Genomic DNA, 56,724 nt, shown 5'->3' with positions numbered 1-56,724 from the left:
CCGCCCGGGGGCCGGAGCCCGCGCCGACCTGGCCGCGCTGACCGCCCGGTCCACCGCCGAGGCTCTTGGCGCCCGGACCGCTCGTACCGCCCGGACCGCCGGTGAGGCCCGCGCGCTGGCCGTTGCCCGCGCCGTTCCCGTTGCCCGTGAGCAGGCCGCCCGGAGCGCCGGACTGCTGCTGCCCGGGGCCCTGCTTGGACGGGGGCTGCTTGCCGCCGTGCGCGACGTCGACGGGCAGCATGACCAGCGCGGTCGTGCCGCCGGAGTCGGAGGGACGCAGCTGGATGCGGATGCCGTGACGCAACGACAGCCGGCCGACCACGAACAGACCCATGCGGCGGGAGACGGAGACGTCCACCGTCGGCGGCTGCGCGAGCCGCTCGTTGATCGCGGCGAGGTCCTCGGGGGAGAGGCCGATGCCGGTGTCGTGGATCTCGACCAGCACCCGCCCGTCGGGCAGCGCGTGACCGGTGACCCGGACCTTCGTCTGCGGCGAGGAGAACGACGTCGCGTTCTCCAGCAGCTCGGCGAGGAGGTGCACGAGGTCGTTGACGACCCGGCCGGCGACCTCGGTGGCGGGCACCCCGGACAGCTCGATGCGTTCGTACTGCTCCACCTCGGAGGCGGCGGCGCGGAGCACGTCGACCAGCGGGACGGGGCGGGTCCACCGGCGCCCCGGCTCCTCGCCCGCGAGGACGAGGAGGTTCTCGCCGTTCCGGCGCATACGGGTCGCGAGGTGGTCGAGCTTGAAGAGGGAGGACAGCTGGTCCGGGTCGGCCTCGCGGGACTCCAGCTCGGAGATGAGCGAGAGCTGGCGCTGGATGAGGCCCTGGGAGCGGCGCGAGAGGTTGGTGAACATCGCGTTGACGTTGCCCCGGAGAAGGGCCTGCTCGGCGGCGAGGCGGACGGCCTCGCGGTGCACGTCGTCGAAGGCCGCGGCCACCTGGCCGATCTCGTCCCGGGAGTGCACGCCGACCGACTCGACGGAGGTGTCGACGTCCTGCGGGTCGGTCTCGGAGAGCTGCTTGACGAGCTCGGGCAGCCGGTCCTGGGCGACCCGGGTGGCGGTGTCCTGGAGGCGGCGCAGCGAACGGATCATGGAGCGGGCCACCACGAAGGCGCCGACGAGCGAGACGCCGAGCACGATGAGGATGACCGCACCGTTGACGATCGCCTCGCGCTGGGACGCCTGGCGCAGCTCGCGCGCCTTGGCCTCCATGTCGCTGAGGAGGGTGGCCTCGATCGTCTCCATGGCCTTGATCTTGATGGTGCTCTGGTCGTACCAGTCCAGGTACGACCGGACCTGCTTGCCCTCGATCCCGTTCGTGGTGTCCAGGATGCGCTTGGCGTACATGTTCCCGGCGTTGATCTCCGGGTTCCCGTTGTCCAGGGGAGCCATGAGCTCCTCGGCGCTCTCCCCGGTCGTCCCGTAGATCGTCTTGAACGAGGTGAGGGCCCGGGACTCCTTGGCCAGCGCGTTGGAGCCGAACTGCCGGTCGTTCGGGTTGAGGTGCGGCTCCTTCACCGAACCGCCGGGCAGCGCCGCGGCGATGATCGCGCGCTGGACCGAGGCGTACTCCTTGGCGGAGGAGAAGGCCGCCAGGGCGCGGGTCCGCTTGATCATGTCCGGGTTGCTGGTCGCCTGCGCCATGTCCTGCGAGAGGCTCAGCAGCGAGGTGATCAGCTGGTTGTACTGGTCGATGGTGTTGAGGCTCGGTGCGCCCTCTTCGTACGCCGTCTTGCGGATCGTACGGATGGTGCCGAGCTGGGAGGCGATCTGCGAGATGCTCGCGTGGATGCTGTCGAGCGCCTCGTCGCCCTCGGAGTCACCGATCGAGTCGGTCTCGTCGAGGAAGGCGTCCTTGGCCCGGTCCGTCTTGTCCCGGGGCCCGGTGACCTTGTAGTCGGTGGGCTTGGACTTGTTCGACAGCGGACCGGCCGACTGGTCGCGCTCCGCCTGCAGGGCCTGCGCGAGCGAGGTCGCCTGCTTGGTCATCTTCGTCAGCAGCTGCATGTGCTCCAGCTGCTGCATGTCGGTCATGGACTCGTTGATCCTCAGGCCGCCCAGCGAGGTCGCGGCGACCACGGGGAGGGCGAGGAGCGACACCAGTCGCGTGCTGATGCGCCAGTTACGGAGCGCCATGCGCGAACCCGTGTCGGCGGGGCCGCGCGACTGCGCGGGCGTGTTCGGCTCCGCGCCGGGGCTCGTCGTGGAGCCCGGGCGCTGCGCACGGTCGCCGGTGTCGCCGTTACCGGCCGGCCCGGGGCCCTGGGCGTGCTGGGGCGAGGAACCGCGGTCGGTCCCGCCGCGCGGCTCCTGTTCCGCCGGAGCGCTGCCATCCCTCTTGAAACGTCCCTGCACTAGCGTCGCAACCTCTGGACCAGGCGTCCCGCCCGCGTGTGCGGATCAGGACGGTGTCGGCGTCGTGGGGCGCTGGACGCGCCCCATGGTGGTCGTATGAGTGACCGGCGTTCTTCCCCCTCCCGCCGCACTCGGCGCTGCGTCGCGCCCTGCGCGCCGGCTCTGAAATCCGCGGCGGTGCGTGGAATTCCAGCACAGTGCAGGATCTCCAACAAGGGCCGTGTACCGGGCTGTGACCTGGGTGACACGTTGTGACGAACGGGTGACAAGTAGTGGAGAGTGATCGTGGTTAAAGCGGACCATTGGGGATGAGTCCCCTAGGGGCGGGGGGTGTCCCAGTCGCGACGATCAGGAGCGGAATGGTGGATTCAGTTATGTAATGTCCGTTTTATGAACCGTGATCAACTGTCCGCAATGAGCAATTTGTCGATTAGTTCGTGAGCAAACTCACATGATGATCGTCGCCTCATCCCGGCTCGGGCGGGGAATCGGATGTTTAGCCTGACGCTTTACAGGGATGGCGAATCCGACAAGCCGGCGTCGCGACGCGCGACGCCCTCACCGACAGGGTCCTGACGGCAGATGAAGACGACGACGATGTTCCGCAACATTGCCAACCCCCGGCGCACCACGCTGGCGCACCTCAAGGACGCCGGAGCGCTCCAGGCGCCCCTCCAGCCGGAGCACGCCGCCGACCTGCCGACGGTGACGGCCAACCCGCGCCGCACCATCCTGATGGAAGCCCCGGTCGCGGCCGCCCGGTAGCTCCCGGCCGGCCGCCCCGCGATGCGCGAGGCTGTTCCCCTCATCGGCGTTAGCCTGGAGCGTCAGTCTTCAGCCAGCCAGTAAGTGAGGGGCGACAGCATCCCGTGCGCATCGCCAGGTTCTCCATCGACGGCAATGTCGCCTTCGGCGCCGTCGAGGGACAGGGCACCGTGGAATCCGGTGACCTCGTCCTCGACATCATCAAGGGCATTCCGTACGCCGACTTCGAACTCTCGGGCACCAAGGTCCCGCTGAGCAAGGTCCGGCTGCTGCCCCCCGTGCTCCCCAACAAGGTCGTGGCCGTCGGCCGCAACTACGCGGAGCACGCCGCCGAACTCGGCCACGAGGTCCCCGACGCGCCGATCACCTTCTTCAAGCCCACCACCTCGGTGATCGGCTCCGGCGACGCGATCGAGTACCCCTCCTTCTCCGAGGAACTGCACCACGAGGCCGAGCTGGCCGTGGTCATCGGCCGCATGTGCCGCGAGGTCCCCCGCGAGCGCGTCAAGGACGTCGTCCTCGGCTACACCTGCGCCAACGACGTCACCGCCCGCGACGTGCAGCGGCGCGAGAAGCAGTGGGCCCGCGCCAAGGGCTTCGACACCTCCTGCCCGCTGGGCCCCTGGGTGGAGACCGACGTGGACCCCCACGACCTCACCATCCAGGCGACGGTCAACGGCGAGCAGCGACAGCTCGGCCGCACGAGCGACATGGTCCGCTCGGTCGAGGACCTGATCGTCCACATCACGGAGGCCATGACGCTGCTCCCGGGCGACGTGATCCTCACGGGCACCCCCGCGGGGGTCGGGCCCCTGCACGTCGGCGACGAGGTCGCCGTCACCATCGAAGGCATCGGCACTCTCACCAACAAGGTGATCAAGCGTGGCTAACGCACCAGTCCGTGTACGTTTCTGTCCCTCCCCGACCGGCAACCCCCACGTGGGCCTGGTCCGGACGGCGCTCTTCAACTGGGCCTTCGCCCGGCACCACCAGGGCACCCTGGTCTTCCGGATCGAGGACACCGACGCGGCGCGCGACTCCGAGGAGTCCTACCGGCAGCTGCTCGACTCGATGCGCTGGCTGGGCCTGGACTGGGACGAGGGCCCCGAGATCGGCGGCCCGCACGCGCCCTACCGCCAGTCGCAGCGGATGGACCTGTACAAGGACGTCGCCGAGAAGCTGCTCGCCGCCGGGTACGCCTACGCCTGCTACTGCACCACCGAGGAGCTGGACACCCGCCGCGACGCCGCCCGCGCCGCGGGCAGGCCGTCCGGCTACGACGGCCACTGCCGCGACCTCACGGACGAGCAGAAGGCCGCGTACGAGGCCGAGGGCCGCAGCTCGATCGTCCGCTTCCGGATGCCCGACGAGGCCATCACCTTCACCGACCTGGTCCGCGGCGAGATCACCGTCCAGCCGGAGAACGTCCCGGACTACGGCATCGTCCGCGCCAACGGGGCCCCGCTCTACACCCTGGTCAACCCGGTCGACGACGCCCTGATGGAGATCACCCACGTTCTGCGCGGCGAGGACCTGCTCTCCTCCACCCCGCGCCAGATCGCCCTGTACCGGGCGCTCATCGAGCTGGGCATCGCCAAGGAGACCCCCGCCTTCGGCCACCTGCCGTACGTCATGGGCGAAGGCAACAAGAAGCTCTCCAAGCGCGACCCGCAGGCGTCCCTCAACCTCTACCGCGAGCGGGGTTTCCTCCCCGAGGGCCTGCTGAACTACCTCTCGCTGCTCGGCTGGTCGATCGCCGAGGACCGCGACATCTTCTCGATGGACGAACTGGTCGCCGCGTTCGACATCAAGGACGTCAACGCCAACCCGGCCCGCTTCGACCTCAAGAAGTGCGAGCACATCAACGCCGAGCACATCCGCATGCTGGAGGTGAAGGACTTCACCGAGGCGTGCGGCCCCTGGCTGAAGGCTCCCTTCGCCCCCTGGGCCCCGGAGGCGTTCGACGCGCAGAAGTGGACGGAGATCGCGCCGCACGCCCAGACCCGGGTCACGGTGCTCTCCGACATCACCGACAACGTCGACTTCCTCTTCCTCGACGAGCCGGTGTACGACGAGGCGTCCTGGAACAAGGCGATGAAGGAGGGCTCCCACGCGCTCCTGACCACGGCCCGCGCCCATCTCGCCGCCGCCGACTGGAACGCCGAGGCCCTGAAGAACGCCGTCCTCACCGCCGGCGAGGCCCACGGCCTCAAGCTCGGCAAGGCCCAGGCCCCGGTCCGCGTGGCCGTCACCGGCCGCACCGTCGGCCTCCCGCTCTTCGAGTCCCTGGAGATCCTGGGCCGCGAGGCGAGCCTGGCCCGCGTGGACGCCGCGCTGGCGAAGCTCACCGCGTAAGCGGCAGAACCACCCCGAGGAGGGCCGCGGCCGACCGGCTGCGGCCCTCCTCGGCCTTTACGCCCCCACGGCCACCGGTATGCGGCTACCGTGAGATCCATGCCGATCCGCGCCGTGCTCTGGGACATCGACGACACGATCTTCGACTACGCGGGCGCCGACCACACCGGTATGCGACAGCACCTGGGGAGCGCCGGACTGCCCGGGGCGTACGCCTCGGTCGACGAGGCCCTCACCGCCTGGAAGGCGATCACGGCCGTGCACTGGGCGCGGGTCGCCGCAGGGGAGACGGACTTCCTGGGCCAGCGGCGGGACCGGGTACGCGACTTCCTCTCGCGCCCCTTGGCGGACGCCGAGGCCGACGCATGGTTCGCCGGCCATCTGGTCCACTTCGAGGCCGCCTGGGCGCTCTTCCCGGACGTGCTGCCGGTGCTAGACCGGCTGACCCCTGACTACCGGCACGGGCTCCTCTCCAACTCCAGCACCCACAGCCAGCACCGCAAGCTCACCGCCCTCGGCGTCCGCGACCGCTTCGAGACGATGGTCTGCGCCGTGGAGCTGGGAATCTCCAAGCCGGAGGCCGGCGCCTTCCACGCGGCCTGCGAGGCGCTCGCGCTGGAGCCGCATGAGGTGGCGTACGTCGGTGACGAGCCGGACATCGACGCGAGCGGGGCCGTCGCCGCCGGGCTGACCGGCATCTGGCTCGACCGGCGGGGCAGGGGCGGGAGGCCGGATCTCGTGACGATCACCGGGCTCGACCAGCTCCCGGACCTGCTGGCGAGCCATACCCGTTTTGGAGCGCCGGAGACCTTCGGGTAATGTTCTTTCTGCGCCGCCCGAGCGGGCCGAAAGATCCGGCCGGGAAGCGCACACGGAAGTGAAGCCCCCAGGGGTTGCATTTCAGTGGGCTATGGTGTAATTGGCAACACTACGGTTTCTGGTACCGTCATTCTAGGTTCGAGTCCTGGTAGCCCAGCGCAAGACCGAGCAGTACGAGCAACACCAGCAGGACAAGCCCCCGTTGTGTAGCGGCCTAGCACGCTGCCCTCTCACGGCAGTAGCGCCGGTTCGAATCCGGTCGGGGGTACAGATCCTTCCCGCGAGAACACCTGGGTCGCACCCACGTTTTCGCGGTGACAATATCCGGCTACCGCCGGGTAGAGGATCGCTAGGGCCCCCGTTGTGTAGCGGCCTAGCACGCTGCCCTCTCACGGCAGTAGCGCCGGTTCGAATCCGGTCGGGGGTACTTGTCACACCATGGGCTATGGTGTAATTGGCAACACTACGGTTTCTGGTACCGTCATTCTAGGTTCGAGTCCTGGTAGCCCAGCGCAAGTCAGCAGTAACCACGCCCCCGTTGTGTAGCGGCCTAGCACGCTGCCCTCTCACGGCAGTAGCGCCGGTTCGAATCCGGTCGGGGGTACAACAGAGCGGTACGAGAAGGCCCTTCACTTCGGTGAAGGGCCTTCTCCGTTTTCCGGAGCGGTGGCTCTCGCACCAAGTCGCCCGCCCGGCAGTGCCGTTGGGCGGAGTGAGGGGGCGAGGGAAGAAAAAGGGCCGCCACGGCGCTGGGGCGGCCTACCGGAGGTCGGAGGAGGGGAACGGGCCTGTCAGCCCGTGCGGCGCAGGGCCTCGCTCAGCCGTGCCGCCGAGTCGATGACCGCCTGGGCGTGCATCCGGCCCGGGTGGCGGGTCAGCCGCTCGATCGGCCCGGAGACCGACACCGCGGCGACCACCCGGTTCGAGGGGCCGCGCACCGGGGCGGAGACCGAGGCGACGCCCGGCTCCCGCTCGCCGATCGACTGGGCCCAGCCCCGCCGCCGTACGCCGGAGAGCGCCGTCGCCGTGAACCTGGCGCCCTGGAGGCCCCGGTGCAGGCGCTCCGGCTCCTCCCAGGCCATCAGGATCTGGGCGGAGGAACCCGCCTTCATGGTGAGCGTGGAGCCGACCGGCACCGTGTCCCGGAGTCCGGACAGCCGCTCCGCCGCCGCCACGCAGATACGCATGTCGCCCTGTCGGCGGTAGAGCTGGGCGCTCTCGCCGGTGATGTCGCGCAGGTGGGTGAGCACCGGTCCGGCCGTGGCCAGCAGGCGGTCCTCGCCCGCCGCGGCCGCCAGTTCCGACAGCCGGGGGCCGAGAATGAACCGGCCCTGCATATCCCTCGCCACCATCCGGTGGTGTTCCAGTGCCACGGCCAGTCGATGGGCTGTGGGCCGTGCGAGCCCGGTCGCCGCGACCAGCCCGGCGAGGGTGGCCGGACCGGACTCCAGGGCGCTCAATACCAGAGCTGTCTTGTCGAGAACGCCGACGCCGCTAGAGTTGTCCATACGACGATACTCCCGTCTCACTCTGTGAAACGCAAGTTCAATTTTCAGCGGAAGTTGCGAACCTGTGGAGGCGGCCTCACAACGGCTCGTAGCCACCGCCCCGCACGGGGGTCCGGACGGAGGCGCACCGAATCTCTAGTTGGGCCGGCGAAGACGCCGGCCGGAGGGAAAGCGATGGGTAGGACACTCGCGGAGAAGGTCTGGGACGACCATGTGGTCCGGCGTGCGGAGGGCGAGCCCGACCTTCTCTTCATCGATCTGCACCTGCTGCACGAGGTGACCAGTCCCCAGGCGTTCGACGGACTGCGCCAGGCCGGACGGCCCGTGCGGCGCCTCGACCTCACCATCGCCACCGAGGACCACAACACCCCCACCCTCGACATCGACAAGCCGATCGCCGACCCGGTCTCGCGCGCCCAGCTGGAGACCCTGCGCAAGAACTGCGCGGACTTCGGCGTCCGGCTGCACCCCCTGGGCGACGTCGAGCAGGGCGTCGTCCACGTGGTCGGCCCGCAGCTGGGGCTGACCCAGCCCGGCACGACCGTCGTCTGCGGCGACTCCCACACCTCCACGCACGGCGCGTTCGGCGCGCTGGCGTTCGGCATCGGCACCAGCCAGGTGGAGCACGTCCTCGCCACCCAGACGCTGCCGCTGGCCCGCCCGAAGACCATGGCCATCACGGTCGAGGGCGAACTGCCCGAGGAGGTCACCGCGAAGGACCTGATCCTGGCGATCATCGCCCGGATCGGCACCGGCGGCGGGCAGGGCTACATCCTCGAATACCGCGGCTCCGCCATCGAGAAGCTCTCGATGGAGGCCCGGATGACCATCTGCAACATGTCGATCGAGGCCGGCGCCCGTGCGGGCATGATCGCCCCGGACGCCACCACCCTCGACTACCTCAAGGGCCGCGACCACGCCCCCGAGGGCGAGGACTGGGACGCCGCCGTCGCGTACTGGAAGACGCTGCGCACCGACGACGACGCGGTGTTCGACGCCGAGGTCGTCATCGACGCCACCGAACTCGCCCCCTTCGTCACCTGGGGCACCAACCCCGGCCAGGGCGCCCCCCTGTCGGCCAGCGTCCCCGACCCGGCTTCGTACGAGGACGCCTCGGAGCGCTTCGCCGCCGAAAAGGCCCTGGAGTACATGGGGTTGACCGCCGGGCAGCCGCTGCGCGAGATCAGCGTCGACACCGTCTTCGTAGGTTCGTGCACCAACGGCCGCATCGAGGACCTGCGCAACGCGGCCTCGATCCTGGACGGCCGCAAAGTCGCCGACGGCGTACGCATGCTGGTCGTCCCCGGCTCGGTCCGGGTCGCGCTCCAGGCCGTCTCCGAGGGCCTGGACAAGGTCTTCACCGAGGCCGGCGCCGAATGGCGGCACGCCGGCTGCTCGATGTGCCTCGGCATGAACCCCGACCAGCTGGCCCCGGGCGAGCGCTCCGCCTCCACCTCGAACCGCAACTTCGAGGGGCGGCAGGGCAAGGGCGGCCGTACCCACCTGGTCTCGCCCCAGGTCGCCGCCGCCACCGCGGTGCTGGGCCATCTGGCCTCGCCCGCCGACCTGTCCGACGCCCGTACCCCCGCCGGAGTCCGATAGCCATGGAAGCATTCACCACCCACACCGGCCGGGCCGTTCCGCTGCGCCGCAGCAACGTCGACACCGACCAGATCATCCCCGCCCACTGGCTGAAGAAGGTCACCCGCGACGGGTTCGAGGACGGCCTCTTCGAAGCCTGGCGCAAGGACGAGGACTTCGTCCTCAACCGCCCCGAGCGCCAGGGCGCCTCGGTCCTGGTCGCCGGCCCCGACTTCGGTACGGGCTCCTCCCGCGAACACGCGGTCTGGGCCCTGCAGAACTTCGGCTTCAGGGCCGTCGTCTCCTCCCGCTTCGCCGACATCTTCCGCGGCAACTCGCTGAAGAACGGGCTGCTCACCGTGGTCCTGGAGCAGCCGGTCGTCGACGCCCTCTGGGAGCTGGCGGAGGCCGACCCGACCGCCGAGGTGACCGTTGATCTGGAGGCGCGCCAGGTCCGCGCCGAGGGCATCACCGCCGACTTCGAACTCGACGAGAACGCCCGCTGGCGGCTGCTGAACGGCCTCGACGACATCAGCCTCACCCTTCAGAACGAAGCGGACATCGCGGCCTACGAAGCGGCGAGGCCGGCCTTCAAGCCGCGTACCATTGCCGCCTGAGCAGCACTTTTCCAGGACTGCGCCCCCTGCCTCCCGGCAGGGGGCGCAGTCGCTTGTTGAGACCCCGTCGGGCGACAACTCGCCCCAGATGGCACAATCGGTGCATGGAACGCGACAGCCAACTCAAGCTCTACGGCCAAGTCGCCGACCGATTGAAGGAAGCGCACGCGAAGGTGCGTGCACTGCAAGTCCCGGAGAGCGTACGGATGGCGCTGACCCGGAAGCTGCTGGTCGTCACGGCCGCGGCGAAGCACGATCTCCCGGACGCGGCAAGGCGTCTGGACCGGTTGATGAAGGACCTCGATGAGGGCCGATTCCCCGAAGGTGACTGACACGTGGAACTGCGCATCGGTCGACTTCGTTGCGGCACTAGGGTGATTAGCCCGTTTCGTGTTTGATTTGCGGTATATATCTGCCTAACGTGCGAAAAAGCTTGAACACTTTCGTTCTGGCAATGTCTCCGAAGGGGAAGACGTGAACAAGGCGCAGCTCGTAGAAGCGATTGCCGACAAGGTCGGCGGCCGTCAGCAGGCCGCGGACGCTGTCGACGCGGTACTCGACGCGATCGTCCGTGCCGTAGTCGCCGGAGACCGTGTCTCGGTCACCGGCTTCGGCTCGTTCGAGAAGGTCGACCGCCCCGCCCGGTACGCCCGCAACCCGCAGACGGGTGAGCGCGTCCGGGTCAAGAAGACCTCGGTGCCCCGCTTCCGCGCGGGCCAGGGCTTCAAGGACCTGGTGAGCGGCTCGAAGAAGCTCCCCAAGAACGACGTGGCCGTCAAGAAGGCCCCCAAGGGCAGCCTGTCGGGCGGATCTTCCGCCGCCCGTACGACGGTGAAGGCCGCCGCCGCCAAGAAGTCGGCCGCCAAGAAGGCCACCGCGAAGAAGACCACCGCCAAGAAGGCGACCCCGGCGAAGAAGACCACCACCGCCGCCGCCGCGAAGAAGGCGACCACCGCGAAGAAGGCCACGCCCACGGCCAAGAAGACGTCGACGGCCGCGAAGAAGGCCACCCCGGCGAAGAAGGCCGCGACGACCGCCAAGAAGGCGTCGCCCAGCAAGACCGCTCCCGCCAAGAAGACCACGGCGAAGAAGGCGCCCGCCAAGAAGGCCACGGCGCGCACGACCACGGCCAAGAAGGCCACCGCACGCAAGAAGTGAGACCGGGCCCCCGCTCGCTCCTCACCACGCGCCGGGCCGGGCTCCCCTCCGGGGGAGCCCGGCCCGCGGGCTGTCCGGGCCCCGTTCGGCCCAGCGGAGCCGGACAGGAACGCCGGCGGCGGGGTCAGAACGTCTGCAGGGTCACCAGCGTGATCCGCAGCGCCGCTCCCTCACCCTCGCCCTCGATCCGCACCCGTTGCCCCGGACGCAGCAGCAGCAGGCCGCCCGCGTCGAAGGCCGCGGCGTCGAAGTCCACCGGGGTGCCGTCGTTCAGCAGCACGCTGCCGCTGCGGGTCTCGGGGTCGTACGTGTACGAGGTCGCCTGCATGGGCGGCAGCCTATCGGTCACGCGCGGGGGCGGGCGCGGCAGCGATCCGCGCCGTGTACGGCCCCACTCCCAGGGACAGGGCGATCCGCAGATCCTCGCCCGTATCCACGTCCCGGCGCACCGAGTCGACACCGAAGAGCGCTATTTCCACCGCCCCCGACGCCAGGTGCCGTGACCCGGACGGGCCACCGAAAGCCGGACGGAATTCCGCACCGCTCGTGGCGGCCAGAAATGTGGTTCCGATTCCCGCCGCGTCCCGGAGAAATGCGCTGGGAAAAGCCGAAGCGAAATCGAGCACCCGCGTCAATTCGCCGGCGCGCAGTGCGGGAAGATCCGCGTTGAGCGCGGCCACCGCGGCGGCGGGGCGCAGAGCCCGTACGGAGCGTGCGCCGTGCGCGAGCGCCGCGTTGAGCCCGGCCCCCGGAGCGTCCGGCACGATCCGCGCGCCCAGCGCCGAAAGGGCCGCCCCGGCCACGGCGTCGTCCGTGACGACCACCACATCCCGCACGCGGGAACAGGCGAGCGCCGCGGCCACCGTGTCCTGGGCGAACGCCAGGGCCAGCCGGGGCCGCGCGTCTTCGCCCGCCGCCCGCCCCAGGCGGCTCTTGGCCCGTGCGAGCGGCTTCAGCGGAACGACCAGGGACCAGGGCCCGGCCGGATCGGTGTTCGTGGCGATCTCCCCCTCCGTACGCGTCAGGGCATATTCTCGCCTGCCGGTACGACAACCGGGAGGACCGCTACCGAACGTGAGGCGTACGGTGTTCTCGACAGAGCAGGGGCCTGGGGCGAGACTTGACCGCCAGTAGCCAGGCAGCAGGTCGAAGTCCTTGAGGAAGGTGTCCGAGTGTCCCGCCGCAGAATCGGCTTTTGGTACCGCATGGCGGCGGTCATCGCCAAGCCGCCACTGGTGGTTCTGTTCAAGCGCGACTGGCGGGGGATGGAACACATTCCGGCTCACGGCGGATTCATCACCGCCGTCAATCACAACTCCTATCTGGACCCGCTCTCCTACGGCCACTTCCAGTACAACACCGGGCGGGTGCCCCGGCTCCTGGCGAAGGCCGGCCTCTTCCGCACCCCGTTCATCGGGATGATGCTGCGCGGCACCGGCCAGATCCCCGTCTACCGCGAGACGACCAACGCCCTGGACGCCTTCCGGGCCGCCGTCGACGCCATCGAGCGCGGCGAGTGCGTCGCCTTCTACCCCGAAGGCACCCTCACCCGGGACCCCGACATGTGGCCGATGGCCGGCAAGACCGGGGCGGCCCGGGTCGCCCTGATGACCGAGGCGCCCGTCATCCCCGTCGCCCAGTGGGGCGCCAACCTGGCGATGCCGCCCTACGCCAAGCAGAACAAGTTCCGGCTGTTCCCCCGCAAGACGCTCCAGGTGCAGGCCGGGCCGCCCGTCGACCTCAGCCGCTTCCACGGCCTGGAGCCGACTCCCGAGGTGCTGCGCGAGGCGACCGGGGTCATCATGGCGGCCATCACGCGCGAGCTGGAGGACCTGCGCGGGGAGAAGGCGCCCGCCGAACTCTACGATCACCGCAAAGCCCGTGCTGAACAACGGCGCAGGGCCCAGGGAAAGGGACCCACGTGACGCACCCCGTAAAAGCGGCCGTCTTCGGAACCGGCTCATGGGGTACGGCCTTCGCCGTGATCCTCGCCGACGCGGGCTGCGAGGTCACCCTCTGGGGCCGCCGCGCCGAGGTCGCCGAGACCATCAACACCACCCACACCAACCCGGACTACCTCCCGGGCATCGCTCTCCCGGACTCGGTCCGCGCCACCACCGACGCCGCCGAGGCCCTGCGCGGCGCGGAGTTCGCCTTCCTCGTCGTGCCCTCCCAGACGCTGCGCGCCAACCTCGCCGACTGGACCCCGCACCTGGAGCCGGACACCGTCCTGGTCTCCCTGATGAAAGGCGTCGAGCTGGGCACCGCCGAGCTGATGAGCGAGGTGATCGCGGACGTCACCAAGGTCTCCGCCGACCGCATCGCCGTCGTGTCTGGGCCCAACCTGGCCAAGGAGATCGCCGAGCGGCGCCCCGCCGCGGCCGTCGTCGCCTGCGCCGACGAGTCCGTGGCCCAGCGCCTCCAGGCCGCCTGCCACACTTCGTACTTCCGGCCGTACACCAACACTGACGTCGTCGGCTGCGAGCTGGGCGGCGCCGTGAAGAACGTCATCGGCCTCGCCGTCGGCATCGCGGACGGCATGGGCCTCGGCGACAACACCAAGGGCTCCCTCATCACCCGCGGCCTCGCCGAGACCACCCGTCTGGGTCTGGCCATGGGGGCGGACCCGTTGACGTTCTCCGGACTCGCGGGCCTGGGCGACCTGGTGGCGACCTGCTCCTCGCCGCTCTCGCGCAACCACACCTTCGGCACCAACCTCGGCCGCGGCATGACGCTCCAGGAGACGATCGCCGTCACCAAGCAGACCGCCGAGGGCGTCAAGTCCTGCGAATCGGTCCTCGACCTGGCCCGCAGGCACGGGGTCGACATGCCCATCACCGAAACCGTCGTCTCCATCGTCCACGAGGGCAAGTCCCCGGTCGTCGCCGTCAAGGAGCTGATGTCGCGGAGCGCCAAGGCCGAGCGGCGCTGACGCCGCCCCTACCAGCAGGTACGCTCATCGCGATATGAGCAGCGAGAACCTCCCCCAGAGCCCTGAGCCCGCCGAGAGCCCTGAGCCGCAGCGCCGCAAGCCCCGTGTGGCTGTCGTCTTCGGCGGCCGCAGCTCCGAACACGGCATCTCGGTCGTCACGGCCGGCGCCGTCATGAAGGCCATCGACCGGACCAAGTACGACGTCCTGCCGATCGGCATCACGACGGACGGCCGCTGGGCGCTCACCGCGGACGAGCCCGAACGCATGGCCATCACCGACCGCCGGGTCCCCGACGTGGACGGGCTCGCCGAGTCCGCCGAGGGCAGCGTCGTGCTCTCCGTGGACCCCGGCAGCCGCGAGGTCCTCTACAGCGAACCGGGCGCGGTGCCCAAGGCGCTGGGCGAGGTCGACGTGGTCTTCCCCGTACTGCACGGCCCGTACGGGGAGGACGGCACCCTCCAGGGGCTCCTGGAACTCTCCGGTGTGCCCTACGTCGGCGCGGGCGTCCTCGCCTCCGCCGTCGGCCAGGACAAGGAGTACATGAAGCGCGTCTTCCGCTCCTTCGGGCTGCCGGTCGGACCCTACGAGGTCGTCCGCCCCCGGGAGTGGGACAACGACCCCGCCGCCGCCCGCGAGCGGATCGTGGACTTCGCCGGCGAGCACGGCTGGCCGCTGTTCATCAAGCCCGCCCGCGGCGGCTCCTCGATGGGCATCACCAAGGTCGACGGCATCGAAGGACTGGACGAGGCGATCGAGGAAGCCCGCCGCCACGACCCGAAGTTCCTCGTCGAGTCGCTGCTGCGCGGCCGTGAGATCGAGTGCGGGGTGCTGGAGTTCGAGGACGGGCCGCGCGCCAGCGTGCCCGCCGAGATCCCGCCGGTCACCGCGCACGACTTCTACGACTTCGAGGCCAAGTACATCGACTCGGCCGCCGGTCTGGTGCCCGCTCCGCTCACCGAGGAGCAGACGGCCGAGGTGCGGCGGCTCGCCGTCGCCGCCTTCGACGCCGTCTCCTGCGAGGGCCTGGTGCGCGCCGACTTCTTCCTCACCGACGACGGCTCCTTCGTGATCAACGAGATCAACACCCTGCCGGGCTTCACCCCGATCTCCATGTACCCGCGCATGTGGCAGGAGAGCGGCGTCGACTACCCGGAGCTGGTCGACCGGCTCATCCAGGCCGCGTTGAACCGCTCCACCGGACTGCGCTGACGGACGGCGGCCGGTCTCAGAACTTGCTAGGGACCGTCTTCGAGACGGGGCCGGCGAACGAGGCCAGCGGCGTGATGTCGTGGGCGTACGCCGAGTCGAGCGTGACCTCGACGTACGCCTTGCGGTACGTGGTGGTGAACCGCGGACCGGAGTCCTCGGGCTGCTCCAGCAGCCACTGCACACCGTCCGCCTCGACGCCCTGTGACTGGGGGTCGTCCATCTTCGCGGGCCGTGGCACCCCGCAGCGCAGTACGATCGCCCCGTCCCCCCAGCCGGCGGTCAGCTCCGAATCCGGGGAGGGGTCGCTGCGTTCCAGATCGAGGACGGTCTTCGGCAGTTCCTCGTGCAGGGCCTCGCAGTACGCGGCGGCCTCCGAGGACGGCGCGGGAACCGTGATCGAGGGCTGCGCGTCGCTGAGGGAACAGCCCGCCGCGGCCAGCAGGAGCACGGCAGCGGACGGACCGAGGAAGATCGAGCGGGGGGACCGGCGGGCGGATGACGTCACCGGCCCAGCCTAGACGGGGGTCAGAGGTGGACGACCGGGCAGGTCAGGGTTCGTGTGATGCCGTCCACCTGCTGCACTTTGGCGACCACCATGCGGCCGAGTTCGTCGACCGTTTCTGCCTGGGCGCGCACGATCACGTCGTACGGACCGGTGACGTCCTCTGCCTGGATGACTCCCGGAATCTGGGAAATGGTCTCGGCGACGATCGACGCCTTGCCCACCTCGGTCTGGATGAGGATGTACGCCTGTACCACGGAACCTCCAGGGCGGCCACGAGGATCATGTGGGGGAAAGGGACGCCACGTTATCGCGTTGCCGCGGGCCGCGGGGAGACCTACGGGCCGGATGACGTCCACAGCGTGGCGTACGGAGCACAGAAGTTGACGTATCTCTTGACGGTACCGACAGCACAGACGGCTCGCGACCGGGGGCCCGGACGGGTGTCCGGGGCGATAAAGGAGAGGTGAGACTCGGTGAAGGGAACCGTGGGCGAGTTGGGGGAGTTCGGGCTCATCAGAGAGCTCACGTCCCGGCTCACCACCACTCCGGCGGTACGGCTGGGGCCCGGCGACGACGCCGCCGTCGTGGCCGCCCCCGACCGCCGCGTGGTGGCCAGTACGGACATCCTGCTGGAAGGGCGGCACTTCCGCCGCGACTGGTCGACGGCGTACGACGTCGGCCGCAAGGCCGCCGCCCAGAACCTCGCCGACATCGCGGCGATGGGCGCCGTGCCCACCGCGCTGCTCCTCGGCCTCGTCGTCCCCGCCGACCTCCCCGTCACCTGGGCCGCCGAGCTGATGGACGGGTTGCGTGACGAATGCCAGGTCGCGGGCGCGGCCGTGGTGGGCGGCGATGTGGTGGGCGGCGACACGATCACCGTCGCGATCACCGCCCTCGGCGACCTGCGCAACCACGAGCCGGTCACCCGGGGCGGCGCCCGCCCCGGCGACGTGGTCGCGGTCACCGGCTGGCTCGGCTGGTCCGCCGCCGGGTACGCCGTGCTCTCCCGCGGTTTCCGCTCGCCCCGCGCCTTCGTCGAGGCCCACCGCCGCCCCGAACCCCCGTACCACGCGGGCCCCGCGGCCGCCGGGCTCGGCGCCACCGCGATGACCGACGTCAGCGACGGCCTCGTCGCGGACCTCGGGCACATCGCGGAGTCCAGCAAGGTCCGCATCGACCTGCGCTCCGGTCTCATCGACATCCCCTCGCAGATGTCCGACATCGGCCAGGCCGTCGGCGTCGACCCGCTCCAGTGGGTGCTGACCGGGGGAGAGGACCACGCGATCGTGGCGACCTTCCCGGCGGACGTGAAACTGCCCGCCCGCTGGAAGGTGATCGGCGAGGTCCTCAACCCCTCCGCCCTGCCCCAGGTCACCGTCGACGGAGCGCCCTGGACCAGCAAGGGCGGCTGGGACCACTTCGGCTCCATCGAGGACACCCAGCCGCGCCCGTGAGCGGGGGACGCGCACGGGCGGACTAGATTGCTGCGTATGCCCATACGTACCGCTGTACCGCCCCGTGTGCTCACCGTCGCCGGCTCCGACTCCGGCGGCGGTGCGGGGATTCAGGCCGACCTGAAGACGATGCTCGCTCTCGGCGTGCACGGCATGAGCGTGCTCACCGCCGTCACCGCACAGAACTCCCTCGGCGTCCAGGGCGCGTGGGAGCTTCCGGTGGACGCCGTACGCGCCCAGTACCGCAGCGTCGTCGACGACATCGGCGTCCAGGCCGTCAAGACCGGAATGCTCTCCTCGGCCGCCCTCGTGGAGACCGTCGCCGGACTTCTCGCCGGTACCGGCGCCCCCGTCGTCGTCGACCCGGTCGGCGTCTCCAAGCACGGCGACGCGCTGCTCGCGGCCGAGGCCCTCGACTCCGTACGGACCGAGCTGCTGCCCGTCGCCACGGTCGCCACCCCGAACCTCGACGAAGTGGCCCAGCTCACCGGCGTCCGGGTCACCGACGAGAGCGTAATGCGCCGGGCCGCCGAGGAGATCCTCGCCTTCGGGCCGCGCTGGGTCGTCATCAAGGGCGGCCACCTGCCCGGGGAGGCGGTGGACCTGCTCACCGACGGGAGCGCGGAACACTGGCTGCGCGCCCCCCGGCACGACAACCGCCACACCCACGGCACCGGCTGCACCCTGGCCTCGGCCATCGCCTCCGGGCTCGCGCTCGGGAAGGACGTGCCCACGGCGGTCCGGGACGCGAAGACGTACGTCACCGGCGCGATCGAGGCCGGCTTCCCGCTCGGCGGCGGCATCGGCCCGGTCGACCACGGCTGGCAGACCTGCCCGGCCGGCTGATCAGCCCGGAGCGCGGCGGCGCGGGGAGCCGCCATGAGCACAGCAAAAAGCCGGTCCACCGAGATGGACCGGCTTTTTGGGCAACCGGAAGGCTGCGCTACGACGGGGACGTCAGCGCGCGACCTTGCCGGCCTTGATGCACGAGGTGCAGACGTTGAGCCGCTTCGGCGTCCGACCGACCACTGCACGCACGCGCTGGATGTTGGGATTCCAGCGACGGGACGTACGGCGGTGCGAGTGCGAAATGTTGTTGCCGAAGCTCGGCCCCTTGCCGCAAACGTCGCAGTTGGCAGCCACGGGTCACTCCAAAGACTTCAGATGCACTTACAGTGAATTCCGGCGCGCCGGATTCATTTGACTGAAGTGGCGGTACCGGAGGAATGGCCCGACTCTCGCCGGGCAACCGGAGCAGCATACAACGCCTGCTCCGGAGATACGAAACTACCACGGGTCGGCGCCCCCGCCCGCCCGCCCGCCCCCTGTCCGGACCGGGACCCCCGCGGGCGGGCTAACCTGCGGTGCAGTCCGCCCGCACGGCCGATCGAGGAGGACCATCGGTGCCGCAGCTCCCCGACGACCTGGACGCCGTCGCGGTGCGCACATGGTGCTCACTGGCCCTGGAGGCCCTGGGCCGGGAGCGCGCGGAGATCGACGCGATCAACGTCTATCCCATCGCCGACGGTGACACCGGTACCAACCTCTATCTGACCGTCGAGTCCGCCGCGGCGGCCGTCGAGGCCGTATTCGCCGCGCACGAGACCGGCACCACCGCGCCCGCCACCGCCGACGTCGTACGGGCCATGGCGCACGGCGCCCTGATCGGAGCCCGGGGGAACTCCGGCACGATCCTGGCCCAGCTGCTGCGCGGCATGGCCGGGGTGCTGGCCGACGGCGGCGACGCGGCCCACCTGCGCCTCGCCCTCACCCGGGCCGCCGACGCCGCCCGGCGGGCCGTCGCCCACCCCGTCGAGGGAACGGTGCTCACCGTCGCCGCGGCGGCCGCCGAGTCCGCCGCGGGCGAGGGCCCGGACCTGCGCGCCGCCGTGCACGCCGCGTACGACGGCGCGCGCGCGGCCCTGGCGAGGACGCCCGAGCAGCTCGCCGTCCTCGGCCGCGCCGGTGTGGTCGACGCCGGGGGCCGGGGACTGGTGGCGGTCCTGGGCGCGCTGGTGGAGACCGTGACCGGGCAGGCTCCGGCCCGGGGGCCCCGCACCGGCCCCGGGCGGACGCCCGTGCCCGTGGACGGCGGTTCCGTCGTGGGCCTGCCGGTGGGCGGAGCCCCGGCGGACAGCGCCCCCGTGGGCGGGGCGGGCGGGGTTCCGCCGGAGGAGGGGCCGCTCGACTGTCCCGAGGACGGCGGCGCCGGGCCCGCGTTCGAGGTGATCTACCTCCTGGAGGCCGGGGACGAGCAGGTGGCCCGGCTGCGCACCCGGCTCGACGCGCTCGGCGACTCCCTGGTCGTGGTGGGCGGCGACGGGCTCTGGCACGTCCACGTCCACGTGGACGACGCCGGGGCCGCCGTGGAGGCGGGCGTCGAGGCCGGACGGCCGTACCGGATCCGTATCACCCACTTCGCCACCGAGAGCGGCCACGACCTGCGCGTCCAGGCCGAGCCCGCGCAGCGCGCCGTCGTCGTCGTGGTCCCCGGCGACGGGCTGGCCGGACTCTGCACCGAGGCCGGCGCCACCACCGTGATCGCCCGCCCCGGCGAACCGCCCGCCAGCGGCGAACTGGTCGACGCCATCCGCCGCGCCCACGCCCGTGAGGTGGTGCTGCTGCCCAACGACGCCGCCCTGCGCCACACCGCCGCCGCCGCGGCCGAACAGGCCAGGACCGAGGGCGTCCGGGTCGCCCTCGTCCCCACCCGGGCCGCCGTACAGGGCATCGCCGCCCTCGCCGTCCACGAGCCCGACCGGGGCTTCGACGAGGACGTGGTCGCCATGACCGCCGCCGCCGGCGCCACCCGCTACGCCGAACTCGCCGTCGCCGAGCGCCAGTCGTGGACCATGGCCGGGATCTGCCAGGCCGGGGACATCCTCGGCCTGATCGACGGCGACGTGGCCGTGATCGGCGCCGACGTCCCGGCCACCGCGCGCACCGTGCTCGACCGGATGCTGGCCGCCGGCGGCGAACTGGTCACCCTCGTCCTCGGCGAGGACGTCCCCGACTCACTGGCCGCCACGCTGGAGGAGCACGTACGCGAGGGGCACCTCGCCGTGGATACCGTGGTCTACCGCGGCGGGCACCAGCGCGCCCCCCTGCTGATCGGCGTCGAGTAGCCGGGAACCCGCGGCACGGTCGCGCCCGGCGGACAGCTGTCAGTGCCGTGGTGTGCAATGGAGGGCGTGTCCTCGTTCGATGAACCTCTCAAGAAGCTGCTCGGCGGAGCCACCGCGAAGGTGATGGCCGAACACCTCGACCTGCACACGGTCGGTGATCTGCTGCACCACTACCCGCGGCGGTACGAGGAGCGCGGCAAACTGACCGCGCTGGCCGACCTCCCGCTGGACGAGCACGTCACGGTGCTCGCCCAGGTCGCCGACGCCCGGATCCTGATGTTCAACAACGGCCGCGGCAAACGGCTGGAAGTCACCCTGACCGACGGCAGCGGCCGCCTCCAGCTGGTTTTCTTCGGCCACGGCGTCCACAAGCCGCACAAGGAGCTGCTCCCCGGCCGGCAGGCGATGTTCGCGGGCAAGGTATCCGTCTTCAACCGCAAGATGCAGCTCGCCCACCCCACGTACCAACTGCTCGACGCCTCCGACGCCGACGAGGCCACCGAGGCCGTGGACGCCTTCGCCGGACGGCTGCTGCCGATCTACCCCGCCTGCAAGCAGCTCGACTCCTGGCGGATCGCCAAGGCCGTCGACGCCGTCCTGCCCGGCGCCCAGGACGCGGTGGACCCGCTGCCCGCCTCCCTGCGCGAGGGCCGGGGCTTCACACCGCTGCCCGAGGCCCTGCTGAAGGTGCACCGCCCGCAGACGAAGGCGGACGTCGAGGACGCCAGGAACCGGCTCAAGTGGGACGAGGCGTTCGTCCTCCAGGTCGCCCTGGCCCGCCGGCGGTACGCCGACACCCAGCTCCCCGCCGTCGCCCGCCGCCCCGTCGCGGACGGCCTGCTGGACGCCTTCGACGCCAAGCTGCCCTTCACCCTCACCGAGGGCCAGGAGAAGGTCAGCAAGGAGATCTTCGACGACCTGGCCACCGAACACCCCATGCACCGCCTCCTCCAGGGAGAGGTGGGCAGCGGGAAGACGATGGTGGCCCTGCGCGCCATGCTCACCGTGGTCGACGCGGGCGGCCAGGCCGCGATGCTCGCCCCCACCGAGGTCCTCGCCCAGCAGCACCACCGCTCGATCACCGAGATGATGGGCGAGCTGGCGGAGGGCGGCATGCTCGGAGGGTCCGACCGGGGCACGAAAGTCGTCCTGCTCACCGGCTCCATGGGCATGGCCGCCCGCCGCCAGGCCCTGCTCGACCTGGTCACCGGCGAGGCCGGGATCGTCATCGGCACCCACGCGCTGATCGAGGACAAGGTGCGGTTCCACGACCTGGGCCTGGTCGTCGTGGACGAGCAGCACCGCTTCGGCGTGGAACAGCGCGACGCGCTCCGTTCGAAGGGGAAGCAGCCGCCCCACCTCCTCGTCATGACCGCGACCCCCATTCCCCGTACGGTCGCGATGACGGTCTTCGGCGACCTGGAGACCTCCGTCCTGGACCAGCTCCCGGCCGGCCGCTCCCCGATCGCCAGCCATGTCGTCCCCGCCAAGGACAAACCCCACTTCCTCGGCCGCGCCTGGGAACGGGTCCGCGAGGAGGTCGGGAACGGCCACCAGGCGTACGTGGTCTGCCCCCGCATCGGCGACGACGCCGAGGAGCCGGAGGGGAAGGGCGGGAAGGCGAAGGCCAGGAAGCAGGCCGCCGACGAGGACCCCGAGAAGCGTCCGCCGCTCGCCGTCCTGGAGATCGCCGACGAACTGCGCGGGGGCGCGCTGGCCGGACTCGGCGTCGAGGTGCTGCACGGGCGGATGCACCCGGACGAGAAGGACGACGTCATGCGCCGGTTCGCCGCCGGGGAGGTGGACGTCCTGGTCGCCACCACCGTCATCGAGGTCGGCGTCAACGTCCCCAACGCCACCGCCATGGTGATCATGGACGCCGACCGCTTCGGCGTCTCCCAGCTCCACCAGCTGCGCGGCCGGGTCGGCCGGGGCTCCGCCCCGGGGCTCTGCCTGCTGGTCAGCGAGGCCCACGAGGCGAGCCCCGCCCGCGCCCGGCTCTCGGCCGTCGCCGCCACCCTGGACGGTTTCGAGCTCTCCCGCATCGACCTCGAACAGCGCCGCGAGGGCGATGTGCTGGGCCAGGCGCAGTCCGGAGTGCGCTCCTCGCTGCGGATGCTCACGGTCATCGACGACGAGGAGGTGATCGCCGCCGCCCGCGAGGAGGCCGTCGCCGTCGTCGCCGCGGATCCCGAGCTGGAGCACCTGCCGGAGCTGCGCACGGTGCTGGCCGCGCTCCTGGACAAGGACCGCGAGGAGTATCTCGACAAGGGATGAGGACACCGGGGCCTCCTGCCGGCCGGGCCGCCGCGGGCCGCACGCCATATCGTGGACGCACGGCACGCGCACGGCGCGCGGGCCGACCGCCGACGGCCCGGTGCGCCGTACGTCCACGACCCGCGAGGACCTCACACCCATGACCCGCGTGATCGCCGGCTCGGCCGGCGGACGCCGCCTGGCCGTCCCGCCCGGCACCGGCACCCGCCCCACCTCCGACCGAGCGCGCGAGGGCCTCTTCTCCACCTGGGAGGCGCTGCTCGGCACCCTGGAGGGGGCCAGGGTCGCCGATCTGTACGCCGGATCCGGCGCGGTCGGCCTCGAAGCGCTCTCCCGGGGCGCGGTCCACGCCCTGCTCGTCGAAGCCGACCCGAAGGCGGTCCGCACCGTCCGCGACAACGTCCGCACCCTCGGTCTCCCCGGCGCCGAGGTCCGCACCGGCAAAGCGGAGCAGATCGTGGCAGGCCCGGCACCCGCCGACCCGTACGGTGTCGTCTTCCTGGACCCGCCGTACGCCGTCACCGACGACGATCTTCGCGAGATCCTGCTCACACTCCGTGCGCAGGGGTGGCTCACCGGCGATGCGCTCGTCACGGTGGAACGCAGCACCCGGGGCGGAGAATTCGGCTGGCCCGCCGGATTCGAGCCACTGCGCTCCCGTCGCTACGGCGAGGGAACGCTTTGGTACGGTCGCGCCGCCGCTACGTGCGAAGACGCACGATGACCGCACCGGAGAGCGAGGGAATCACAGTGCGCCGCGCCGTCTGCCCGGGGTCGTTCGACCCCATCACCAACGGACATCTCGACATCATCGGCCGAGCCTCGAAGCTGTACGACGTCGTGCACGTCGCGGTGATGATCAACCAGTCCAAGAAGGGACTGTTCACCGTCGACGAGCGGATCGAGCTGATCCGCGAGGTCACCGCCGACTTCGGCAACGTCGAGGTGGAGTCCTTCCACGGCCTGCTGGTCGACTTCTGCAAGCAGCGGGAGATCCCGGCGATCGTGAAGGGCCTGCGGGCCGTCAGCGACTTCGACTACGAGCTGCAGATGGCCCAGATGAACAACGGGCTCTCCGGTGTCGAGACGCTCTTCGTGCCGACCAATCCGACGTACAGCTTCCTGTCGTCCTCGCTGGTCAAGGAAGTGGCGACCTGGGGCGGCGACGTCTCCCACCTTCTGCCGCCCGCCGTCCACGGGGCGCTCGTGGAGCGCCTCGGCGAACGCTGAGCCGCTGACGGGCCGTCACCAGGTGTCGGGCGGCGGCCGACTGGCCTTACAGTCGTCCCGTCCGTCTCCAACAGAGCAGCAGAGAGTGGCGAGCACACGGTGGACGTGCAGAAGAAGCTCGACGAGATCGTCGAAGCGGTCGGGAGCGCCCGATCCATGCCCATGTCGGCCTCGTGCGTGGTCAACCGCGCCGAGCTGCTCGCCATGCTCGAAGAGGTGCGCCAGGCCCTGCCCGGCTCCCTCGCGCAGGCGCAGGAGCTGATCGGCGGCCATGAACAGCTCGCGGAGCAGGCCCGGCGGGAGGCCGAGCGGATCATCGAGTCCGCCCACGCCCAGCGTGCGTCGCTGATCGCCGAGACCGAGATCGCCCGCCAGTCGCAGAGCGAGTCCGACCGGATCCTGTCCGAGGCCCGCCGCGAGGCCGAAGAGGTCCGCGCGGAGGCCGACGACTACGTCGACAGCAAGCTCGCCAACTTCGAGGTCGTCCTCACCAAGACCATCGGCTCCGTGGACCGGGGCCGCGAGAAGCTCCTCGGCCGCGGCCAGGGCCTGGACGAGCAGGGCTACCAGGACCCCGACTTCACCGAGGCCCCCGAGCGCAGCGCCGACCCGGAGACCCTGCGGCAGCGGGCCGACGCCTACGTCGACGCCAAGTTCGGCGCCTTCGAGGCCGTTCTCGCGGGGACGCTGGAGGCGGTCGGGCGGGGCCGCCAGAAGCTGCACGGCCGGGTCGCCAGCGACGACCTCGGCGCGCACATGGCCGCCCAGGACGCCGCGGGCGGCCAGGGGCACACCAGCGACGCCGACTATCTGGCCGGCCTCGCCGAATTCCCCCCTGAACCGCAGCAGGCCCCCCAGCAGCCGCAGCCGCCCTCGTACCCGGCGCCGCCGCAGAGCGAGCCGAGCTACGCGCAGGCGGCGTACGGCTACCAGGAGCAGCCGCTCCAGCAGGCGGCCCAGGACGGGTACGGCTACCCGCAGCAGACCGACCCGTACGCGGGCTACCAGCAGCAGGGCGGCTACGACCCGAACGGCTACCCGCCCCAGCAGCCGGGGGCTCAGCCGGACTACGGCTGGCAGCAGCAGGAGCAGGGCCGGCAGCAGGCCCAGGCGCCCGACCGGCAGGACGGCGGCGCGCTGGACGAGACCAGCTTCTTCGACACCGGCATGATCGACCTGGATCAGCTGCGCCGGTACGAACAGGGCCGCTGAGCCGGGGCGGGGCCGCCCCGATTGGGTGCTGGGCGGTCCGTCCAGTATCCTGAATCCTCGGTCGCACATAGGTCCGCGGTCTCGGCTGCCCGTTTCGTCCACGGAACGGAGACGGTTCGTCCCCGGACCGTAGACGGCCCTCCCTTCGCAGTACGACACCCATGATTCGAAAGCAGGAAACGCCCTGAACGGCCACCTCGACCACCGCAACCCTCTCGTGTTCGATACGCGCGAGCTGGGTCGGCGTCCCGGTGCCATGAAGCGGCTGACCCGCACGGTGGACGCACCCGGTTCACCGATCCTGGGCATCGACGGCGTCATCGGCGTGCCGGAAGGCGCGCCCGTGGAGCTGGACCTCCGTCTCGAATCGGTCATGGAAGGGGTGCTTGTCACAGGCACCGCCCGTGCAACCGCCGAGGGGGAGTGCGTAAGGTGTCTGGAGCCGCTGACCGTAGAGGTCGAGGCGGATTTCCAGGAAATGTTCTCGTACCCTGACGCCGATGACCGGGGCCGCAGCAGTGCGGCGGAACCGGCCGACGACGTTGAGGACGACGAGGACAGGTTCTTCCTCGAGGACGGCTTGTTCGACCTCGAGACCATGCTGCGTGACGCGGTAGTGCTCGCACTGCCCATGCAGCCGGTGTGCAAGGAGACCTGCGCCGGTCTGTGTTCCGAATGCGGAATCAGGCTGGACGAGAATCCGGGCCACCACCACGATGCCCTCGACATGCGTTGGGCGGCACTGCAAGGACTCGCCGAGACCGTTCAGGACGGCGAGAAGGACAACATGGGCGGCGCCGAACCGGGCGTCGACGAGAAGCAGGAGAAGTAGCCGTGGCTGTTCCGAAGCGGAAGATGTCGCGCAGCAACACGCGCCACCGCCGGTCGCAGTGGAAGGCTGCGGTCCCCACCCTGGTTTCGTGCGAGCGTTGCCAGGAGCCCAAGCTCCAGCACATTGCGTGCCCGAGCTGCGGCACCTACAACAAGCGCCAGGTCCTCGAGGTCTGAGCGGCTGGTGAGAGGCCCGATGTCTGAGTTGTCCAGCGCCAAGAAGCAGGCAGACAACGTCAACACAGCCTCGTCCCACACGCTTCTGGAAGGGCGGCTCGGGTATCACCTCGAGTCCGCCCTTCTGGTGCGTGCGCTGACCCACCGTTCGTACGCATACGAGAACGGCGGTCTGCCCACCAACGAGCGGCTCGAATTCCTCGGGGATTCGGTGCTCGGCCTGGTGGTCACGGACACGCTGTACCGCACCCACCCCGACCTGCCCGAAGGCCAGCTGGCCAAGTTGCGGGCCGCGGTGGTCAACTCGCGTGCACTTGCGGAAGTGGGCCGCGGCCTCGAACTCGGCTCCTTCATCCGGCTCGGCCGCGGTGAAGAGGGCACGGGTGGCCGGGACAAGGCTTCCATCCTCGCCGACACACTGGAAGCGGTGATCGGCGCCGTCTATCTCGACCAGGGCCTCGGCGCGGCCTCGGAGCTGGTCCACCGGCTCTTCGACCCGCTGATCGACAGGTCCTCGAACCTCGGTGCCGGCCTGGACTGGAAGACCAGCCTCCAGGAGCTCACCGCGAGCGAGAGCCTCGGAGTCCCCGAGTACCTCGTCACGGAGACCGGTCCGGACCACGAGAAGACCTTCACTGCTGCCGCTCGCGTCGGTGGTGTCTCGTACGGCACCGGCACCGGCCGTAGCAAGAAGGAAGCGGAGCAGCAGGCGGCGGAGTCCGCCTGGCGCGAGATCAGCGCCGCCGCGGAGGCACGGCAGGCCGCGGAGAAGTCCGCGGCCGACGGAGGGGCCGCCGACACCCCTGCCGACCCGTTGCCGCACACGGACGCCGCTCCGGCCTGAAGCGGAACGGAAACCCCTCGGTGCCACGCGCACCGGGGGGTTTTCCCTGTCCCGGAAGCCGGCGCGCACGGCTTCCGGGCACCCTCCGGGGGCCCCTCCCGTGCTCCCGTACTACCGTCGTCGTGTCTGGAGTAGTGCATCGTGCCCGAGCTGCCCGAGGTCGAAGTCGTACGCCGGGGACTGGAGCGCTGGGTCAGCGGCCGCACCGTCACCGAGGTCGAGGTCCTGCACCCGCGCTCGGTCCGCCGGCACCTGGCGGGCGGCACCGACTTCGCCGCCCGGCTGCGCGGAGCCCGCTTCGGTACGGCGATGCGCCGCGGCAAGTACCTCTGGGTGCCGATCGAGGAGGCGTCCGTCTCGCTGCTCGGCCACCTGGGCATGAGCGGACAGCTGCTGGTGCGGCCGGCGGACGCGCCCGACGAGAAGCACCTGCGGGTCCGGCTGCGGTTCGACGACGCGCTCGGCACCGAACTGCGCTTCGTCGACCAGCGCACCTTCGGCGGGCTCTCGCTGCACGACACCACCCCCGACGGACTGCCCGACACCATCGCGCACATCGCCCGCGACCCCCTCGACCCGCTCTTCGACGACACCGCGTTCCACACCGCGCTGCGCCTGCGCCGTACGACGGTCAAGCGCGCCCTGCTCGACCAGTCGCTGATCAGTGGCGTCGGCAACATCTACGCGGACGAGGCGCTCTGGCGCGCCAGGCTGCACTACGACCGCCCGACCGCGACCCTGACCCGCACCAGGTCCGCCGAGCTGCTCGGCCACGCCCGTGACGTCATGAACGCGGCGCTCGCCCAGGGCGGCACCAGCTTCGACAGCCTGTACGTCAACGTGAACGGCGAGTCCGGCTACTTCGACCGGTCGCTCGACGCCTACGGCCGGGAGGGCGAGCCCTGCCACCGGTGCGGCACCCCGATGCGCCGCCGCGCCTGGATGAACCGCTCCAGCTACTACTGCCCGCGCTGTCAGCGGCCGCCGCGCGCCTCGTCATAACGCGCACGGACGGACAGCACGTCGTCCATCCGCTCCTCGACGCACCGGATCAGCCCGAGGAGCTTCTGCGCGACCTCGCGGCCGAACGGGGTGAGCTCGTAGTCCACCCGCGGCGGGTTGACCGGCTGCGCCTCCCGCCGGACGAGGCCGTCACGCTCCAGGGCGTGCAGGGTCTGGGAGAGCATCTTCTCGCTGACGCCGTCGACCCGGCGGCGCAGCTCGTTGAACCGGAGAGTCTCCTCGTACAGGGCGCCGAGCGTCAGGCCGCCCCACCGCCCGGTGACGTGCTCCAGCGTCGAGCGCGAGGGGCACTCCCGGGAGAAGACGTCGAACGCGAGGCGGTCCGTATCGCTGGCCATAGGCCGAGCTTACTCCCGCACAGCGCTCCCCCGGAGGGGGCGCTGTGCGGGAGTGCGCGGAGGGGCCGGGCGGCTCAGAAGCCGAAGTTCTGGACCCACCAGGGGCCCCCGGGGCCCTCGTGGATGCCGATGCCGACGGTCTTGTAGTCGCAGTTGAGAATGTTGGCGCGGTGGCCCTCGCTGTTCATCCACGCCGTCATCACGGCCCGGGCGTCCGCCTGGCCCCGGGCGATGTTCTCCGCGCCGAGGCCCTGCACGCCGGCCTGCGCGGCCCGGTCCCAGGGGGTGTCGCCGTCCGGGTCGGTGTGGTCGAAGAAGCCGCGGGCTGCCATGTCCTCGCCGAAGCTCTGGGCAAGGGAGGCCAGCGGGGCGCTGGTGCTCAGCGGGGAGCAGCCGGCCTTCGCGCGCTCCTCGTTCACCAGAGCCAGCACCTCGGTGCGGGCGGAGGCGTCGGTGGGCGACGGGCTCGGCTTCTCGCTGGGCGGCGGAGCGGCGGAGGTCTTCGGGGGCGCCGGGGCCCTGCTCGCCGGGGCCGTGCTCTTCTCCGGGGCCGAGGCGGGCGCCTTCGACTTCTCGGACGGGGTAGCGGTCGGCTTCTTCGACGCGGAGGGGCCGGCCGACTTCGACGGCGTCTTCGAGGGCGAGGCCGACGGCGTCTTGGACGGTGTCTTCGACGGGGCCTTGCCGGTCGGCGCCGGGCGCTCGGAACCCCGGCTGGTCGGGGAGGAGGACCGGTCGGCCGGCGCGGTGGAGCTGCCGCCCTGCGTCAGCAGGTCCGGAGCGCCGCCCGCCCGTACCTCGTCGGAGGCGGTGGTGCCGCCGGAGGTGTAGGTGTCGCCGCCGGGGATCAGACCCGAGGCGACGGCGACCGCCCCGACGGCCACGGCCGCCGAGACGCCGAGAAGTCCGGTGCGGATCGGCACGGCGGACTTCTTCCGGCGCGCGCCCCGGCGCCCGGAAGCGGCCCCGGCCGCGGATTCCTCAGCGACGGGGCCTGCGGCGGATCGTCGGTGGCGTCCCATGCGCTGTGCCTTCCTGATGCTCCGGACGCCGTTCGACGTCACTTGACCGCCCCGTTGATCGAATTCGGTGGCACGCGGAGCGAATGCCAAGTGATCGACTTTCCGTCGACATCCGTCCGATACTCACCCGATCGAGTGAGGCTGTTGCGACGGGACTGTAGCCCATGGGGGAATGGGGGCGACGTGCTTCGCGAGCAATGGGCCAGTTAGCGTTCGGGCATGAACGAAGAAGCGCGCCTCGTCATCTGGGTACGCGGCCGAGTACAGCAAGTAGGCTTCCGCTGGTTCACCAGGGCGAATGCTTTGGAGATCGGCGGTCTCATCGGCTTCGCCCTCAATCTCGACGACGGCAGGGTGCAGATCGTGGCCGAGGGGCCGCGTGAGAATTGCCACCGTCTCCTGGACTGGCTGCGGTCCGACGACACACCCGGGCGCGTGGACGGAGTGACAGAGATCTGGGACACCCCGCGCGGTGGGTACGACGGATTCGCCATCCGCTGATCCCGTCCCGTGCGGCCCACGCGGAGCCGTTCGGTGAACGCCGTCGCCCGGACGGTCACCGGGGCGCCGAGCCGGCCGCGCACCCGAAATGACCTGCGGCGGGACCGACTGCGGCCGATGGTTGCCAGATCCGGGATGTCGTGCAAGGCTGCGGCACAGACGAAGATCCGCACGCCCCTCGGGGTCCCGCAGGAGAGTCGCGCCGCATGATCGTCCGGCCGCGCGCCCCCGGGACACCCGGGCACACGGGGCGTGATCGTGTTGACCGTCAAACTTTTTGGTGAGACGCTGAAAACCCCGCGCACCTTAGCTGTTCGGTAGAGCTGATTAGCAGCAGAACCGCAGTGGTGACAGAGCCCTGCCGAGCATCGCGGGTGCGATCCCCTGACGACCCACACCGCATCGGTCGGTCACTCATTGTGGAGGACCATCCATCATGGCAAAGGCGCTTCTCGGTTACGTCGGCGGTTCCGACCCGCGACTCCTCGCCGAGATGCGACGGCTCCAGCAGCGCGTCCAGGACCTGGAATCCGAGCTCACCCGGATCCAGGACGAGAACGACGCGCTCAACGCCGCCGCCCAGCAAGAGTCGCTGCTCGACAGCATCGACATCGACGTACCCCAGGGCGAGCCTGCGCTGACCTGACCACGTTGGCCTTCGGGCCGGTCGGGCAAGGGCACGCTCAGTAGCCTCGGAACACCTCTGATCCGTCCTGCGTCACGGATCGCCGCCCCCGAACACCGGGTCCCCGCAGAACCGGGGATGTCGCTGTCCGGGCGGTTCGCGATGCGCCGCGCAGGCGTGCAGCCGGTTTCACCAAGACGCCGGCGAGATTCACAGGGACGCTTCGGCGTCCCTTTTTCTTTGTCCGCACCCCGCCCCCGGACGTACCGGCCTTCGCTTACCGTCTGATGTGCCCTGCACCTTCATCAGCGAAACCGAGAGTGAAAGGTAGAGTCCGGCGGCGTGCACCTCAAGGCCCTGACCCTGCGTGGTTTCAAATCGTTCGCGTCCGCCACCACCCTGCGGTTCGAACCGGGTATCACCTGTGTCGTCGGCCCCAATGGGTCCGGCAAGTCCAATGTGGTGGACGCGCTCTCCTGGGTCATGGGGGAACAGGGCGCCAAAACCCTGCGCGGCGGCAAGATGGAAGACGTGATCTTCGCCGGGACGACCGGCCGGCCCCCGCTCGGCCGCGCCGAAGTGTCGCTGACCATCGACAATTCCGACGGCGCCCTGCCCATCGAGTACGCCGAAGTGAAGATCACTCGGATCATGTTCCGCAATGGCGGCAGTGAATACCAGATCAATGGCGACACCTGCCGACTGCTCGACATCCAGGAACTCCTTTCCGACTCCGGCATCGGCCGCGAGATGCACGTCATCGTCGGGCAGGGACAGTTGGACTCCGTACTGCACGCCGACCCGATGGGCCGCCGGGCCTTCATCGAGGAGGCCGCGGGCGTGCTCAAGCACCGCAAGCGCAAGGAGAGGGCGCTGCGGAAGCTGGACGCGATGGGCGCCAACCTGGCCCGGGTCCAGGACCTCACCGACGAACTGCGCCGCCAGCTCAAGCCGCTCGGCCGGCAGGCCGCCGTCGCCCGCCGGGCAGCCGTCATCCAGGCCGACCTGCGCGACGCCCGGCTCAGGCTCCTCGCGGACGATCTGGTGACCCTGCGGCACGCGCTGCGCGACGAGATCGCCGACGAGGCGGAGCTGAAGAAACGCAAGGACGCGGCCGAGGGGGAGCTGAGGGCGGCCCTCGCCCGGGAGGCCGAGCTGGAGGGTGAGGTGCGCCGGCTCGCGCCCCGGCTCCAGCGCGCCCAGCAGACCTGGTACGAGCTGTCGCAGCTGGCCGAGCGGGTCCGGGGCACGATCTCGCTGGCCGACGCCCGGGTCCGCAGCTCCTCCGAGGCGCCCCCGGAGGAGCGCCGGGGCCGCGACCCCGAGGACCTGGAGCGCGAGGCCGCCCGGATCCGTGAGCAGGAGGCGGAGTTGACGGCCGCGCTGGAGGCGGCCGAACACGCGCTGGAGGACACCGTCGCCCACCGCGCCGACCTGGAACGCGAGCTGGCCGCCGAGGAGCGCCGGCTCAAGGACGCGGCCCGCGCCATCGCGGACCGGCGCGAAGGGCTCGCCCGGCTGAACGGCCAGGTCAACGCGGCTCGCAGCCGGACCGGTTCGGCGCAGGCCGAGATCGACCGGCTGGCCGCATCGCGCGACGAGGCGCAGGAGCGGGCGCTGCGCGCCCAGGAGGAGTACGAGCAGCTCAAGGCCGAGGTCGAGGGGCTGGACGCGGACGACGAGGAGCTGGCCGTCCGCCATGAGGAGGCCGAGCGGGCCCTCGCCGAGGCCCGGGCCGCCCACAGCACGGCGCGCGACGAGGCGACCGCCGCCGAGCGCCGGCGGGCGGCGGTCGCGGCCCGGCACGAGGCGCTGGCCCTGGGGCTGCGCCGCAAGGACGGTACGGAGGCACTGCTCGGGGCCCGGGACCGGCTGGCCGGGCTCCTCGGCCCGGCCGCCGAACTGCTGACCGTCGAGCCCGGGTACGAGGTCGCGGTGGCCGCCGCCCTCGGCACGGCGGCGGACGCCGTGGCCGTCGCGGACCCGGCCACGGCCACCGACGCGATCCGACTGCTGCGCGAACGGGACGCGGGGCGCGCGGCGATGCTGCTGGGCGCGGACCCCGCGGGCACGGACGGCGCGGGCACCGCACCCGCGGGCACGGACTCCGTGGGCTTCGGGTCCGCCGCCGCGGCCCCGCCCCCTCGCGTACCGGAGCAGACCGGTGAGCGGGTGGACGCCGGGGAGGAGGCCCCCCGCCCCACGTCTGCCGCGCTGCCCGGACAGGACGGCGCTCCCGAAGGCACGGCACCCGCGCCCGCCGCGCGGCACGCCGCCCCGGACGCCGCCGCACTTCCGGCGGGCCGCGCGGACACGGCCGGGCTCCCGGCCGGCGGCCACGCCGATACGACCACGGTCCCGGCGGGCCGCGCGGACACGGCCGGGCTCCCGGCCGGCGGCCACGCCGACACGACCACGGTCCCGGCGGGCCGCGCCGATCCGCCCACCGCCCTCGCCGCGCCCGCCGTCGCCGCCCTGGTGCGGGGGCCCGCCGCCCTGGTCGGCGCCGTCCACCGCCTCGTCCGGGACATGGTGGTCGTCGGGACGCTGGAGGACGCCGAGGAAGTGGTCGCCGCGCACCCCGGGCTGACCGCGGTGACCGCTGAGGGCGACGTGCTCTCCGCCCACTTCGCGTACGGCGGGTCGGCCGGGGCGCCCAGCCTCCTGGAGGTTCGGGCCTCCGTCGACGAGGCGGCCGCCGAGCTGGCCGCCCTGGCCGTGCGGTGCGAGGAGCTGGCCGAGGCGCAGCGTCGCGCGGGGGAGCGGCGCACGGAGCAGGCCGCGCTGGTCGAGGAGCTGGGGGAGCGCCGACGAGCGGCCGAGCGGGAGAAGTCCGGCGTCGCCCAGCAGCTCGGGCGGCTCGCCGGGCAGGCCCGGGGGGCCGCCGGCGAGGCCGAGCGCATGGCGGCGTCCGCCGCGCGCGCACAGGAGGCCCTGGAGCGGGCGACGGAGGAGGCCGAGGAGCTGGCCGAACGGCTGCTGGTCGCCGAGGAGGCCCCGGCCGAGGAGGAGCCCGACACCTCCCGGCGGGACCGGCTCGCCGCCGACGGCGCCAACGCCCGCCAGACGGAGATGGAGGCCCGGCTCCAGGCCCGTACGCACGAGGAGCGGGTCAAGGCGCTGGCCGGGCGCGCGGATGCGCTGGACCGGGCGGCCCGCGTGGAACGGGAGGCGCGCACCCGTGCGGAACAGCGTCGGGCCCGGTTGCGCCACGAGGCCGAGGTCGCCTCGGCCGTCGCCTCGGGGGCCCGTCAGCTGCTGGCGCACGTCGAGGTGTCCCTCGTACGGGCCGACCAGGAGCGGACGTCGGCCGAGGCGGCGAAGGGCGAGCGGGAGCGGGAGCTGGCCGTCGAGCGCGACCGGGGCCGTGGGCTCAAGGACGAGCTGGACAAGCTCACCGACTCGGTCCACCGGGGCGAGGTGCTGGGCGCCGAGAAGCGGCTGCGGATCGAGGCGCTGGAGACGAAGGCCCTGGAGGAGCTGGGCGTGGAGCCCGCCGGTCTGACCGCGGAGTACGGTCCGGACCAGCTGGTTCCGCCGTCGCCCGCAGCGGAGGGCGAGGAACTGCCAGAGGACCCGGAGCATCCGCGCAACCGGCCGAAGCCGTATCTGCGGGCCGAGCAGGAGAAGCGGCTGCGGTCGGCCGAACGGGCGTACCAGCAACTCGGGAAGGTGAATCCGCTCGCCCTGGAGGAGTTCTCCGCACTGGAGGAACGGCACAAGTTCCTGTCCGAGCAGCTTGAAGACCTGAAGAAGACCCGGGCCGATCTGCTCCAGGTGATCAAGGAAGTGGACGAGCGGGTCGAGCAGGTCTTCACAGAGGCGTACCGGGACACCGCCCGTGAGTTCGAGGGCGTCTTCTCGCGGCTCTTCCCCGGCGGAGAGGGACGGCTCGTCCTGACCGACCCGGACGACATGCTCGCCACCGGGGTGGACGTCGAGGCCCGCCCGCCGGGCAAGAAGGTGAAGCGGCTCTCCCTGCTGTCGGGGGGCGAGCGGTCGCTGACGGCGGTCGCCCTGCTGGTGTCGATCTTCAAGGCCCGGCCCAGTCCGTTCTACGTGATGGACGAGGTCGAGGCCGCGCTCGACGACACCAATCTGCAACGGCTGATCCGGATCATGGAGGAGCTCCAGGAGAGTTCCCAGCTCATCGTGATCACGCACCAGAAGCGGACGATGGAGGTCGCCGACGCGTTGTACGGCGTGTCGATGCAGGGCGACGGGGTCTCGAAGGTCATCAGCCAGCGGCTGCGCTGACTCTTCACCAAATCATCAGATGTGTGACGCACCTTCCGGGCGCCCCTGGGTACACGCGGATCGACCCACTGTTTGACTTCGCTTCTTGAACGCATAACCTCTGCAAGGTCGATTTAGCCTTCAAGTGGTGGCGGGCGGGATGGTGTGCCCCACTAGGAAGGCTCACCCCCCACGTCTGACTTGCGGCCAGGCATCAGGAGCTCACGTGACCAGCACAGCGAACGGACCCGAGTCCGCGGCCCGAGCGGCCCACCCGGACCACCTCGGCCATGTCATCTTCATCACCGCGGCCGCCGCGATGGGCGGCTTCCTCTTCGGCTACGACAGCTCCGTCATCAACGGGGCCGTCGAAGCGATCCGCGACCGGTACGACATCGGGTCCGGCACGCTCGCCCAGGTCATCGCCGTCGCGCTGATCGGCTGTGCGATCGGCGCCGCCACCGCCGGCCGGATCGCGGACCGGATCGGCCGCATCCGCTGTATGCGGATCGCCGCGGTGCTCTTCACGGCCAGCGCGATCGGTTCCGCGCTGCCGTTCGCGCTCTGGGACCTCGCCATGTGGCGCATCGTCGGCGGCTTCGCCATCGGCATGGCCTCGGTGATCGGCCCGGCCTACATCGCCGAGGTCTCCCCGCCCGCCTACCGCGGCCGGCTCGGCTCCTTCCAGCAGGCCGCGATCGTCATCGGCATCGCCATCTCCCAGCTGGTCAACTACGCGGTCCTCCAGATCGCCGACGGCGACCAGCGCGGCGAGATCATGGGCCTGGAGGCATGGCAGTGGATGCTCGGCGTGATGGTCGTCCCGGCCATCCTGTACGGGCTGCTCTCCTTCGCCATCCCCGAGTCCCCGCGCTTCCTCATCTCGGTCGGCCGGAAGGAGCAGGCGCGCAAGATCCTCGAAGAGGTCGAGGGCAAGAACATCGACCTCGACGCCCGCGTGGCCGAGATCGAGACCGCGATGCACCGTGAGCACAAGTCCTCCTTCAGGGACCTGCTCGGCAACCGCTTCTTCTTCCTGCCCATCGTCTGGGTCGGCATCGGCCTCTCGATGTTCCAGCAGCTCGTCGGCATCAACGTCGCGTTCTACTACTCGGCGACGCTGTGGCAGTCCGTCGGCATCGACCCGACCGACTCGTTCTTCTACTCCTTCACCACCTCGATCATCAACATCATCGGAACGGTGATCGCGATGGTGCTGGTGGACCGGGTGGGCCGCAGGCCGCTCGCCCTCGTCGGCTCCGTCGGTATGGCGCTCGCGCTCGCCGTCGAGGCGTGGGCCTTCTCCGCCGACCTGGTCGACGGCAAGCTGCCCGAAACCCAGGGTGTCGTGGCCCTGATCGCCGCCCACACCTTCGTGCTCTTCTTCGCCCTGTCGTGGGGTGTCGTCGTCTGGGTCTTCCTGGGCGAGATGTTCCCGAACCGCCTCCGCGCCGCCGCCCTCGGCGTCGCCGTCTTCGCACAGTGGATCGCCAACTGGGCGATCACCGCCAGCTTCCCGAGCCTGGCCGACTGGAACCTCTCGGGGACGTACATCATCTACACCTGCTTCGCCGTGCTCTCGATCCCCTTCGTGCTGAAATTCGTGAAGGAGACCAAGGGCAAGGCGCTGGAGGAGATGGGCTGAGGAGCGTCCGTCCGGCCGCCCCCTGCCCCGCTGCCCCTCTCCTCGATCGACGGTCCCGGCTCACCGAGCCGGGGCCGCCGGCTTTTCCAGCGCGCCGCAGAACAGCCGCAGGCTGCGCCACCCCTCCTCCACCGGCATCCCGCCGCACAGCGGATGCAGCACCACGATCTCCGCCTCCAGGGCCCGCAGCCCGTCCGGCGTGACGATCCGGTACACCCCTTCCTCGCGCAGCTCCGCCACCGTCGACGCCGAGGAGCGCACCGCCGAGCGGATGTCCTCGGACTGCCAGGAGGCGTACGTGCGCGCCTCGTGCAGCAGGTGCCCGCCGTACGGCGCCCACGCCCGCTCCGGGTCCTCGGAGAAGTGCAGCAGCGGTGTGCGCCGCGAGGGCATCATGTAGAAGCCCTCCGTCCCGTGCTCCGCGCGCCGCTCGTGGTAGTAAGCCTCCAGCTCCGGCAGATACGCGCTCGGGAACAGCGGCAGCCCCAGCCGGGCCGCCCGCCGCGCCGCCGCCCGCGAGCTGCCGCCGACCAGCAGCAGGGGGTGCGGCCGCGTGTACGGGCGCGGGGTGACGCGTACCGTACGGCCCCGGTACGGGAACGGCTCCCCGGTCCACGCCGCCAGCAGCGTCTCCAGCAGCTCGTCCCGGAGCCTGCCGCGCCGCCCCCACGCGACCCCGGCCCGCTCGTACTCCTCGGGGCGGTAGCCGATCCCCGCGACCGTCACCAGCCGGCCCCCGCTCAGCAGGTCCAGCACCGCGATGTCCTCCGCGAGGCGCAGCGGGTCGTGCAGCGGCCCGATGATCGCCGACACGGTCACCGCGATCCGGCGGGTGGCGCCGAAGACCGCCCCGGCGAAGGTGAAGGGCGAGGGCAGCCAGGAGTCCGCCACGCCGTGGTGCTCCTCCGTCTGCACGGTGTCGACACCGCGCTCGTCCGCGTACGCCACCATCTCCAGGGCGGCGCGGTAGCGGGCCGAGAGCGACGCGGGTGCGGAGCCGGGCTCGACGGGATTGAACCGGACCACGGTGAAGGCCATCAGAGGCGTCCCTTCGCATGGTGGACGGGGTGGACGGAGCGGTCGGGCCGGCGGTGCGGGCCCGGGCCGCGGGTGGGCGGCACGGTAGCTGACGAAGCGTCAGAAGTGTAGGGGTGGGTATGCGCATTGCCGCCAAAAGGTGCATATGGCTCCGGCGGATCGCCGGGGGCGGGCCGAGGCAGCGCCCGCGGTACGGCCGTGGCCGATACTGGACGGGTTATGGAACTCGTCGAAATCGTCATCCTCGCTGTAGTCATCGCCCTGGTCGCCGTCGGCCTGGTCGGCGGGCTCGTGGTCGGCAGCCGCAAGAAGAAGAAGCTGCCGCCCCCGCCGCCGAGCGCGCCGACCATCACCCCTCCCGCCGAACCGCAGGTCGGCGAGGAGGCCGAGACGCCGCGCGACGAAGCGCGGCGCACCATCGACGAAGTCGGCCTCCCGGACGCCACCGCGCCCGTGGAGGTGGCCCCGGTCGCCGAGGCCCCCGTGCTGGAGGTCCCCGAGCCCACGGCCGGCCGGCTCGTCCGCCTGCGGGCCCGGCTCGCCCGCTCGCAGAACTCGCTGGGCAAGGGGCTCCTCACCCTGCTCTCCCGCGACAACCTCGATGAGGACACCTGGGAGGAGATCGAGGACACCCTCCTCACCGCCGACGTCGGCGTCGCCCCCACCCAGGAACTGGTCGAGCGGCTCCGTGAGCGCGTCCGCGTACTCGGCACGCGTACCCCCGAGGACCTGCGCACCCTGCTCCGCGAAGAACTGATCACCCTGCTCGGCCCCGACTTCGACCGCGAGGTCAAGACCGAGGGCGGCGCCGAGACCCCCGGCGTCGTCATGGTCGTCGGCGTCAACGGCACCGGCAAGACCACCACCACCGGCAAGCTGGCCCGGGTGCTCGTCGCCGACGGCCGCAGTGTGGTGCTCGGCGCGGCCGACACCTTCCGCGCCGCCGCCGCCGACCAGCTCCAGACCTGGGGCGAACGCGTCGGCGCCCGCACCGTCCGCGGGCCCGAGGGCGGCGACCCCGCGTCGATCGCCTACGACGCGGTCAAGGAAGGCATCGCCGAGGGCGCCGACGTCGTCCTCATCGACACCGCGGGCCGGCTGCACACCAAGACCGGCCTCATGGACGAGCTGGGCAAGGTCAAGCGCGTCGTGGAGAAGCACGGCCCGCTGGACGAGATCCTGCTCGTCCTCGACGCCACCACCGGACAGAACGGCCTCGTCCAGGCCCGGGTGTTCGCGGAGGTCGTGGACATCACCGGCATCGTGCTCACCAAGCTCGACGGCACCGCCAAGGGCGGCATCGTCATCGCGGTCCAGCGCGAGCTGGGCGTGCCCGTGAAGCTGATCGGCCTCGGCGAAGGGGCGGACGACCTCGCCCCGTTCGAGCCGGGCGCCTTCGTGGACGCCCTGATCGGCGACTGACCCGCGTTCTCGCACCCGGCACGGCCCCGCACGGCGGACGGGCGGCAGGCTCCTCGCAGGAGCCGCCGCCCGTCCGCCGTCGCCGTGTCCGCCTACGAGCGGTGGCAGACGTACGCCAGGGTCCCCAGCAGCAACCGCGCCTGCGGGGGAGCCGTCGCGGTGTCCAGCGCCGGGGGGCGCAGCCAGCGGACCGGGCCGAGGCCGCCGAGGTCGCAGGGCGGGGCGGTGATGTGCGTCCCCGGGCCCAGCGCGCGCAGGTCGAGGCCCGTGTCGTCCCAACCCATCCGGTAGAGCAGCTCGGGCAGCTCGGCGGCGGCCCCGGGGGCGACGAGGAACTGCGCCCGCCCGGTCGGCGTCACCGCGACCGGCCCCGACGGCAGCCCCATCCGCTCCATCCGCACCAGTGCGCGCCGCCCAGCCTGCTCCGCGACCTCCAGGACGTCGAAGGAGCGGCCCACCGGCAGCAGCATCGCCGCTCCCGGTGTCCTGGCCCAGGCGTCCGAGGCGTGGTCCAGGCCGGTGCCCGGCGGGACCTCCCGGGCGAACCCGAGAGGGTGGGCTCCCGGCGCCGGGCAGTCCGGAGCGCCGCACGAGCAGGAGCCGGCCCGGGCCCGCGCCCCGGGCGTCACCGCCCAGCCCCACAGTCCCGTGTACTCGGCCACCGCCGTGCCCTCGGTGCCGCGGTGGCGTCGCCGCGCACCGGATCGCATCTCGCGGATGCCGCCGATCGTGAAGCCCATGCCCCCTCCAACGGGTCCGGCTCGTCGGTGGTTACGACCCGCGCCGCCCGGGTAACCCTCCGTCGCTGCACACTCGATCGAGTGGCGTGCGCGGTAGTGCGACCAGGGAGTGCGACAGGGTGTGCGCGCCCCCGAGTGCTTCCGTCCGCTCGCCCTCGGTCCTGATCGCTCAAGTCAAGCGCGCTCAGCGGCAGTCGGGTTCATTCGAAGGGGTGGCGAATGGTGGCGTTTGCTCAATCCGCCTCGCGAGAGGGGTGATCGTAGGATTACCGTCGGTACGCGAACCCTGGAAGTATGTGCGCCCACGGGTATGCCGCAGGCAACCCGCTTCCCTGTTCGAGGGTGTCCAACTCCCGTACGGGCAGCACCGATGCACGGCATTTATGCACAGCATTCCGATAATGGTTCGCGCGATGAGGTTTCGGCGGGATGGGGGCGTTCCAGTGAGTGGCAGCGGCACGGGCGACACGGATGCCGGGAAGCGTCCCAACGAGCAGTTGGGGTCGTGGTTCGTGCGCAGCGGCTGGTCCAAGGGCGAGCTGGCACGCCAGGTGAACCGGCGGGCGCGGCAGATGGGCGCCCTCCACATCAGCACCGACACCTCCCGGGTGCGGCGCTGGCTCGACGGCGAACAACCGCGGGAGCCCATCCCGCGCATCCTGTCCGAGCTGTTCTCGGAACGCTTCGGAGCCGTCGTCGCCGTCGAGCAGCTCGGACTGCGCACCGCCCACCAGTCACCCTCGGTGGCCGGAGTCGACCTGCCCTGGGCCGGCCCCCAGACCGTCGCCCTGCTCAGCGAGTTCTCCCGCAGCGACCTGATGCTCGCCCGTCGCGGCTTCCTCGGCAGCTCGCTGGCGCTGGCCGCGGGGCCCGCCCTCATCGAGCCGATGCAGCGCTGGCTGGTGCCCGTGCCCGCCCAGACCCGGGGCGAACCGGAGTCCCCGGCCGCCCACCGCCCCTCCCGGCTCTCCCGGCCCGAACTGGACCTGCTGGAGTCGACCACCGCGATGTTCCGGCAGTGGGACGCCCAGTGCGGCGGCGGACTGCGCCGCAAGGCCGTCGTCGGGCAGCTGCACGAGGTCACCGACCTGCTCCAGGAGCCCCAGCCCGGGCCCACCGCCCGGCGCCTCTTCCGCTGCGCCGCCGAACTGGCCGAGCTGGCCGGCTGGATGAGTTACGACGTCGGTCTCCAGCCCACCGCCCAGAAGTACTTCGTGCTCGCCCTGCACGCCGCCAAGGAGGCCGGCGACAGACCGCTCGGCAGCTACATCCTGTCCAGCATGAGCCGCCAGATGATCCACCTGGGCCGCCCCGACGACGCCCTGGAGCTGATCCACCTCGCGCAGTACGGCAGCCGCGACTGCGCCACCTCCCGTACGCAGGCGATGCTGTACGCGATGGAGGCCCGCGCCTACGCCAACATGGGCCAGCCCAGCAAGTGCAAGCGGGCCGTCCGGATGGCCGAGGACACCTTCCTGGACGCCGGCCTCGACGGCGAGCCCGAACCCGACTGGATCCGCTTCTTCTCCGAGGCCGAGCTGAACGGCGAGAACGCCCACTCCTACCGCGACCTGGCCTACGTCGCCGGCCGCAGCCCCACCTACGCCTCACTCGCCGAGCCCGTGATGGAGAAGGCCGTCGAGCTGTTCGGCGAGGACGACGAGCACCAGCGCTCCTACGCGCTCAACCTCATCGGCATGGCCACCGTCCACCTCCTCCAGCGCGAGCCCGAGGAGTCCACCGTGCTCGCCGCCCGCGCCCTGAAGATCGCCAAGAAGGTCCGTTCCGAGCGGGTGAACACCCGCCTGCGCAAGACGGTCGACACCGCCGCCAGGGACTTCGGCGATGTCGCCGACGTCGCCCGGCTCACCGAGCTGCTCCACGAGCAGCTGCCGGAGACCGCCGAAGCGGTCTGACCGGCACTCCCGGCCCCGGCCGCGGCGCCCCTCCCGTACAGCCCGACCCGGCTCCCCCATCGCCTGGTCACCCGGAGGGCCGCCGTGGCCGGTTTCGTGCTGTCCTGCCGCCCGCGCGACCCCTCCCCGCACCGTATGCGGCGTACGCCGCGTGGCAGGCGGGGCACCGGACGCGCCACCCCGGCTTCATCCGGCCGTAACACGCGCTCCCGCTTCGTCACGCCCGCGAAACACCGTGCGGCATCCCCGGAAACGGCCCTCGGCCAACCTCGTGGCTCATAACCGGCCCGCACCTTCCCAGTGGTCCCGCAGCATTCCCCGCACGCCGCGGCCGCACCGACGACGAGGAGACGCCGATGCCCCCAGGCATCACGACGCTTGCCGCAGACGCCCCCGGGCTGTCTGCCGCCAACACCGGGTTCATGCTCATCTGCTCGGCCCTGGTGATGCTCATGACCCCCGGCCTGGCCTTCTTCTACGGAGGCATGGTCCGCGTCAAGAGCACCCTCAACATGCTGATGATGAGCTTCATCAGCCTCGGGATCGTCACCATCCTGTGGGTGCTCTACGGATTCAGCCTCGCCTTCGGCTCCGACGTCGGCTCGGTCATCGGCTGGAGCACCGACTACGTCGGCCTCAGCGGCATCGGAGTCACCGAACTCTGGGACGGCTACACCATCCCGGTGTACGTCTTCGCCGTCTTTCAGCTGATGTTCGCCGTCCTCACCCCGGCCCTGATCAGCGGCGCCCTGGCCGACCGGGTGAAGTTCACGGCCTGGGCGGCGTTCGTCGTCCTGTGGGTCAGCGTCGTCTACTTCCCGGTCGCCCACTGGGTCTGGGGCTCCGGCGGCTGGCTCTTCGAGATGGGCGTCATCGACTTCGCCGGCGGCACGGCCGTCCACATCAACGCCGGCGGCGCCGCTCTCGGCGTCATCCTGGTCATCGGCAAGCGCATCGGTTTCAAGAAGGACCCGATGCGCCCGCACAGCCTGCCCCTCGTCATGCTCGGCGCGGCCCTCCTGTGGTTCGGCTGGTTCGGCTTCAACGCCGGGTCCTGGCTCGGCAACGACGACGGCGTCGGCGCGGTCATGTTCCTGAACACCCAGGTCGCCACCGCCGCCGCCGTCCTCGGCTGGCTCGTCTACGAGAAGCTGCGCCACGGCTCCTTCACCACCCTGGGCGCCGCCTCCGGCGCGGTCGCCGGACTCGTCGCCATCACCCCGGCGGGCGGCTCCGTCAGCCCGCTCGGCGCCATCGCGATCGGCGCCGTCGCCGGCGTCCTGTGCGCCATGGCGGTCGGCCTGAAGTACAGGTTCGGCTATGACGACTCCCTCGACGTCATCGGCGTCCATCTCGTCGGCGGCATCATCGGCTCGCTCCTCGTCGGCTTCTTCGCCACCGGCGGCGTCCAGTCCGACGCCAAGGGCCTCTTCTACGGCGGCGGCCTCGAACAGCTCGGCAAGCAGGCCGTCGGCGTCGTCGCCGTCCTCGGGTACTCCCTGGTTCTCTCCGCCCTCATCGCCCTCCTGCTCGACCGGACCATCGGGATGCGGGTCTCCGAGGACGACGAGATCTCCGGCATCGACCAGGTCGAGCACGCCGAGACGGCGTACGACTTCAGCGGTGCCGGCGGCGGCACGGTCTCCCGCCCCGCCGCGTCGGCCCAGGACCCGACGGCAGCACCGAAGACACAGAAGGTGGACGCATGAAGCTCATCACCGCAGTCGTGAAGCCCCACCGCCTGGACGAGATCAAGGAGGCCCTCCAGACCTTCGGCGTCCAGGGGCTCACCGTCACCGAAGCCAGCGGTTACGGGCGCCAGCGCGGCCACACCGAGGTCTACCGGGGCGCCGAGTACACCGTCGACCTGGTTCCCAAGATCCGCATCGAGGTCCTCGTCGAGGACGAGGACGCCGAACAGCTCATCGAGGTCGTCGTCAAGGCCGCCCGCACCGGAAAGATCGGGGACGGGAAGGTCTGGAGCGTGCCGGTCGAGACCGCCGTCCGCGTCCGGACGGGCGAGCGCGGCCCGGACGCCCTCTGACCGACGACCCGCCAACGGAAGGCAGCCGGGTGACGCGTACCGAAGTGACCACGGAAACCGAAGGCCCGGGGCCCAGCGGCTACGCGGCGGCCCGGCTGCGCCTCCTCCAGCAGGAGGCGCGGCCCGGGCCGCCGCGCCGTGCGGCCCTCGCCCGCCTCACCGACGACTGGCTCACCGGCCTGTTCACCGCCGCCGCGACACGCGCAGGGGTGCGCGGCGCCGCCCTCGTCGCCGTCGGCGGCTACGGCCGCGGCGAGCTCTCCCCGCGCAGCGACCTCGACCTGCTCCTGCTGCACGACGGCAGCGCCGGCGCGGCGGCCCTCGCCGCCCTGGCCGACGGCATCTGGTACCCGGTCTGGGACCTGGGCCTGGCCCTCGACCACTCCGTACGCACCCCGGGCGAGGCCAGGAAGGCGGCGGGCGAGGACGTCAAGGTCCAGCTCGGCCTGCTGGACGCCCGCCCGGTCGCCGGCGACCCCGGCCTCGCCTCAGCCCTGCGCACCGCGGTCCTCGCGGACTGGCGCGACCAGGCCCCCAAGCGCCTCCCCGCCCTCCACGAGCTGTGCCGGGACCGCGCGGAGCGGACGGGCGAGCTCCAGTTCCTCCTGGAACCCGACCTCAAGGAGGCCCGCGGCGGTCTCCGCGACGCCACCGTCCTGCGCGCGGTGGCCGCCTCCTGGGTCGCCGACGCTCCCCGCGAAGGGCTCGCCGAGGCCCGCGCGGTCCTCCTGGACGCCCGCGACGCGCTGCACCTCACCACCGGTCGCGCCACCGACCGCCTCGCCCTCCAGGAACAGGACCAGGTCGCCCGGGCCCTCGGCCTCCTGGACGCCGACGCCCTGCTGCACACGGTGTACGAGGCCGCCCGCACCGTCTCGTACGCCACCGACGTCACCTGGCGCGAGGTCAACCGGGTCCTGCGCGCCCGCTCCGTCCGCCCGAGGCTCCGCGCCGTGCTCAGCGGCCGCGTCTCCGCCAGGCCCGCCCCCGAACGCACCCCGCTCGCCGACGGCGTGGTGGAAGCGGACGGCGAAGTGGTCCTCGCCCGCGCGGCCCGCCCCGAACGCGACCCGGCCCTCCCTCTGCGCGCGGCGGCGGCCGCGGCCGAGGCCGGACTCCCGCTCTCCCGCCATCTCGTCCGCCACCTGGCCGCGACCGCCCGGCCGCTGCCCGTCCCCTGGCCCCCCGAGGCCCGCGAGGAACTCGTCACGCTGCTCGGCGCGGGTGAGGCCACCGTCGGAGTCTGGGAGGCGCTCGAAGCGGAAGGGCTCGTCACCCGGCTGCTGCCCGACTGGGAACACGTCCGCTGCCGCCCGCAGCGCAACGCCGTCCACACCTGGACCGTCGACCGGCACCTCGTGGAGACCGCCGTCCGCGCCGCCTCCCTCACCCGCCGCGTCCACCGCCCCGACCTCCTCCTGATCGCCGCCCTCCTCCACGACATCGGCAAGGGCAGGCCCGGCGACCACTCCGTGGCCGGCGAGGCCATCGCCCGGGACACGGCCACCCGCATCGGGTTCGACCAGCACGACGTGCGCGTCATCGCCACCCTCGTACGCCACCATCTGCTGCTCGTCGACACCGCCACCCGGCGCGACCTCGACGATCCCGCCACCGTGCGGTCGGTGGCCGCCGCCGTCTCCAGCACCTCCACCCTGGAACTCCTGCACGCCCTCACGGAGGCGGACGCGCTCGCCACGGGGCCCGCCGCCTGGAGTGCCTGGCGCGCCTCCCTCGTCACCGACCTGGTCGGACGCGTCGCCGCCGTCCTCGCCGGGCAGTCGCCCGAGGAGCCGGGGGAGGACGCGCCCGGCGCCGAGCACGAACGCCTCGCCGTCGAGGCCCTGCGCACCGGCGAACCCGTCCTGACCCTGCGCACCGGGCCCGAGGAGCCCGCCGGGGACGGCGAAGTGGAACCCGTCGGCGTCGAACTCCTCATCGCCCTGCCCGACCGCCCCGGCGTCCTGCCCGCCGCCGCCGGAGTCCTCGCCCTGCACCGCCTCACCGTGCGTTCCGCCGACCTGCGCGCGGTGGAGCTGCCCGACGAGCTGGGTGAGCGGGCGGACCTGCTGCTGCTCAGCTGGCGGGTCGCCGCCGAGTACGGGTCCCTCCCGCAGGCCGCCCGCCTCCGCGCCGACCTCGTACGCGCCCTCGACGGCTCCCTGGACATCCGGGCCCGCCTGGCCGAGCGCGAGGCCGCCTACCCGCGCCGACGCGGCGTGAAGGCCCCGCCGCCCCGGGTGGCCGTGGCCGCCGCGGGCTCCCGTCGCGCCACCGTCATCGAGGTCCGCGCCCAGGACGCCCCGGGCCTGCTGCACCGGATCGGCCGGGCCCTCGAACAGAGCGCGGTACGGGTGCGCAGCGCCCATGTCTCCACCCTCGGCGCCAACGCCGTGGACGCCTTCTACGTCACCGGGGCCGACGGCGGACCGCTGCCCCCGGCCCGGGCCGCGGAGGTCGCCCGGGAGGTCGAGAAGACCCTCGGCCGGCCGCTGACGACAAGCCCTCGTCCGGCAGGTTCCGGGCGAGGGCTTGGTGTTCTCCGGGGGACGGATACCCTGGAGGGCGACTGACCTGCCCCGCCCCCGACCCTGAGGACCGACGAGCGCCGTGTTCGATACTCTCTCCGACCGCCTTAGCGCGACTTTCAAGAACCTCAGGGGCAAGGGCCGCTTGTCCGAGGCGGACATCGACGCCACGGCACGCGAGATCCGTATCGCCCTGCTGGAAGCCGACGTCGCCCTGCCCGTGGTCCGGGCCTTCATCGCCAACGTGAAGGAGCGGGCGCGCGGCGTCGAGGTCTCCCAGGCGCTGAACCCCGCCCAGCAGGTCGTCAAGATCGTCAACGAGGAGCTCGTCTCCATCCTCGGCGGCGAGACCCGGCGGCTGCGGTTCGCCAAGAACCCGCCCACCGTCATCATGCTCGCCGGCCTCCAGGGCGCGGGCAAGACGACACTGGCCGGAAAGCTCGGCCTCTGGCTGAAGAGCCAGGGCCACTCCCCGCTGCTCGTCGCCTGCGACCTCCAGCGCCCCAACGCCGTCAACCAGCTGAGCGTCGTCGCCGAGCGCGCCGGCGTCGCGGTGTACGCCCCCGAGCCGGGCAACGGCGTCGGCGACCCGGTCCAGGTCGCCGAGGACTCCATCGAGTTCGCCAAGTCCAAGGTCCACGACATCGTCATCGTCGACACCGCCGGCCGCCTCGGTATCGACCAGGAGCTGATGCGGCAGGCCGCGGACATCCGCGACGCCGTCAGCCCCGACGAGATCCTCTTCGTCGTCGACGCGATGATCGGACAGGACGCGGTCAACACCGCCGAGGCATTCCGCGACGGCGTCGGCTTCGACGGCGTGGTGCTCTCCAAGCTCGACGGTGACGCCCGCGGTGGCGCGGCCCTGTCGATCGCCCATGTCACGGGCAAGCAGGTCATGTTCGCGTCGAACGGCGAGAAGCTGGAGGACTTCGACGCGTTCCACCCCGACCGGATGGCCTCCCGCATCCTCGACATGGGTGACCTGCTCACCCTGATCGAGCAGGCGGAGAAGACGTTCAGCCAGGAAGAGGCCGCCAAAATGGCCTCGAAGCTGCAGTCGAGCAAGGGCGGCAAGGACTTCACGCTCGACGACTTCCTGGCCCAGATGGAGCAGGTCCGCAAGATGGGCTCCATCTCCAAGCTGCTCGGGATGCTGCCCGGCATGGGGCAGATCAAGGACCAGATCAACAACATCGACGAGCGCGACATCGACCGCACCGCCGCGATCATCAAGTCGATGACCCCCAGGGAGCGCGCCGAACCGACGCTCATCAACGGCTCGCGCCGGGCCCGTATCGCCAAGGGCTCCGGCGTCGAGGTCTCCGCCGTCAAGAGTCTGGTGGAGCGCTTCTTCGAGGCCCGCAAGATGATGTCGAAGATGGCTCAGGGCGGCGGCATGCCCGGGATGCCGGGGATGCCCGGCATGGGTGGCGGCCCCGGCCGCCAGAAGAAGCAGGTCAAGCAGGCCAAGGGCAAGCGCAAGAGCGGCAACCCCATGAAGCGCAAGGCCGAGGAGGCCGCCGCAGCGGAGCGCCGCGAGCAGGCGGCGGCCCAGGGCGGCGCGTTCGGTCTGCCCGCCCAGGAGGACAAGAACTTCGAGCTGCCGGACGAGTTCAAGAAGTTCATGTAGGACCGTCCGAGCACCATGCGTGAGGGGCGCCCTTGAGCAAGGGCGCCCCTCACGCATGACGTGCCGTCCGCCCGCTCAGGTCACGCAGACCAGATAGCGGAAGACGTTGGGCATCCACACCGTCCCGTCCTGCCGCCGGTACGGACCCAGCGCCTCCGCCACCTCCTTCTCCACCCGGGAGCGGCCCGCGGCCCGTACGGCCGCGTCGAAGAGCCCGGTGGACAGCAGCCCGCGCACCGCGCTGCTCACGTCCGCGTAGCCGAACGGGCAGGAGACCCGCCCCGAACCGTCCGGCTTCAGCCCGGCCCGCGCCGCCACGTCCTCCAGATCGTCCCGGAGCGTCGGCCGCCACCTGCCCGGCTCCGTACGGGGCGGGCGGGTGGACTCCGCCAGCCGGGCGGCCACCCGCAGCACGGCGGCCGTGGCGCAGCGCTCCGGAGGGCCCCAGCCGGTCAGCACCACCGCGGCGCCCCGGACGGCCAGCGGCACGGCCGACCGCAGCGTGGGCATCAGCTCCTCGGAGTCGCCCGCCGCGCAGCCGATCGGCTCGAAGAGCGTGATCAGGTTGTACGGAGCGCCGTCCGCGCCGGCGGGCGCGGGCCGCCCGTCCTCCAGCAGCCGGGCCCGCCGACGGGCCGGATGCGGGGAGTGCGCGGGCGCGTCGTCCCAGTCGGCGTCGGGCAGCAGCCGCGCGCGGGCCAGCGCCAGGCGCTCCCGGTCGGAGTCCACACCCGTGACGTGCGCCCCCCGGGCCGCCGCGACCAGCATCGCGAGACCCGAGCCGCAGCCGAGGGACAGCATCCGGGTGGCGGCCCCGACTTCCATCCGGTCGTACACCGCCTCGTACAGCGGCGCGAGCATGCGTTCCTGGATCTCGGCCCAGTCGCGTGCGCGGGTACCGGCGACCGCCGGCGCGGAGGCGTCCGCGGCCGGCTGGTTCCGGACGAGCGTTGGTGTCATGGAAAGTGCCCCAATCCGCCAAGAGGTCGGTCGTGCCCGAGTGGACGTCCCCCGTGTGCGTATGTTCCGCACCCCCGAAGCCAGAGAACTGCGCATCCGCCGTTCCGTCCAGGGGTCGTGGAGCAGTGCTTGCGTGCCCCGGTCGTGCGCCCCGCGCCACGTGTGCTCTCCGACCAGTCTTACCCGACACCCCGCGCCGGGCACGTCGAGCGGAGGGGCGGGTAGTCTCTCGGGCGGATTCGTCAGGAGCGCGGGCCGCTCGCGCACCTCACCCGCACAGCGTCCGGCGCACCGCGCGCTGTGCACCACCTTGGTGTGAGCTGTGCGTCTTCTCCGCAGTTCTGCGCACCCGCCCTCGTCCGGACGCATCAAGGGCAACTGACTGGTACGTGCAAATTATTTGGGATGCCCCGGAATAGGAACACCGGAGCACTCGGGCTCGTTGTCACGACGTGAGCACGACACCACCTGTACTTGCCGCAGAGCTGGCACAGGCGTGGGCCGACATTCAGCGGTACCACCCCGAGCTGCCCGATCTTGCCGCGCCCGAGTCCCTGATCGGAGAGTCCTCGTCCGCCTGTGGCGCCGAGCTCTCCTTCGAGCGACTGCTCCACGAGGCAGTCCACGGCATCGCCGCCGCGAGAGGAGTCCGAGACACCTCCCGCGCCGGCCGCTACCACAACCGACGCTTCCTCGCGATCGCCGAGGAGCTGGGCCTCGATCATGCCGAGGAACCCCACCCCAGCAGCGGATTCTCGCTGGTCACGCTGGTTCCGGAAGCCAAGCGCCGGTACCGCCCGACCATCGAACGGCTGCAGCGCGCCCTCAAGGCGCACACCGTCGCCACCGCCGCCGACACCAAGCGCTCCTTCCGCGGCCCCGCCGCCCGGCACGGTTCCTCCGGGGGCGGTGTGCGGGTCAAGGCCGTCTGCGACTGCGGACGCAACGTCCGCGTCGTCCCGTCGGTCCTGGCGCAGGCGCCGATCGTCTGCGGTGGCTGCGGCAAGCCGTTCCGGATCCCGGAAGCGGCGGTCGCGGTGGGGTGAGCCGACGGGGTGTGGCACAATGGCTAGCTGTACTCGACAGTCGCACAGGACCCCTCTCTCCTCCGGCTGACGCGTCCATCGGGCACTCCGAGTACCGCAACCCCACGTGGCATCTAGTTGTGCCCAACCACGTCATAGACCAGGAGACACCACTTCCGTGGCAGTCAAGATCAAGCTGAAGCGTCTGGGCAAGATCCGTTCGCCTCACTACCGCATCGTCGTCGCCGACTCCCGTACCCGCCGTGATGGCCGGGCCATCGAGGAGATCGGCCTGTACCACCCGGTGCAGAACCCCTCGCGCATCGAGGTCAACGCAGAGCGCGCGCAGTACTGGCTGTCCGTCGGCGCCCAGCCGACCGAGCCGGTCCTCGCGATCCTGAAGCTCACCGGTGACTGGCAGGCCCACAAGGGCCTCCCGGCCCCCGCGCCGCTGCTGCAGCCGGAGCCCAAGGCCGACAAGCGCGCGCTGTTCGAGGCACTGACCTCGGACGGCGACGAGGCCAAGGGTGAGGCCATCACCCCCAAGGCCAAGAAGTCCGACAAGAAGGCGGACGAGGCGGCCGACGCCGCGTCCACCGAGTCGACCGAGGCCTGAGCATGCTCGAGGAGGCTCTCGAGCACCTCGTGAAGGGCATCGTCGACAACCCCGACGACGTGCAGGTTGCCGAGCGCACCCTGCGCCGCGGGCGCGTGCTGGAGGTCCGGGTCCACCCCGACGACCTCGGCAAGGTGATCGGCCGTAACGGCCGCACCGCTCGCGCTCTGCGGACAGTCGTGGGCGCCATCGGCGGCCGTGGGATCCGCGTCGACCTCGTCGATGTGGACCAGGTTCGCTGACAAGCGAGTTGAACACCGGCCAGGGCCGGGGAGGGCCTTCGGGCCGTCCCCGGCCTTTGTCGTCGGCCACCCGGGACGTTTCCGCGACAGGCCGGCGTCCCCACCCACCAATCGGAGAACAGCGTGCAGTTGGTAGTCGCGCGGATCGGCCGCGCCCACGGCATCAAGGGCGAAGTCACCGTCGAGGTACGAACGGACGAGCCGGAGCTGCGGCTCGGACCCGGCGCCGTCCTGGCCACCGAACCGGCGGCGACGGGCCCGCTGACCATCGAGACGGGGCGGGTCCACAGCGGCAGGCTCCTGCTGCGCTTCGAGGGTGTGCGTGACCGCACCGGCGCCGAGGCGCTGCGCAACACCCTGCTGATCGCCGAGGTGGACCCGGAGGAACTCCCCGAGGACCCCGAGGAGTTCTACGACCACCAGCTGATCGACCTCGACGTGGTGCTCGCCGACGGCACCGGGATCGGCCGGATCACCGAGATCTCCCACCTGCCCTCCCAGGACCTGTTCATCGTGGAGCGCCCCGACGGCTCCGAGGTGATGATCCCCTTCGTGGAGGAGATCGTCACGGAGATCGACCTGGAGGAGCAGCGCGCGGTCATCACCCCGCCGCCCGGCCTGATCGACGAGAGCGAGGCCGTGATCGCCTCCTCGCGCGACGAAGAGGAAGACGCCGCCGGGGACGCGGACGAGGCGCCGAAGGGCGACGCCTGATGCGGCTCGACGTCGTCACGATCTTCCCGGAGTACCTGGAACCGCTGAACGTCTCCCTCGTCGGCAAGGCCCGCGCCCGCCGGGTGCTCGACGTCCACGTCCACGACCTGCGGGAATGGACGTACGACCGGCACAACACGGTCGATGACACCCCCTACGGCGGCGGCCCCGGCATGGTCATGAAGACCGAGCCCTGGGGCGAGGCGCTGGACGAGACCCTGGCCGACGGCTACGAGACCGGGGCCCGCTCCCCGGTGCTCGTCGTGCCCACGCCCAGCGGCCGCCCGTTCACCCAGGAGCTGGCCGTCGAACTCTCCGCCGAGCCCTGGCTCGTCTTCGCCCCGGCGCGGTACGAGGGCATCGACCGCCGGGTGATCGACGAGTACGCCACCCGGCTTCGGGTCGTCGAGGTCTCCATCGGGGACTACGTACTGGCCGGCGGGGAAGCGGCCGTCCTGGTGATCACGGAGGCCGTGGCCCGGCTGCTGCCCGGCGTCCTCGGCAACGCCGAGTCCCACCGGGACGACTCCTTCGCCCCGGGCGCGATGGCCGACCTCCTGGAGGGCCCCGTCTACACCAAGCCGCCCGAGTGGCGCGGCCGTTCCATCCCGGACGTCCTGCTCAGCGGCCACCACGGCAAGATCGCACGTTGGCGGCGGGACCAGGCGTTCGCCCGCACCGCCCTCAACCGGCCCGACCTGATCGAGCGGTGCGAGGCCGGCGCCTTCGACAAGAAGGACCGCGAGATCCTCTCCATCCTCGGCTTCGCACCGGAGCCCGGCGGCCGATTTTGGCGCAGGCCCACAGCCGTGGAAGAATAGGCCGCTGCTGTACGTCCGGAGTGCGCCCCTGCCACAGGGGGACAGACGCCCGCCCGATGTGATCAGCACCCGAACTCTTCAACGACATTCCGTCGATGACCTGTGGCATCGGCGAAGAAAGCAGAAACCATGACTTCCCTGCTCGATGGCGTCAACGCCGCCACCCTCCGTTCGGACGTCCCGGCGTTCCGCCCCGGTGACACCGTCAACGTCCACGTGCGCGTGATCGAGGGCAACCGCTCCCGTATCCAGCAGTTCAAGGGCATCGTCATCCGCCGCCAGGGCTCGGGCGTCAGCGAGACCTTCACGGTCCGCAAGGTCTCCTTCAGCGTCGGCGTCGAGCGTACCTTCCCGGTGCACAGCCCGATCTTCGAGAAGATCGAGCTCGTCACCCGCGGTGACGTCCGTCGCGCCAAGCTGTACTTCCTCCGTGAGCTGCGCGGCAAGGCCGCGAAGATCAAGGAGAAGCGCGACAACTGAGCTGTCGTCGAGGGAGCCGCTCCGGCATGACCGGCAAGGCACCCTCTGGCGTCCACAGTGCGGCCGGATAGGATTCGGCCGCGATGGACACGCCGACACAGCACTCGGAGCGCGACCGCTCCCCGGAACCCGACACCGGGCCCGGGGAGAGGTCGCGCTCTTCGCGTACGCGGGCCCGTATCGCCTCCGCGCTGTCCTGGCGGCGGGTGCTCGGCGGCGCGGTCGCGGCCACCGTCGCCCTGCTGCTGTTCAGCTCCTACGTGGTGCAGCCCTTCCTGATCCCCAGCCGCTCGATGGAACCCACGCTGCGGGTCGGGGACCGGGTCCTCGTCAACAAGCTGGCGTACCGTTTCGGCGCCGAGCCGGAGCGCGGCGACGTGGTGGTCTTCGACGGCACCGGCTCGTTCGTGCGCGAGGACCTCGGCGCGAACCCCCTGACCGGACTGGTGCACGGGGCGGCGGCCTCCCTGGGACTCGCCGAGCCCGCCGACACCGACTTCGTGAAGCGCGTCGTGGGAGTGGGCGGCGACCGCGTCGTCTGCTGCGACGCCCGCGGGAGGCTCGCGGTCAACGACGTGACGGTGGACGAGCCGTATCTGTACCCCGGTGACACCGCTTCCCGTGCCCCCTTCGACATCGTGGTGCCCGCAGGGACCCTGTGGATGATGGGCGACCACCGCAGCCGCTCCCGCGACTCCCGGGACCACCTCGGATCGCCGGGGGGCGGGATGGTCCCCGTCGAGCGGGTGACCGGCCGGGTGGACTGGCTGGGCTGGCCGCCCGCCCGGGCGGGCTCGCTGGAGGGGACCGGGGCCTTCGGCGGCGTACGGGCGCCCGGCGCGGCGCATGGGTAACCGCGGACGTCCGCGCGGCGCTCCGGAACCCGACGCGTCCGCGCCGGCCGGGAGCGTGTCCACCGGGCCGCGCTCCCTGCCCACCCGGGCGGAACGCCGCCGGCTCGCCAGGAAGGTCCGGCGCAGGCGCCGCCGGTCCGCGGTGAAGGAGGTACCCGTCCTCGTCGTCGTGGCGCTGCTGATCGCGCTCGTCCTGAAGACGTTCCTGGTCCAGGCGTTCGTCATCCCCTCCGGATCGATGGAACAGACCATCCGGATCGGCGACCGGGTGCTGGTGGACAAACTGACCCCGTGGTTCGGATCGAAGCCGCAGCGCGGCGACGTCGTGGTGTTCGAGGACCCCGGCGGCTGGCTCCGGCAGGAGAACCCCGGGGAGCAGAAGGACCGGCCGGCCGGCGTCAAGCAGGTCACCGAACTGCTGGCCTTCATCGGACTGCTGCCGTCCGACGACGAGCAGGACCTGATCAAGCGGGTCATCGCGGTCGGCGGCGACACCGTGAAGTGCTGCGGCGAGGACGGCCGGGTCACCGTCAACGGCACAGCGCCGGCCGAGACGTACCTCCACCCCGACGACCGGCCCTCGGCCATCCCGTTCGAGGTGAAGGTCCCCCCGGGGCGGCTGTTCGTGATGGGGGACCACCGCTCCGACTCCGCCGACTCCCGCTTCCACCTCGACGAACCCGAACACGGCACGGTCGCGGAGGAAGAGGTCGTGGGGAGGGCCGTCGTGATCGCCTGGCCCTTCGGCCACTGGAGCACGCTGGAGGAGCGCGACGCCTTCGCCGCGGTCCCGGACGCGCGTACATCGAAGGCGGCGGTTTCGGCCCCGTCGAATAGTGTGGCACCTCCGGATCGCTATGGAATGGTCCGGCTCCCGACCCCTGCGGAACTCCCGCTCGTTATGGGAGTGGTGGGCCTGCACCGGATCGGGCGCGGGCAGTGGCACGTATTGAGGAGTGGATGTGGGGGATTTGGCGGTCGGCGCACGATCCGGACACGACGAACCCGAGGACCGGCCGGAGCGCGACGAGTCTCCCGCGGGAGGGGCGGCGGTCCCGCCGGAGGGTGAGGACGACACCTCGGACGGCGACGGTGGCAGGCGCCCCAGGAGGCAGCGGTCCTTCTGGCTGGAGCTGCCGCTGCTCGTCGGCATCGCCCTGGTCCTGGCGCTGCTGATCAAGACGTTCCTGGTCCAGGCGTTCTCGATCCCCTCGGACTCCATGCAGAACACTCTGCAGCGGGGCGACCGGGTGCTGGTCGACAAGCTGACCCCGTGGTTCGGCTCGGAGCCGGAGCGCGGCGAGGTCGTGGTCTTCCACGACCCGGGCGGCTGGCTGGAGGACACCGTGACCCCGGAGCCCAACGCGGTGCAGAAGTTCCTGAGCTTCATCGGCCTGATGCCGTCCTCCGAGGAGAAGGACCTGATCAAGCGGGTCATCGCGGTCGGCGGCGACACCGTGGAGTGCAAGGAGAACGGGCCGGTCATGGTCAACGGGAAGAGCCTGGACGAGAAGTCGTTCATCTTCCCGGGGAACACTCCGTGCAACGACAAGCCGTTCGGCCCGATCGAGGTGCCGGACGGACGGATCTTCGTCATGGGCGACCACCGGCAGAACTCCCTGGACTCGCGCTACCACCAGGAGCTCCCGGGCCAGGGCACGGTCTCCACGGAAGAGGTCGTCGGCCGCGCCGTCGTCGTCGCCTGGCCGTTGGACCGCTGGTCGACCCTCCCGGTCCCCGGCACCTTCGACCAGTCCGGTCTGAACGCGGCCGCCTCGATGGCGCCGGCCGCACTGGGCGTGGCCGGAGCGCTGCCCCTCGTGCTGTGGCGCCGCAGGAGGCTGACCTCCGGGGGTACCGCCGGGTAGGGTGCCGACTCGGATCAGCGATTGTCGATCTCCGACGGGGGAGCGCTGGGATGAGCCGTACAGAACGCGAGAAATCCGGCCGCGGCCGGCCCGGCGCCCTGGTGTCGGGTCTGGCCGTGGCCGTCGGCTGTGTGCTCTTCCTCGGAGGTTTCCTCTGGGCGGCGGTGGTCTACCAGCCGTACACGGTCCCGACCGCCTCGATGTCCCCCACGGTGAACCCCGGCGACCGGGTGCTGGCCGAGCGGATGGACGGCGCCGACGTCCGACGCGGTGACGTGGTGGTCTTCACCGACGAGGTGTGGGGCGCCACACCGATGATGAAGCGCGTCGTCGGGACCGGCGGTGACAAGGTGGCCTGCTGCGACGGGGAGGGACGGCTCACCGTGAACGGGACGCCCGTCGACGAGCCGTACCTCGCCCCGGGACCCGCCGCAGCGGGCGGGACGGCGCCGGCCTCGCCCCAGGACTTCTCCGCCACCGTGCCCCGAGGCCACATCTTCCTGCTCGGCGACGAACGGGCCACCTCCCTGGACTCCCGGGTCCACCTCCAGGACGCCGGCGAGGGCTCGGTGCCGCTGAGCGCCGTGCGGGCCCGGGTGGACGCGGTCGCCTGGCCGATGAACGGCATGATCGACCGGCCGTCCTCGTTCGCCGCGCTGCCCGGCGGGGTGTCCGCGGCCGGCCCGCTGCCGCTCCAGGTGGGCGCGATCCTGGTGGGAGCGGCGCTGATCCTCGCCGGATCGGTGTACGGGCCCCTGGCCGCGCGCCTCGCCCGCCGGAGGGCGGGCACCGGAGCGGGCCGGTGACCGCCGGGGCGCGCAGGGTCGCCCGGGTGGTCCTCCTGGACCCCGACGACCGCGTACTGCTGCTGCACGGATACGAGCCGGACGACCCGGCCGTCACTTGGTGGTTCACCCCGGGCGGCGGTCTGGAGGGCGACGAGACCCGCGAGCAGGCGGCCCGCCGCGAACTCGCCGAGGAGACCGGGATCACGGACGTCGAGCTGGGCCCGCCGCTCTGGACCCGGATCTGCTCCTTCCCCTTCGACGGGCGCCGGTGGGACCAGGACGAGTGGTACTACCTGGCCCGTACGACGCGGACCGCCACCTCTCCGCAGGGCCTCACCGACCTGGAACTGCGCAGCGTCGCCGGTCTGAGGTGGTGGACTTCCGCCGAACTGCTCACGACGCGTGAGACGGTGTACCCGACCAGACTCGCCGAGCTGCTGCGCACGCTCCTCGACGAGGGCCCCCCGAGTGATCCGCTGGTTCTGGCCCCCGAAATCGCCTAGTCGTCCAGGGGCGCCGGAGGCTGACGCACAATGGGGGCACGCACGGCTGAAGGGGAAACATGCCATGAGCGCCGAGGACCTCGAGAAGTACGAGACCGAGATGGAGCTGAAGCTCTACCGGGAGTACCGCGATGTCGTCGGTCTGTTCAAATATGTGATCGAGACCGAACGGCGCTTCTA

The 56,724-nt window shown here is 71.5% G+C and carries 55 protein-coding genes, 5 tRNA genes and 1 pseudogene (2 of these 61 running past the window's edge); 49 read left to right on the top strand and 12 right to left on the bottom strand.

Translation table 11 applies throughout. The features are described from left to right. Positions 1-2,362 carry the 5' portion of a nitrate- and nitrite sensing domain-containing protein gene (locus ACIQMU_RS00775; protein WP_402687987.1) on the bottom strand. Its footprint begins 1,445 nt before the window's first position, so 2,362 of the gene's 3,807 nt are visible here — the first part of the coding sequence; its start codon is at positions 2,360-2,362; its stop codon lies off the left edge, out of view. Between the two features lie 582 nt (positions 2,363-2,944). Between ACIQMU_RS00775 and ACIQMU_RS00770 the strand changes: the two genes are divergently transcribed. The 9 genes from ACIQMU_RS00770 (at position 2,945) to ACIQMU_RS00730 (ending at position 6,905) form a co-directional block, all read left to right on the top strand. Next, positions 2,945-3,127: a hypothetical protein gene (locus ACIQMU_RS00770; RefSeq protein ID WP_352238400.1), complete on the top strand. Its 183-nt coding sequence runs from the start codon at positions 2,945-2,947 to the stop codon at positions 3,125-3,127. 104 nt (positions 3,128-3,231) lie between these two features. Next, positions 3,232-4,017: a fumarylacetoacetate hydrolase family protein gene (locus ACIQMU_RS00765; protein ID WP_352238401.1), complete on the top strand. Its 786-nt coding sequence runs from the start codon at positions 3,232-3,234 to the stop codon at positions 4,015-4,017. Beyond that, positions 4,010-5,482, top strand: coding sequence for a glutamate--tRNA ligase (gene gltX, locus ACIQMU_RS00760; RefSeq protein ID WP_352238402.1), 1,473 nt, complete (start codon positions 4,010-4,012; stop codon positions 5,480-5,482). The genes ACIQMU_RS00765 and gltX overlap by 8 nt, the downstream gene beginning before the upstream one ends. A 99-nt stretch (positions 5,483-5,581) precedes the next feature. Then, positions 5,582-6,301 carry an HAD family hydrolase gene (locus ACIQMU_RS00755; protein ID WP_352238403.1) on the top strand — a complete coding sequence of 240 codons (720 nt, stop codon included), beginning with the start codon at positions 5,582-5,584 and terminating at the stop codon, positions 6,299-6,301. An 85-nt stretch (positions 6,302-6,386) separates the two neighbouring features. Continuing rightward, positions 6,387-6,458 (top strand) — tRNA-Gln (locus tag ACIQMU_RS00750). Positions 6,459-6,496: 38 nt separating this feature from the next. After that, positions 6,497-6,569: transfer RNA gene (locus ACIQMU_RS00745), tRNA-Glu, on the top strand. A gap of 86 nt (positions 6,570-6,655) precedes the next feature. Beyond that, positions 6,656-6,728 (top strand) — tRNA-Glu (locus ACIQMU_RS00740). A 12-nt stretch (positions 6,729-6,740) separates the two neighbouring features. Continuing rightward, a tRNA-Gln gene (locus ACIQMU_RS00735) sits at positions 6,741-6,812 on the top strand. Between the two features lie 20 nt (positions 6,813-6,832). After that, a tRNA-Glu gene (locus tag ACIQMU_RS00730) sits at positions 6,833-6,905 on the top strand. Between the two features lie 187 nt (positions 6,906-7,092). Here ACIQMU_RS00730 and ndgR read toward each other — a convergent pair. Next, on the bottom strand, positions 7,093-7,809 hold the full coding sequence (ndgR, locus tag ACIQMU_RS00725) for an IclR family transcriptional regulator NdgR (RefSeq protein ID WP_402687986.1): 717 nt from the start codon (positions 7,807-7,809) through the stop codon (positions 7,093-7,095). 174 nt (positions 7,810-7,983) lie between these two features. Between ndgR and leuC the strand changes: the two genes are divergently transcribed. The 4 genes from leuC (at position 7,984) to ACIQMU_RS00705 (ending at position 11,165) form a co-directional block, all read left to right on the top strand. Further along, a complete protein-coding gene (leuC, locus tag ACIQMU_RS00720; RefSeq protein WP_352238404.1) occupies positions 7,984-9,411 on the top strand; it encodes a 3-isopropylmalate dehydratase large subunit in 1,428 nt (475 codons plus the stop codon). 2 nt (positions 9,412-9,413) lie between these two features. After that, a complete protein-coding gene (gene leuD, locus ACIQMU_RS00715; RefSeq protein WP_352238405.1) occupies positions 9,414-10,007 on the top strand; it encodes a 3-isopropylmalate dehydratase small subunit in 594 nt (197 codons plus the stop codon). Between the two features lie 104 nt (positions 10,008-10,111). Continuing rightward, on the top strand, positions 10,112-10,339 hold the full coding sequence (locus tag ACIQMU_RS00710) for a hypothetical protein (protein WP_032790676.1): 228 nt from the start codon (positions 10,112-10,114) through the stop codon (positions 10,337-10,339). 142 nt (positions 10,340-10,481) lie between these two features. After that, entirely contained in the window at positions 10,482-11,165 is a 684-nt protein-coding gene (locus ACIQMU_RS00705; RefSeq protein WP_402687985.1) for an HU family DNA-binding protein, read from the top strand. Between the two features lie 124 nt (positions 11,166-11,289). Here ACIQMU_RS00705 and ACIQMU_RS00700 read toward each other — a convergent pair whose 3' ends face one another. Together ACIQMU_RS00700 and cofC are read right to left on the bottom strand one after the other, a co-directional pair. Then, positions 11,290-11,493, bottom strand: coding sequence for a hypothetical protein (locus tag ACIQMU_RS00700; protein WP_402687984.1), 204 nt, complete (start codon positions 11,491-11,493; stop codon positions 11,290-11,292). A gap of 10 nt (positions 11,494-11,503) precedes the next feature. Then, positions 11,504-12,190, bottom strand: a complete 687-nt coding sequence (cofC, locus tag ACIQMU_RS00695; protein WP_352238569.1) for a 2-phospho-L-lactate guanylyltransferase — start codon at positions 12,188-12,190, stop codon at positions 11,504-11,506. 147 nt (positions 12,191-12,337) lie between these two features. Between cofC and ACIQMU_RS00690 the strand changes: the two genes are divergently transcribed. Genes ACIQMU_RS00690 through ACIQMU_RS00680 form a run of 3 tightly spaced genes read left to right on the top strand, consistent with a single transcriptional unit; the run spans position 12,338 to position 15,307 of the window. Continuing rightward, a complete protein-coding gene (locus ACIQMU_RS00690; protein WP_352238408.1) occupies positions 12,338-13,090 on the top strand; it encodes a lysophospholipid acyltransferase family protein in 753 nt (250 codons plus the stop codon). Further along, on the top strand, positions 13,087-14,097 hold the full coding sequence (locus tag ACIQMU_RS00685; protein WP_352238409.1) for an NAD(P)H-dependent glycerol-3-phosphate dehydrogenase: 1,011 nt from the start codon (positions 13,087-13,089) through the stop codon (positions 14,095-14,097). Before ACIQMU_RS00690 ends, ACIQMU_RS00685 begins: the two co-directional genes overlap by 4 nt. Before the next feature lie 34 nt (positions 14,098-14,131). Continuing rightward, positions 14,132-15,307, top strand: coding sequence for a D-alanine--D-alanine ligase family protein (locus tag ACIQMU_RS00680; protein ID WP_352238410.1), 1,176 nt, complete (start codon positions 14,132-14,134; stop codon positions 15,305-15,307). A 16-nt stretch (positions 15,308-15,323) separates the two neighbouring features. On the opposite strand, the gene ACIQMU_RS00675 is transcribed toward ACIQMU_RS00680, so the two are convergent. Both ACIQMU_RS00675 and ACIQMU_RS00670 read right to left on the bottom strand, forming a co-directional pair. After that, positions 15,324-15,812, bottom strand: coding sequence for a DUF3515 domain-containing protein (locus ACIQMU_RS00675; RefSeq protein WP_352238411.1), 489 nt, complete (start codon positions 15,810-15,812; stop codon positions 15,324-15,326). A 20-nt stretch (positions 15,813-15,832) separates the two neighbouring features. Next, positions 15,833-16,066 carry an Lrp/AsnC ligand binding domain-containing protein gene (locus ACIQMU_RS00670; RefSeq protein WP_352238412.1) on the bottom strand — a complete coding sequence of 78 codons (234 nt, stop codon included), beginning with the start codon at positions 16,064-16,066 and terminating at the stop codon, positions 15,833-15,835. A gap of 219 nt (positions 16,067-16,285) precedes the next feature. Between ACIQMU_RS00670 and ACIQMU_RS00665 the strand changes: the two genes are divergently transcribed. Then, entirely contained in the window at positions 16,286-17,266 is a 981-nt protein-coding gene (locus ACIQMU_RS00665) for a thiamine-phosphate kinase (protein WP_352238413.1), read from the top strand. Positions 17,267-17,302: 36 nt separating this feature from the next. Further along, a complete protein-coding gene (gene thiD, locus ACIQMU_RS00660; RefSeq protein WP_352238414.1) occupies positions 17,303-18,112 on the top strand; it encodes a bifunctional hydroxymethylpyrimidine kinase/phosphomethylpyrimidine kinase in 810 nt (269 codons plus the stop codon). Positions 18,113-18,223: 111 nt separating this feature from the next. On the opposite strand, the gene rpmB is transcribed toward thiD, so the two are convergent. Next, positions 18,224-18,409 (bottom strand): 50S ribosomal protein L28, encoded by a 186-nt coding sequence (gene rpmB / locus ACIQMU_RS00655; RefSeq protein WP_026171429.1) that lies wholly within the window; start codon positions 18,407-18,409, stop codon positions 18,224-18,226. A gap of 260 nt (positions 18,410-18,669) precedes the next feature. Here rpmB and ACIQMU_RS00650 point away from each other — a divergent pair, with 260 nt between their 5' ends. The 9 genes from ACIQMU_RS00650 to mutM all read left to right on the top strand — a co-directional run bounded on the left by ACIQMU_RS00650 (position 18,670) and on the right by mutM (position 27,964). Beyond that, a complete protein-coding gene (locus ACIQMU_RS00650) occupies positions 18,670-20,391 on the top strand; it encodes a DAK2 domain-containing protein (protein ID WP_352238415.1) in 1,722 nt (573 codons plus the stop codon). Between the two features lie 57 nt (positions 20,392-20,448). Continuing rightward, entirely contained in the window at positions 20,449-22,668 is a 2,220-nt protein-coding gene (gene recG / locus ACIQMU_RS00645; RefSeq protein WP_352238416.1) for an ATP-dependent DNA helicase RecG, read from the top strand. Between the two features lie 139 nt (positions 22,669-22,807). Then, positions 22,808-23,392, top strand: coding sequence for a 16S rRNA (guanine(966)-N(2))-methyltransferase RsmD (gene rsmD / locus ACIQMU_RS00640; RefSeq protein ID WP_402687983.1), 585 nt, complete (start codon positions 22,808-22,810; stop codon positions 23,390-23,392). A 26-nt stretch (positions 23,393-23,418) separates the two neighbouring features. After that, entirely contained in the window at positions 23,419-23,898 is a 480-nt protein-coding gene (coaD, locus tag ACIQMU_RS00635) for a pantetheine-phosphate adenylyltransferase (protein ID WP_352238570.1), read from the top strand. Between the two features lie 99 nt (positions 23,899-23,997). Beyond that, the gene (locus ACIQMU_RS00630) at positions 23,998-25,110 is read left to right on the top strand and encodes an ATP synthase F0 subunit B (RefSeq protein ID WP_402687982.1); all 1,113 of its coding nucleotides are present in this window, start codon (positions 23,998-24,000) and stop codon (positions 25,108-25,110) included. Positions 25,111-25,327: 217 nt separating this feature from the next. Beyond that, complete coding sequence (locus tag ACIQMU_RS00625; RefSeq protein WP_352238419.1) at positions 25,328-25,942, top strand: DUF177 domain-containing protein; 615 nt, start codon at positions 25,328-25,330, stop codon at positions 25,940-25,942. A 2-nt stretch (positions 25,943-25,944) separates the two neighbouring features. Further along, the gene (gene rpmF / locus ACIQMU_RS00620) at positions 25,945-26,118 is read left to right on the top strand and encodes a 50S ribosomal protein L32 (protein ID WP_003965982.1); all 174 of its coding nucleotides are present in this window, start codon (positions 25,945-25,947) and stop codon (positions 26,116-26,118) included. A gap of 19 nt (positions 26,119-26,137) precedes the next feature. After that, positions 26,138-26,962, top strand: coding sequence for a ribonuclease III (gene rnc, locus ACIQMU_RS00615; protein WP_352238420.1), 825 nt, complete (start codon positions 26,138-26,140; stop codon positions 26,960-26,962). 141 nt (positions 26,963-27,103) lie between these two features. Continuing rightward, entirely contained in the window at positions 27,104-27,964 is an 861-nt protein-coding gene (gene mutM / locus ACIQMU_RS00610) for a bifunctional DNA-formamidopyrimidine glycosylase/DNA-(apurinic or apyrimidinic site) lyase (protein WP_352238421.1), read from the top strand. Here mutM and ACIQMU_RS00605 read toward each other — a convergent pair. After that, complete coding sequence (locus ACIQMU_RS00605; RefSeq protein ID WP_402687981.1) at positions 27,937-28,323, bottom strand: winged helix-turn-helix transcriptional regulator; 387 nt, start codon at positions 28,321-28,323, stop codon at positions 27,937-27,939. The two genes, mutM and ACIQMU_RS00605, sit on opposite strands and share 28 nt — an antisense overlap. 74 nt (positions 28,324-28,397) lie before the next feature. Further along, positions 28,398-29,345, bottom strand: coding sequence for a CAP domain-containing protein (locus ACIQMU_RS00600; RefSeq protein WP_402687980.1), 948 nt, complete (start codon positions 29,343-29,345; stop codon positions 28,398-28,400). Between the two features lie 219 nt (positions 29,346-29,564). On the opposite strand from ACIQMU_RS00600, the gene ACIQMU_RS00595 reads away from it, so the two are divergent. The 4 genes from ACIQMU_RS00595 (at position 29,565) to ACIQMU_RS00580 (ending at position 36,352) form a co-directional block, all read left to right on the top strand. Next, on the top strand, positions 29,565-29,846 hold the full coding sequence (locus ACIQMU_RS00595; protein ID WP_352238424.1) for an acylphosphatase: 282 nt from the start codon (positions 29,565-29,567) through the stop codon (positions 29,844-29,846). 436 nt (positions 29,847-30,282) lie between these two features. Next, positions 30,283-30,492: a hypothetical protein gene (locus ACIQMU_RS00590; protein ID WP_352238425.1), complete on the top strand. Its 210-nt coding sequence runs from the start codon at positions 30,283-30,285 to the stop codon at positions 30,490-30,492. 321 nt (positions 30,493-30,813) lie between these two features. After that, the gene (locus ACIQMU_RS00585; RefSeq protein WP_402687979.1) at positions 30,814-34,728 is read left to right on the top strand and encodes an AAA family ATPase; all 3,915 of its coding nucleotides are present in this window, start codon (positions 30,814-30,816) and stop codon (positions 34,726-34,728) included. A 205-nt stretch (positions 34,729-34,933) separates the two neighbouring features. Next, complete coding sequence (locus ACIQMU_RS00580) at positions 34,934-36,352, top strand: sugar porter family MFS transporter (protein WP_352238427.1); 1,419 nt, start codon at positions 34,934-34,936, stop codon at positions 36,350-36,352. A 60-nt stretch (positions 36,353-36,412) separates the two neighbouring features. Here the strand turns inward: ACIQMU_RS00580 and ACIQMU_RS00575 are convergent, their stop codons facing one another. Next, complete coding sequence (locus ACIQMU_RS00575; RefSeq protein ID WP_402687978.1) at positions 36,413-37,390, bottom strand: LLM class flavin-dependent oxidoreductase; 978 nt, start codon at positions 37,388-37,390, stop codon at positions 36,413-36,415. Between the two features lie 219 nt (positions 37,391-37,609). Between ACIQMU_RS00575 and ftsY the strand changes: the two genes are divergently transcribed. Beyond that, positions 37,610-38,812 carry a signal recognition particle-docking protein FtsY gene (gene ftsY / locus ACIQMU_RS00570; protein WP_352238429.1) on the top strand — a complete coding sequence of 401 codons (1,203 nt, stop codon included), beginning with the start codon at positions 37,610-37,612 and terminating at the stop codon, positions 38,810-38,812. Between the two features lie 92 nt (positions 38,813-38,904). Here the strand turns inward: ftsY and ACIQMU_RS00565 are convergent, their stop codons facing one another. After that, a complete protein-coding gene (locus ACIQMU_RS00565; protein ID WP_352238430.1) occupies positions 38,905-39,552 on the bottom strand; it encodes a bifunctional DNA primase/polymerase in 648 nt (215 codons plus the stop codon). Positions 39,553-39,995: 443 nt separating this feature from the next. Between ACIQMU_RS00565 and ACIQMU_RS00560 the strand changes: the two genes are divergently transcribed. From ACIQMU_RS00560 to ffh, 5 genes and pseudogenes are all read left to right on the top strand, one after another. Further along, positions 39,996-41,468: a hypothetical protein gene (locus tag ACIQMU_RS00560; protein ID WP_352238431.1), complete on the top strand. Its 1,473-nt coding sequence runs from the start codon at positions 39,996-39,998 to the stop codon at positions 41,466-41,468. A gap of 356 nt (positions 41,469-41,824) precedes the next feature. Beyond that, positions 41,825-43,177, top strand: a complete 1,353-nt coding sequence (locus ACIQMU_RS00555) for an ammonium transporter (RefSeq protein ID WP_352238432.1) — start codon at positions 41,825-41,827, stop codon at positions 43,175-43,177. Beyond that, positions 43,174-43,512 carry a P-II family nitrogen regulator gene (locus tag ACIQMU_RS00550; protein ID WP_352238433.1) on the top strand — a complete coding sequence of 113 codons (339 nt, stop codon included), beginning with the start codon at positions 43,174-43,176 and terminating at the stop codon, positions 43,510-43,512. The genes ACIQMU_RS00555 and ACIQMU_RS00550 overlap by 4 nt, the downstream gene beginning before the upstream one ends. Before the next feature lie 29 nt (positions 43,513-43,541). After that, positions 43,542-45,998, top strand: a pseudogene (locus ACIQMU_RS00545) ([protein-PII] uridylyltransferase); the annotation flags it as partial. Positions 45,999-46,122: 124 nt separating this feature from the next. Further along, positions 46,123-47,673: a signal recognition particle protein gene (gene ffh / locus ACIQMU_RS00540; protein ID WP_352238434.1), complete on the top strand. Its 1,551-nt coding sequence runs from the start codon at positions 46,123-46,125 to the stop codon at positions 47,671-47,673. A gap of 75 nt (positions 47,674-47,748) precedes the next feature. On the opposite strand, the gene ACIQMU_RS00535 is transcribed toward ffh, so the two are convergent. After that, the gene (locus ACIQMU_RS00535; protein WP_402687977.1) at positions 47,749-48,633 is read right to left on the bottom strand and encodes a methyltransferase domain-containing protein; all 885 of its coding nucleotides are present in this window, start codon (positions 48,631-48,633) and stop codon (positions 47,749-47,751) included. A 452-nt stretch (positions 48,634-49,085) separates the two neighbouring features. Here ACIQMU_RS00535 and ACIQMU_RS00530 point away from each other — a divergent pair, with 452 nt between their 5' ends. From ACIQMU_RS00530 to ACIQMU_RS00475, 12 genes are all read left to right on the top strand, one after another. Beyond that, on the top strand, positions 49,086-49,679 hold the full coding sequence (locus ACIQMU_RS00530) for a hypothetical protein (protein WP_265599059.1): 594 nt from the start codon (positions 49,086-49,088) through the stop codon (positions 49,677-49,679). A 157-nt stretch (positions 49,680-49,836) separates the two neighbouring features. Beyond that, the gene (gene rpsP / locus ACIQMU_RS00525) at positions 49,837-50,274 is read left to right on the top strand and encodes a 30S ribosomal protein S16 (RefSeq protein ID WP_352238436.1); all 438 of its coding nucleotides are present in this window, start codon (positions 49,837-49,839) and stop codon (positions 50,272-50,274) included. A 2-nt stretch (positions 50,275-50,276) separates the two neighbouring features. Next, positions 50,277-50,516 (top strand): RNA-binding protein, encoded by a 240-nt coding sequence (locus ACIQMU_RS00520; protein WP_003965959.1) that lies wholly within the window; start codon positions 50,277-50,279, stop codon positions 50,514-50,516. A gap of 123 nt (positions 50,517-50,639) precedes the next feature. Further along, positions 50,640-51,230, top strand: a complete 591-nt coding sequence (rimM, locus tag ACIQMU_RS00515) for a ribosome maturation factor RimM (RefSeq protein ID WP_352238437.1) — start codon at positions 50,640-50,642, stop codon at positions 51,228-51,230. Then, positions 51,230-52,051 (top strand): tRNA (guanosine(37)-N1)-methyltransferase TrmD, encoded by an 822-nt coding sequence (gene trmD, locus ACIQMU_RS00510; RefSeq protein WP_352238438.1) that lies wholly within the window; start codon positions 51,230-51,232, stop codon positions 52,049-52,051. Before rimM ends, trmD begins: the two co-directional genes overlap by 1 nt. Positions 52,052-52,180: 129 nt before the next feature. Beyond that, the gene (rplS, locus tag ACIQMU_RS00505) at positions 52,181-52,531 is read left to right on the top strand and encodes a 50S ribosomal protein L19 (protein ID WP_352238439.1); all 351 of its coding nucleotides are present in this window, start codon (positions 52,181-52,183) and stop codon (positions 52,529-52,531) included. An 83-nt stretch (positions 52,532-52,614) separates the two neighbouring features. Beyond that, on the top strand, positions 52,615-53,385 hold the full coding sequence (lepB, locus tag ACIQMU_RS00500; RefSeq protein ID WP_402687976.1) for a signal peptidase I: 771 nt from the start codon (positions 52,615-52,617) through the stop codon (positions 53,383-53,385). Next, positions 53,378-54,454, top strand: a complete 1,077-nt coding sequence (gene lepB / locus ACIQMU_RS00495) for a signal peptidase I (RefSeq protein WP_352238441.1) — start codon at positions 53,378-53,380, stop codon at positions 54,452-54,454. Before lepB (ACIQMU_RS00500) ends, lepB (ACIQMU_RS00495) begins: the two co-directional genes overlap by 8 nt. Continuing rightward, positions 54,357-55,253, top strand: coding sequence for a signal peptidase I (lepB, locus tag ACIQMU_RS00490; protein WP_352238571.1), 897 nt, complete (start codon positions 54,357-54,359; stop codon positions 55,251-55,253). Before lepB (ACIQMU_RS00495) ends, lepB (ACIQMU_RS00490) begins: the two co-directional genes overlap by 98 nt. A 50-nt stretch (positions 55,254-55,303) precedes the next feature. Beyond that, on the top strand, positions 55,304-56,059 hold the full coding sequence (gene lepB / locus ACIQMU_RS00485; protein WP_352238442.1) for a signal peptidase I: 756 nt from the start codon (positions 55,304-55,306) through the stop codon (positions 56,057-56,059). Next, positions 56,056-56,544 carry an NUDIX hydrolase gene (locus ACIQMU_RS00480; protein ID WP_352238443.1) on the top strand — a complete coding sequence of 163 codons (489 nt, stop codon included), beginning with the start codon at positions 56,056-56,058 and terminating at the stop codon, positions 56,542-56,544. The genes lepB (ACIQMU_RS00485) and ACIQMU_RS00480 overlap by 4 nt, the downstream gene beginning before the upstream one ends. A 64-nt stretch (positions 56,545-56,608) precedes the next feature. Then, positions 56,609-56,724, top strand: the 5' portion of a protein-coding gene (locus tag ACIQMU_RS00475) for a DUF2469 domain-containing protein (RefSeq protein WP_003965949.1). It continues 193 nt past the right edge of the window; 116 of the gene's 309 nt are visible here — the first part of the coding sequence; it begins with the start codon at positions 56,609-56,611; the stop codon falls past the right edge of the window.

The sequence above is a fragment of the Streptomyces sp. NPDC091649 genome (assembly GCF_044756785.1).
Lineage (GTDB): Bacteria > Actinomycetota > Actinomycetes > Streptomycetales > Streptomycetaceae > Streptomyces.
Note: the sequence above shows the minus strand (reverse complement) of the source record. Positions and strands in the feature narration are given on the sequence as shown.

Coding starts and splice junctions, on each gene's coding strand:
- ACIQMU_RS00550 (WP_352238433.1), top strand. CDS start 43,174: ATGAAGCTCATCACCGCAGTCGTGAAGCCCCACCGCCTGGACGAGATC.
- trmD (WP_352238438.1), top strand. CDS start 51,230: ATGCGGCTCGACGTCGTCACGATCTTCCCGGAGTACCTGGAACCGCTG.
- ACIQMU_RS00555 (WP_352238432.1), top strand. CDS start 41,825: ATGCCCCCAGGCATCACGACGCTTGCCGCAGACGCCCCCGGGCTGTCT.
- lepB (WP_352238442.1), top strand. CDS start 55,304: ATGAGCCGTACAGAACGCGAGAAATCCGGCCGCGGCCGGCCCGGCGCC.
- ndgR (WP_402687986.1), bottom strand. CDS start 7,809: ATGGACAACTCTAGCGGCGTCGGCGTTCTCGACAAGACAGCTCTGGTA.
- leuD (WP_352238405.1), top strand. CDS start 9,414: ATGGAAGCATTCACCACCCACACCGGCCGGGCCGTTCCGCTGCGCCGC.
- ACIQMU_RS00770 (WP_352238400.1), top strand. CDS start 2,945: ATGAAGACGACGACGATGTTCCGCAACATTGCCAACCCCCGGCGCACC.
- ACIQMU_RS00700 (WP_402687984.1), bottom strand. CDS start 11,493: ATGCAGGCGACCTCGTACACGTACGACCCCGAGACCCGCAGCGGCAGC.
- rsmD (WP_402687983.1), top strand. CDS start 22,808: ATGACCCGCGTGATCGCCGGCTCGGCCGGCGGACGCCGCCTGGCCGTC.
- rnc (WP_352238420.1), top strand. CDS start 26,138: ATGTCTGAGTTGTCCAGCGCCAAGAAGCAGGCAGACAACGTCAACACA.
- ACIQMU_RS00590 (WP_352238425.1), top strand. CDS start 30,283: ATGGCAAAGGCGCTTCTCGGTTACGTCGGCGGTTCCGACCCGCGACTC.
- ACIQMU_RS00520 (WP_003965959.1), top strand. CDS start 50,277: ATGCTCGAGGAGGCTCTCGAGCACCTCGTGAAGGGCATCGTCGACAAC.
- recG (WP_352238416.1), top strand. CDS start 20,449: ATGGAGGGCGTGTCCTCGTTCGATGAACCTCTCAAGAAGCTGCTCGGC.
- ACIQMU_RS00710 (WP_032790676.1), top strand. CDS start 10,112: ATGGAACGCGACAGCCAACTCAAGCTCTACGGCCAAGTCGCCGACCGA.
- ACIQMU_RS00605 (WP_402687981.1), bottom strand. CDS start 28,323: ATGGCCAGCGATACGGACCGCCTCGCGTTCGACGTCTTCTCCCGGGAG.
- thiD (WP_352238414.1), top strand. CDS start 17,303: ATGCCCATACGTACCGCTGTACCGCCCCGTGTGCTCACCGTCGCCGGC.
- ACIQMU_RS00575 (WP_402687978.1), bottom strand. CDS start 37,390: ATGGCCTTCACCGTGGTCCGGTTCAATCCCGTCGAGCCCGGCTCCGCA.
- ACIQMU_RS00595 (WP_352238424.1), top strand. CDS start 29,565: ATGAACGAAGAAGCGCGCCTCGTCATCTGGGTACGCGGCCGAGTACAG.
- ACIQMU_RS00535 (WP_402687977.1), bottom strand. CDS start 48,633: ATGACACCAACGCTCGTCCGGAACCAGCCGGCCGCGGACGCCTCCGCG.
- ftsY (WP_352238429.1), top strand. CDS start 37,610: ATGGAACTCGTCGAAATCGTCATCCTCGCTGTAGTCATCGCCCTGGTC.
- leuC (WP_352238404.1), top strand. CDS start 7,984: ATGGGTAGGACACTCGCGGAGAAGGTCTGGGACGACCATGTGGTCCGG.
- lepB (WP_402687976.1), top strand. CDS start 52,615: ATGGACACGCCGACACAGCACTCGGAGCGCGACCGCTCCCCGGAACCC.
- ACIQMU_RS00755 (WP_352238403.1), top strand. CDS start 5,582: ATGCCGATCCGCGCCGTGCTCTGGGACATCGACGACACGATCTTCGAC.
- lepB (WP_352238441.1), top strand. CDS start 53,378: ATGGGTAACCGCGGACGTCCGCGCGGCGCTCCGGAACCCGACGCGTCC.
- ACIQMU_RS00680 (WP_352238410.1), top strand. CDS start 14,132: ATGAGCAGCGAGAACCTCCCCCAGAGCCCTGAGCCCGCCGAGAGCCCT.
- ACIQMU_RS00600 (WP_402687980.1), bottom strand. CDS start 29,345: ATGGGACGCCACCGACGATCCGCCGCAGGCCCCGTCGCTGAGGAATCC.
- ACIQMU_RS00565 (WP_352238430.1), bottom strand. CDS start 39,552: ATGGGCTTCACGATCGGCGGCATCCGCGAGATGCGATCCGGTGCGCGG.
- rplS (WP_352238439.1), top strand. CDS start 52,181: ATGACTTCCCTGCTCGATGGCGTCAACGCCGCCACCCTCCGTTCGGAC.